The sequence below is a fragment of the Sporolactobacillus shoreicorticis genome (genome assembly GCF_024125445.1).
In the GTDB taxonomy this organism is placed as follows: domain Bacteria; phylum Bacillota; class Bacilli; order Bacillales; family Sporolactobacillaceae; genus Sporolactobacillus; species Sporolactobacillus shoreicorticis.
Genome location: NZ_JAMXWM010000024.1, coordinates 1 through 57671, shown reverse-complemented (window position 1 = coordinate 57671; position 57671 = coordinate 1). Strand labels below are relative to the sequence as shown.

At 43.3% G+C, this 57671-nt stretch carries 49 protein-coding genes, 4 pseudogenes and 1 other annotated feature (1 of these 54 running past the window's edge); of the genes and pseudogenes, 19 read left to right on the top strand and 34 right to left on the bottom strand.

Annotation, left to right across the window (positions count from 1 at the left end):
• The 3 genes in view from NIE88_RS16585 to NIE88_RS16575 are tightly spaced (at most 12 nt apart) and all read left to right on the top strand, a layout consistent with a single transcriptional unit that may run on beyond the window.
• Window positions 1–1147 carry the 3' portion of an ABC transporter ATP-binding protein gene (locus tag NIE88_RS16585; RefSeq protein ID WP_253063827.1) on the top strand. 575 nt of this gene lie to the left of the window's left edge, so only the last 1147 of its 1722 coding nucleotides appear in the window; its start codon lies beyond the left edge, outside the window; it ends in the stop codon at window positions 1145–1147.
• Entirely contained in the window at window positions 1114–1938 is an 825-nt protein-coding gene (locus NIE88_RS16580; protein WP_253063826.1) for an energy-coupling factor transporter transmembrane component T family protein, read from the top strand. Before NIE88_RS16585 ends, NIE88_RS16580 begins: the two co-directional genes overlap by 34 nt.
• Before the next feature lie 12 nt (window positions 1939–1950).
• Window positions 1951–2724 carry a PHP domain-containing protein gene (locus tag NIE88_RS16575; RefSeq protein WP_253063825.1) on the top strand — a complete coding sequence of 258 codons (774 nt, stop codon included), beginning with the start codon at window positions 1951–1953 and terminating at the stop codon, window positions 2722–2724.
• Window positions 2725–4059: 1335 nt separating this feature from the next.
• Here the strand turns inward: NIE88_RS16575 and NIE88_RS16570 are convergent.
• Window positions 4060–4236, bottom strand: coding sequence for a YvrJ family protein (locus NIE88_RS16570; protein ID WP_253063824.1), 177 nt, complete (start codon window positions 4234–4236; stop codon window positions 4060–4062).
• Window positions 4237–4408: 172 nt separating this feature from the next.
• Here NIE88_RS16570 and NIE88_RS16565 point away from each other — a divergent pair, with 172 nt between their 5' ends.
• Both NIE88_RS16565 and NIE88_RS22845 read left to right on the top strand, forming a co-directional pair.
• Window positions 4409–4978: a sigma-70 family RNA polymerase sigma factor gene (locus NIE88_RS16565; protein ID WP_253063823.1), complete on the top strand. Its 570-nt coding sequence runs from the start codon at window positions 4409–4411 to the stop codon at window positions 4976–4978.
• Between the two features lie 267 nt (window positions 4979–5245).
• Window positions 5246–5572, top strand: a pseudogene (locus tag NIE88_RS22845) (transposase).
• Window positions 5573–5637: 65 nt separating this feature from the next.
• Here NIE88_RS22845 and NIE88_RS16560 read toward each other — a convergent pair.
• The 3 genes from NIE88_RS16560 to NIE88_RS16550 all read right to left on the bottom strand — a co-directional run bounded on the left by NIE88_RS16560 (window position 5638) and on the right by NIE88_RS16550 (window position 8146).
• Entirely contained in the window at window positions 5638–5826 is a 189-nt protein-coding gene (locus NIE88_RS16560) for a hypothetical protein (RefSeq protein ID WP_253063822.1), read from the bottom strand.
• An 861-nt stretch (window positions 5827–6687) separates the two neighbouring features.
• Window positions 6688–6933, bottom strand: coding sequence for an FmdB family zinc ribbon protein (locus NIE88_RS16555; protein WP_253063821.1), 246 nt, complete (start codon window positions 6931–6933; stop codon window positions 6688–6690).
• Between the two features lie 382 nt (window positions 6934–7315).
• A complete protein-coding gene (locus tag NIE88_RS16550) occupies window positions 7316–8146 on the bottom strand; it encodes an IS91 family transposase (RefSeq protein WP_253063820.1) in 831 nt (276 codons plus the stop codon).
• Window positions 8147–9580: 1434 nt separating this feature from the next.
• Here NIE88_RS16550 and NIE88_RS16545 point away from each other — a divergent pair.
• A complete protein-coding gene (locus NIE88_RS16545) occupies window positions 9581–10165 on the top strand; it encodes a hypothetical protein (RefSeq protein WP_253063818.1) in 585 nt (194 codons plus the stop codon).
• 305 nt (window positions 10166–10470) lie between these two features.
• Window positions 10471–10956 (top strand): annotated as a pseudogene (gene tnpA, locus NIE88_RS16540) (IS200/IS605 family transposase).
• A 201-nt stretch (window positions 10957–11157) separates the two neighbouring features.
• On the opposite strand, the pseudogene NIE88_RS16535 reads toward tnpA (NIE88_RS16540), so the two are convergent.
• The 12 genes and pseudogenes from NIE88_RS16535 to NIE88_RS16480 all read right to left on the bottom strand — a co-directional run.
• Window positions 11158–11435: pseudogene (locus NIE88_RS16535) on the bottom strand (peptide-methionine (S)-S-oxide reductase); the annotation flags it as partial.
• Between the two features lie 219 nt (window positions 11436–11654).
• Complete coding sequence (locus NIE88_RS16530) at window positions 11655–12041, bottom strand: Fic family protein (RefSeq protein ID WP_253063816.1); 387 nt, start codon at window positions 12039–12041, stop codon at window positions 11655–11657.
• Entirely contained in the window at window positions 11983–12324 is a 342-nt protein-coding gene (locus tag NIE88_RS16525; protein WP_253063814.1) for a Fic family protein, read from the bottom strand. The genes NIE88_RS16530 and NIE88_RS16525 overlap by 59 nt, the downstream gene beginning before the upstream one ends.
• A gap of 312 nt (window positions 12325–12636) precedes the next feature.
• Window positions 12637–13173, bottom strand: a complete 537-nt coding sequence (msrA, locus tag NIE88_RS16520) for a peptide-methionine (S)-S-oxide reductase MsrA (protein ID WP_253063812.1) — start codon at window positions 13171–13173, stop codon at window positions 12637–12639.
• Window positions 13157–14458, bottom strand: coding sequence for a sensor histidine kinase (locus NIE88_RS16515; RefSeq protein WP_253063810.1), 1302 nt, complete (start codon window positions 14456–14458; stop codon window positions 13157–13159). The genes msrA and NIE88_RS16515 overlap by 17 nt, the downstream gene beginning before the upstream one ends.
• Before the next feature lie 7 nt (window positions 14459–14465).
• Window positions 14466–15137, bottom strand: coding sequence for a response regulator transcription factor (locus NIE88_RS16510; protein WP_253063808.1), 672 nt, complete (start codon window positions 15135–15137; stop codon window positions 14466–14468).
• 68 nt (window positions 15138–15205) lie between these two features.
• Window positions 15206–16369, bottom strand: coding sequence for an ABC transporter permease (locus NIE88_RS16505; RefSeq protein ID WP_253063806.1), 1164 nt, complete (start codon window positions 16367–16369; stop codon window positions 15206–15208).
• The gene (locus NIE88_RS16500; RefSeq protein ID WP_290446551.1) at window positions 16369–17055 is read right to left on the bottom strand and encodes an ABC transporter ATP-binding protein; all 687 of its coding nucleotides are present in this window, start codon (window positions 17053–17055) and stop codon (window positions 16369–16371) included. The genes NIE88_RS16505 and NIE88_RS16500 overlap by 1 nt, the downstream gene beginning before the upstream one ends.
• Complete coding sequence (locus tag NIE88_RS16495) at window positions 17052–18083, bottom strand: efflux RND transporter periplasmic adaptor subunit (protein WP_253063804.1); 1032 nt, start codon at window positions 18081–18083, stop codon at window positions 17052–17054. Before NIE88_RS16495 ends, NIE88_RS16500 begins: the two co-directional genes overlap by 4 nt.
• Window positions 18084–18294: 211 nt before the next feature.
• Entirely contained in the window at window positions 18295–19416 is a 1122-nt protein-coding gene (locus NIE88_RS16490; RefSeq protein ID WP_253063802.1) for an AbrB family transcriptional regulator, read from the bottom strand.
• Window positions 19417–19527: 111 nt separating this feature from the next.
• Window positions 19528–21360: a potassium transporter KimA gene (gene kimA, locus NIE88_RS16485; RefSeq protein ID WP_253063800.1), complete on the bottom strand. Its 1833-nt coding sequence runs from the start codon at window positions 21358–21360 to the stop codon at window positions 19528–19530.
• Window positions 21361–21689: 329 nt separating this feature from the next.
• Window positions 21690–22625: a DMT family transporter gene (locus NIE88_RS16480; protein ID WP_309247052.1), complete on the bottom strand. Its 936-nt coding sequence runs from the start codon at window positions 22623–22625 to the stop codon at window positions 21690–21692.
• Window positions 22626–22886: 261 nt separating this feature from the next.
• Here NIE88_RS16480 and NIE88_RS16475 point away from each other — a divergent pair, with 261 nt between their 5' ends.
• The 3 genes from NIE88_RS16475 (at window position 22887) to rpiA (ending at window position 26830) form a co-directional block, all read left to right on the top strand.
• Window positions 22887–25085 (top strand): anthranilate synthase component I, encoded by a 2199-nt coding sequence (locus NIE88_RS16475; RefSeq protein WP_253063798.1) that lies wholly within the window; start codon window positions 22887–22889, stop codon window positions 25083–25085.
• Window positions 25086–25269: 184 nt separating this feature from the next.
• Complete coding sequence (locus tag NIE88_RS16470; RefSeq protein ID WP_253063796.1) at window positions 25270–26016, top strand: glycerophosphodiester phosphodiesterase; 747 nt, start codon at window positions 25270–25272, stop codon at window positions 26014–26016.
• A 142-nt stretch (window positions 26017–26158) separates the two neighbouring features.
• Entirely contained in the window at window positions 26159–26830 is a 672-nt protein-coding gene (gene rpiA, locus NIE88_RS16465; RefSeq protein ID WP_253063842.1) for a ribose-5-phosphate isomerase RpiA, read from the top strand.
• A gap of 94 nt (window positions 26831–26924) precedes the next feature.
• Here rpiA and NIE88_RS16460 read toward each other — a convergent pair whose 3' ends face one another.
• The 3 genes from NIE88_RS16460 to NIE88_RS16450 form a co-directional block, all read right to left on the bottom strand.
• Window positions 26925–27500 (bottom strand): nucleotidyltransferase family protein, encoded by a 576-nt coding sequence (locus NIE88_RS16460; protein WP_253063794.1) that lies wholly within the window; start codon window positions 27498–27500, stop codon window positions 26925–26927.
• 134 nt (window positions 27501–27634) lie between these two features.
• Window positions 27635–28105: a hypothetical protein gene (locus NIE88_RS16455; protein ID WP_253063792.1), complete on the bottom strand. Its 471-nt coding sequence runs from the start codon at window positions 28103–28105 to the stop codon at window positions 27635–27637.
• Complete coding sequence (locus NIE88_RS16450; RefSeq protein WP_253063790.1) at window positions 28095–28313, bottom strand: helix-turn-helix transcriptional regulator; 219 nt, start codon at window positions 28311–28313, stop codon at window positions 28095–28097. Before NIE88_RS16450 ends, NIE88_RS16455 begins: the two co-directional genes overlap by 11 nt.
• Before the next feature lie 221 nt (window positions 28314–28534).
• Here NIE88_RS16450 and NIE88_RS16445 point away from each other — a divergent pair, with 221 nt between their 5' ends.
• A complete protein-coding gene (locus NIE88_RS16445; protein ID WP_253063788.1) occupies window positions 28535–28951 on the top strand; it encodes an Rrf2 family transcriptional regulator in 417 nt (138 codons plus the stop codon).
• Between the two features lie 192 nt (window positions 28952–29143).
• A complete protein-coding gene (locus NIE88_RS16440) occupies window positions 29144–29668 on the top strand; it encodes a YceI family protein (protein WP_253063786.1) in 525 nt (174 codons plus the stop codon).
• A gap of 60 nt (window positions 29669–29728) precedes the next feature.
• Here NIE88_RS16440 and NIE88_RS16435 read toward each other — a convergent pair whose 3' ends face one another.
• Both NIE88_RS16435 and NIE88_RS16430 read right to left on the bottom strand, forming a co-directional pair.
• Window positions 29729–30115 (bottom strand): hypothetical protein, encoded by a 387-nt coding sequence (locus NIE88_RS16435; RefSeq protein WP_253063784.1) that lies wholly within the window; start codon window positions 30113–30115, stop codon window positions 29729–29731.
• A gap of 4 nt (window positions 30116–30119) precedes the next feature.
• Window positions 30120–31340 (bottom strand): multidrug effflux MFS transporter, encoded by a 1221-nt coding sequence (locus NIE88_RS16430; protein ID WP_290446555.1) that lies wholly within the window; start codon window positions 31338–31340, stop codon window positions 30120–30122.
• Window positions 31341–31886: 546 nt separating this feature from the next.
• Between NIE88_RS16430 and tnpA (NIE88_RS16425) the strand changes: the two genes are divergently transcribed.
• Entirely contained in the window at window positions 31887–32318 is a 432-nt protein-coding gene (gene tnpA, locus NIE88_RS16425; RefSeq protein WP_253063780.1) for an IS200/IS605 family transposase, read from the top strand.
• Between the two features lie 227 nt (window positions 32319–32545).
• Here the strand turns inward: tnpA (NIE88_RS16425) and NIE88_RS16420 are convergent, their stop codons facing one another.
• Window positions 32546–33442 (bottom strand): Rgg/GadR/MutR family transcriptional regulator, encoded by an 897-nt coding sequence (locus NIE88_RS16420; RefSeq protein WP_253063779.1) that lies wholly within the window; start codon window positions 33440–33442, stop codon window positions 32546–32548.
• A 269-nt stretch (window positions 33443–33711) separates the two neighbouring features.
• On the opposite strand from NIE88_RS16420, the gene NIE88_RS16415 reads away from it, so the two are divergent.
• The gene (locus tag NIE88_RS16415; RefSeq protein WP_253063778.1) at window positions 33712–35367 is read left to right on the top strand and encodes an ABC transporter ATP-binding protein; all 1656 of its coding nucleotides are present in this window, start codon (window positions 33712–33714) and stop codon (window positions 35365–35367) included.
• 251 nt (window positions 35368–35618) lie between these two features.
• On the opposite strand, the gene NIE88_RS16410 is transcribed toward NIE88_RS16415, so the two are convergent.
• Window positions 35619–37907, bottom strand: a complete 2289-nt coding sequence (locus tag NIE88_RS16410; RefSeq protein ID WP_444965499.1) for a lanthionine synthetase LanC family protein — start codon at window positions 37905–37907, stop codon at window positions 35619–35621.
• A 16-nt stretch (window positions 37908–37923) separates the two neighbouring features.
• Window positions 37924–38271 carry a class III lanthionine synthetase LanKC N-terminal domain-containing protein gene (locus NIE88_RS16405; protein ID WP_253063776.1) on the bottom strand — a complete coding sequence of 116 codons (348 nt, stop codon included), beginning with the start codon at window positions 38269–38271 and terminating at the stop codon, window positions 37924–37926.
• Between the two features lie 622 nt (window positions 38272–38893).
• Here NIE88_RS16405 and NIE88_RS22995 point away from each other — a divergent pair.
• The 4 genes and pseudogenes from NIE88_RS22995 (at window position 38894) to NIE88_RS22840 (ending at window position 42389) form a co-directional block, all read left to right on the top strand.
• Window positions 38894–40123 (top strand): annotated as a pseudogene (locus NIE88_RS22995) (IS110 family RNA-guided transposase).
• A 1508-nt stretch (window positions 40124–41631) separates the two neighbouring features.
• Window positions 41632–41988 (top strand): hypothetical protein, encoded by a 357-nt coding sequence (locus NIE88_RS16385; protein ID WP_253063772.1) that lies wholly within the window; start codon window positions 41632–41634, stop codon window positions 41986–41988.
• A complete protein-coding gene (locus NIE88_RS16380) occupies window positions 41969–42172 on the top strand; it encodes a hypothetical protein (protein ID WP_253063771.1) in 204 nt (67 codons plus the stop codon). Before NIE88_RS16385 ends, NIE88_RS16380 begins: the two co-directional genes overlap by 20 nt.
• Window positions 42096–42389, top strand: a complete 294-nt coding sequence (locus tag NIE88_RS22840; RefSeq protein WP_373689451.1) for a transposase — start codon at window positions 42096–42098, stop codon at window positions 42387–42389. The genes NIE88_RS16380 and NIE88_RS22840 overlap by 77 nt, the downstream gene beginning before the upstream one ends.
• A gap of 499 nt (window positions 42390–42888) precedes the next feature.
• Here the strand turns inward: NIE88_RS22840 and argH are convergent, their stop codons facing one another.
• From argH to argC, 9 genes are read right to left on the bottom strand one after another with little or no spacing between them, the layout of a single operon-like run.
• Window positions 42889–44277, bottom strand: a complete 1389-nt coding sequence (gene argH / locus NIE88_RS16375) for an argininosuccinate lyase (RefSeq protein WP_253063769.1) — start codon at window positions 44275–44277, stop codon at window positions 42889–42891.
• A complete protein-coding gene (locus tag NIE88_RS16370; protein WP_253063767.1) occupies window positions 44234–45481 on the bottom strand; it encodes an argininosuccinate synthase in 1248 nt (415 codons plus the stop codon). Before NIE88_RS16370 ends, argH begins: the two co-directional genes overlap by 44 nt.
• 30 nt (window positions 45482–45511) lie before the next feature.
• Window positions 45512–46480 carry an ornithine carbamoyltransferase gene (gene argF, locus NIE88_RS16365; protein ID WP_373689450.1) on the bottom strand — a complete coding sequence of 323 codons (969 nt, stop codon included), beginning with the start codon at window positions 46478–46480 and terminating at the stop codon, window positions 45512–45514.
• The gene (gene carB, locus NIE88_RS16360; protein WP_253063763.1) at window positions 46477–49713 is read right to left on the bottom strand and encodes a carbamoyl-phosphate synthase (glutamine-hydrolyzing) large subunit; all 3237 of its coding nucleotides are present in this window, start codon (window positions 49711–49713) and stop codon (window positions 46477–46479) included. Before carB ends, argF begins: the two co-directional genes overlap by 4 nt.
• Window positions 49697–50785 (bottom strand): carbamoyl phosphate synthase small subunit, encoded by a 1089-nt coding sequence (locus tag NIE88_RS16355; protein WP_253063840.1) that lies wholly within the window; start codon window positions 50783–50785, stop codon window positions 49697–49699. Before NIE88_RS16355 ends, carB begins: the two co-directional genes overlap by 17 nt.
• A 17-nt stretch (window positions 50786–50802) precedes the next feature.
• Window positions 50803–51999, bottom strand: coding sequence for an aspartate aminotransferase family protein (locus NIE88_RS16350; protein WP_253063761.1), 1197 nt, complete (start codon window positions 51997–51999; stop codon window positions 50803–50805).
• A complete protein-coding gene (argB, locus tag NIE88_RS16345) occupies window positions 51992–52795 on the bottom strand; it encodes an acetylglutamate kinase (RefSeq protein ID WP_253063759.1) in 804 nt (267 codons plus the stop codon). The genes NIE88_RS16350 and argB overlap by 8 nt, the downstream gene beginning before the upstream one ends.
• 28 nt (window positions 52796–52823) lie before the next feature.
• Window positions 52824–54047 carry a bifunctional ornithine acetyltransferase/N-acetylglutamate synthase gene (argJ, locus tag NIE88_RS16340; RefSeq protein ID WP_253063757.1) on the bottom strand — a complete coding sequence of 408 codons (1224 nt, stop codon included), beginning with the start codon at window positions 54045–54047 and terminating at the stop codon, window positions 52824–52826.
• Between the two features lie 13 nt (window positions 54048–54060).
• Window positions 54061–55098, bottom strand: coding sequence for an N-acetyl-gamma-glutamyl-phosphate reductase (argC, locus tag NIE88_RS16335; protein WP_253063755.1), 1038 nt, complete (start codon window positions 55096–55098; stop codon window positions 54061–54063).
• Between the two features lie 137 nt (window positions 55099–55235).
• Window positions 55236–55470: a binding site (T-box leader), on the bottom strand.
• 265 nt (window positions 55471–55735) lie between these two features.
• On the opposite strand from argC, the gene bacA reads away from it, so the two are divergent.
• A complete protein-coding gene (gene bacA, locus NIE88_RS16330; protein ID WP_253063753.1) occupies window positions 55736–56539 on the top strand; it encodes an undecaprenyl-diphosphate phosphatase in 804 nt (267 codons plus the stop codon).
• Between the two features lie 78 nt (window positions 56540–56617).
• On the opposite strand, the gene NIE88_RS16325 is transcribed toward bacA, so the two are convergent.
• On the bottom strand, window positions 56618–57671 hold a 1054-nt coding region (locus NIE88_RS16325), incomplete at its 5' end, for an N-acetylglucosaminidase (protein ID WP_253063752.1).

Genomic DNA, 57671 nt, shown 5'->3' with positions numbered 1-57671 from the left:
CGGAAAAACAATCATTTCGATTGAACATCATACCGAATTTATCGCTGAATACTGCCGCACGGTTCTTCTGCTGAACAAGGGATCTGTCCTTTGGAAACGATCGACGCGTGAAGCGCTGTCTGAAGTCGAGCTATTAACAGAATTGGCTATTTACCCGCCGCAGGCAGCTCAGGCCGCCAGTCGGCTCGGCGCCGATAACGTCCCGATTACCTTAAACGAAGCAATTGCCTTTTTTAAAGAAAAAGTTCCGTGTGGCATGCCCTCTGTTCCAAGGCAGAAACCGGATCGGTCTCAGGAAGAAACGGTCATCCGCTTCGATCAGGTCGGCTTTTCCTATAAATCGATGAACAAGAAACGCGCGCAGGTTTTAAAAAATATCAATCTCTCACTAAATAAAGGCGAGCAGGTCGCGATTGTCGGCAACAACGGCGCGGGCAAGTCGACTCTGCTCCGGTTGATCACCGGCGTAAAAAAACCGGAGAGCGGCAGCATCACTGTCCGTTCACAATCCGTCGCTTCATGCGCGCCTGAGAAAATGGCCGATCACGTCGCTTATATCTATCAGAATCCTGAACAGATGTTTATTGACGATTCCGTAAAAAAAGATGTTGCCTTTTTTCCAAGGGCAAGAAAAATTAAGGGTTATGAAGCGAAAATCGATGAAATTCTGAAGCAGTTTGATCTCGTTGACTTGCAGGACAAAGACAGTCGGCTGATGAGCGGCGGCCAGCAGCGACGCGCATCGCTTGCGATCGGTGCCGCCATGAATCCGTCGGTCATCCTGCTTGACGAACCGACGGCCAGTCTTGATATGGCAACGAGAAAACACCTGACGCAATTTATCTTGAAATTAAAGGAGCAGATCGACCTTGTTATGATCGCCACCCATGACATGCAGCTCGTCAGCGAATGGGCGACGCGCGTCATCGTGCTTCATCACGGACAAATCATTTTTGACGGCAATAAAGAAGAACTCTTTTCAAATCCGGCGCTGATGGATAAAGCGGGACTTGTCCCGCCGCAGATCGTTACACTTAGTCTCGCATTGAATGTCGAGCCGATTGATTATTCGGTTGATTCCTTTATCAATCGATTTAAGGAGGCACGTGGAGAATGGCCGCTGCAAAAAGCTTCGCAGATAAATTAAGCTTTGAACAGATTAAGATCGAGCTGCTCAACACAGCCTATGGCAACGACCGAACGCTGATCGCAAAACTGGACCCGCGCACCTTATTCCTCTGGTACGCCTTTTTCGGAATCGCGCCATGGTTCATTCATAGCAGATTTATATTGGCCGGCATGCTGTTGTTTGTGATTGGAACGACCATTATGACTAAGGTCAGTCGGTTGATTATTTTCATTCTGATCCTCGGATTGCTTGGGGAGAGCGGTTATCTGCTGATCGCGTCGCTTTTTTTCGGGGGAAATCTGGGAATCATTATCCCGCTTCTCGTTTTGACGATGAAATTATCGGTGATTTCGCTCGCCAGCATCACGGCCTTCTGCTCGATGAGCCCTGAGCGATTAGGCGAAGGGCTGCTTCGCATCGGCGTGCCTGGTCAGGTATCGTTCAGCATCTCCTACGGCTATCGCATGCTGCCGACCTTGTTTGAAGAATACAATCACATTTTCATGTCCTACCGCCTGCGTGGGAAAAGCCCCGAAAAACATGGTCTTTTCTACTTTCGAACAGTGATCTATTTTATAAAGCTGGCGGTCAAATCCTTTTACCCGCTCCTGCTCAGCATGGCCAAGCGCGCGCGGACAACCGTTGAAGCACTGGAAACCAAGGGCGGTCAATACGCATTTAGAAATCCGGCAGTGAAGAAGCTGAAGCTGGCGAATCTGAGGATTGGTAAAACTGATTATTTCTTTTTGCTGATTTCTGTTCTGTATTTAATCTCGATTTTTATTTCAAGTCATTATGTTTCATTTTAGGAGGCTGTGCATGTGAATATTGATTTTCATACCCATGTCAAGGTTGCAAAGAAGTCCGATTTTTCCCCGGACTATTTTAAAGAAATGATCCGTGAGGCGAAGCTTGCCGGGCTTGAGGCCATCGCCCTTACCGAGCACTTCAATACATCCAGTCTTGAAACGGTCTACAACTATCTGGATGAAAACTATGATTACATTCACGACTATTACGAGGCAGACGGATTGAAGATTTTCCCGGGGATGGAAGTCGATGTTCGCGAGGTCGGCCATATTCTACTAATCAGCCGCCGCGAAAACCTTCGTTCCATGTTTCAAACGCTGAAGCATCATTTAAGCAAGGACAATTTTCTGCCGTTCAGTGAGCTGATGGATCTAACTGAGCAGTATAACGTGCTGAAAATCGGTGGGCATCCGTTCCGTCCGGCAACCCCTTTGACTCAACACACACCGCAGCAGCTCAAGCGACTCGATGCTCTGGATCTGAACGGCAAGGATCTGTATACGCTGGGCGTCGAAGAGAACCAAAATAAGGTTTATCCGTTCGCGCGCTCGCTTAGCCTGCCGGTAACCGGCGGCAGCGACACGCACCAATTCATGCAGTACGGAACGGTGATCAACACGTTGCGCGATGACTGCGCGACGATTGACCAGCTTAAAGCGGCCGTGGAAAACGGTACATATGCGATCCATATATCCGATGATCTAGCATTGCGCGTCAAATCAGCCACCTTGATTAAGAAACTAGTGAAACGGCTGCTGGAAAAAGAAAAAGCCGTGCAAAATTGACGATTGGTCCAAATTTAATAGACGTAAGATACGTGATCCCATTACACTCTAGGTTCAATTGATGCCCTGGAGTGTTTTTCTGTTTTGTTCATTGACACTTCGGAATAATCCATACAATTAAAGCAACCGTTCGACAGAATTATTCTGTGCTATATAGCATTAAAAACTTGGGGAAATTTTTCTGTTTTAATGAAAATATTCATTTAATTCTATATACTCTTACTAAAGAAGGAGGGCAAGTTTTAATATTAGAAAAGAGGGGGATCGAGCGTGTCTTTAACAAAGAATCTAAAGAGCAACTTATAAAAATCGTGATCAGCAATTTGATTGCTGTGAGTTTTTTTACCAATTTTCACCTTATGTCGCTAAGAATGAGGATTGAGGATTTCATTTCACTATTGGGACACATCGAATAAACAACCCTAAATCAGAACATCAGAAGTATTATACAGCCATTGAAGGCAGCCATCGGAATAGACCGCTCGTGCCAAAAATACGTAATGCTCTGCCAGAAAATAGGCCAGGAGGCAGAACAGTTAGCCACATCGGTTTCTGTGCTGCTCCCCCTTCCCTATCTTGGGAGAGCATCCATTTTCTCTGAGAACCTAGCAACCTGCATTCCCGTGTTTTTATACCATGGTCATGATAATCCTTGATTTTAAGGGATTTTTCGACTAAGAGTAGCTTGTATAATTATACCAATAAGGAAACGACATTAAGCTAAAAATCCTTTACTGGCGCTGTTTTTGGGAAACCATGGTATAATTTTTCGGGAATCTAGGTAGCAAGGGTAAAGTCTTGATGCTGAATTTTTTCTCTTCTTGATTTGCTTTTCTTGACAGTCCCAGAGGTAATCCCATTAGATGTATAATGGTTGCTTTGCAGAATTGACATTTTTTCGTATCACATAGATCTTATTAGTTGATACGCGAACCGGATAACGGCCACAGTTTTAACGATAAGTTGCCAGTTTCTAAACCACAAACTGACTTTCATTGTAGTTTCCCTAACTCAGTTTACTTAGCCAAATATAGTCACCCTATTACGGACAAGTTAGCTGAGGCTAAACGTAGAAGTGTACAGATCTGTCTATTCCTATCTATGGCAACCCTATCCTTCATTTTTTCACTTAAGTGTCCCAAAGAGGCAGCCTACAAGTTTCGATTTGAAATAATTTCATGTCCACTAAAATAATATACGATAATTTTTGAAAACTAAGGGATTAGTATATTAAAAAAACACGAAAAATATAAACCTTTTCGTGTTTGAAACATTTTTCTTCTTGAATTATTACTAAAGTAATCATAAAACGCGCAAATATCAGTCAATTTCATTCTAATTTTTCTCAACCTTATTATTACTCGTATCTATAGTGGTTTTCAATTGCAAAATTGAATCTGATAATAGATCAAGCTTTTTTTCAAATCTCAGTAAAAGGTAACTCGTTATGACTATAGGAAATCCTATATTCCCTAATACATTTACCCATACTGGAAGATCTTTGAAATCCATAATATCTCCTCCTCTTTAATATTAAGAGAAATATTTTCGTAATTATTAAACCACCAACAAAATTCAGTTTTATTGAAAGTACATGTTTATAAAAGAATATTGCAATAAATTTCTATAGGAAACGTTTAATTTTACCCTCCAAATATTTCTTTATCTTATTGGAGGTGTCTATATGTACAAACCTATTAATAAGAAGAAATGTTTGGATGAATTTATTAATTCGCATAAAAATTTTTTAAATCAGCCTATCGTAAAATCATTCTTAAACAAGCGTGAGAATTATTACTTATTTGAACAAGCAATATGTTATCCTTCCTATGAGTTTCAAAGCAGAGTAGACGCAGAGTTTAAGAAACACTATCGTCATTACCAGTTAATTTCATACTTCTCTAACCTAATATATTATAATTCGATTAACTTTGATAAAAATATCAGGAAACGCCGTGAGAGAGAGCGGTTAACAATAGATAACAACCAAATTGATTATTTAAACCAGAAACACATTCAATTTGATTTGCTATACCAACAATCTAGCTCTCTTGAAGACCACATTGAAACCCCAAAACTATACTCTGCTATTAAACAACTGACAGACCGACAACGTAAAATATTAGAGCTAATTTATGTACATGATTATAAAATATCCTATATAGCTCAACTACAAGGTTCAAGTCAACAAAATATTTCTCAACAGCATAAAAAAGCTTTAGAAAAATTAAAGGCTTTATTGGGAGGGGAATAATTATTAATAACATTGAAGATGAATTTAACTATTACATAAAAATATTAAATCCCAAGATTAAAAAAATGCTTTTAAAAACAAATCCAAATTTTCGTGATGATTTGGAACAAGAAATCAGGATTAAAATATATGACTGTTTTTGCAAAAATAATTTTTTACCGCCTATAGGTTTTTGGGAGCTTTTAAATAAAATTGACGAAGAATAAGAAAACTCATATTTTTACCCCAATACAGTGAACAGAAGTAGGGCTTGTTAAACATACAAAAATGTTGATACAGCAGGATTTATACACCGTTTTGGCGGACACGCTCTATCGAAATCGAGCGAATTTAAATTACTGCAACCTCCATCATATCCGGATAAGCGGGCCCAGACTGGGTCGTAAACCGAAGGATGAACACAGTCAAAACAGAACGGCAAAATGATCGTCAGGACTTTAAGGGGCGCATCCCCATCGAGGAAAATTCGGAGAGAGCAAACACCGCTATGGTCTGGATCGGATTTGTACGCTGTTGCGTGAATCCAGTGAAACAGTGATCGCACTCAAATTTCTGGTCATGAACTTAGAGAGATGCTTTAGGCTTCTCTTCTGAAATAAATATTACATGAGTAGACCCAGGCCTCCCTTAAGTCTCTCTCAGAACCGTACGTGAAATTCTCAGCTCATACGGCTCCCATTATTCATTGCCGGTAGTATTCCATATCTCCAATGGGCAAACAATTTACGGTCTCGTTGCGCCACTGTGCTCAACCAGTATTCTGCTTTTCTTCGGTGTTTTCGTTTCTTGTACTTCCGACGAACCCACTTAATCAAGCAACCATTGATATAGCGCAGGACATGATACATTTCTGATTTGTAGAAATAACCATAATAGTTAATCTACGCTTGGATTTTCTTATTGAACATGTTGGTAAGATTCTGTAATGATTTATCTACCTTGAACTGTAATCGCCAACTTCTTACCTCTTTTCTTATTGCTCTCTTCGCCTTGTCGGCGATAGCTGTAAGAAATTTGTGAAGAATTTTCCATATTTGTTTTTTGAGTACCTGGGTTGAAACGTATAGCCAAGAAAATCGAATGAGATATTTGGATAATTTTCTCGTCTATTTTCGTCTTTTCAATAAACAACTTTTGTCTTTTCCAAGTTCAGCTCTAGCCCAAATAATTGAAATATTTTGACAGTAAACAGGTTTCCTCTGAACTCATCTTAGGTTAACAGCTATCCCTAGTTTTGATGGAATCTCTAAGCTTTCGACATTTTCGTAAGTAGTTCACCTATTCGGTCAACTCCTTAACACGCACCTGACAATTCTTGCTTGCCTTTTCCTTAACGCTCAATACCATAGTTTTTGACTATAGCACTTTAAGTTTAAGGTGGTTTTAAATCTCCTACTGCAAGATGATTTCGACTGGCCCACCGTCATACAGCATAGTTGCTTTGAGTAGTCTGTGGCAGTATTGGACTTCACCTTGTTAGGCAAGCTTATCCGTCTCCATTCAGCCTTTGTATCCAGTTTCTGTTCGTCACCTCAGGAGTTTGCCTCCAGATTCCTTCAGATTCCGCCTCACAGCGGACACCCTTGCCTTTGGCTAACAGTTCCTACTGCCAAGTCTGTAGCGGACTTTCACCGCCAAGTTGTCACCAATGCCGGGCGCACCGAACAAAATCGCTAACGCGATCTCATCACGCTCCAGGTAAAGCTAAATTACCTGGAGTTTTTTCTCGCTTGTTTCATTGTGCCTCCACAGAATGGGCACTCGATTTCAACTTCTTCGCCTTTTTTTAGGTCATAACCAAATTCTTCGACGACAAAGTCAGGTACTTCATCTTCTTTCCCACAGTCTAAGCACTCAAAGGCAACGACCGGCATTTCTTCATTAAGACCTAATGGGTCTTCTTCTAACCAGTCCAAATCTAAGTCCTGATTAGCCTGCTTTTTCTTTTCGCTCATTTTCTTTCCTCCATCTCTGAATCCATGGCACATCTTCCAAGTAGTGATATAAATAACCGTAATCGGCATGCCAGATTTCTGTCAGCTCCATGTCTCGCCCACAACAAGGACAAAGGTATGGATCGTGTCCAAAAGTCTCCATCATGCGTTCCCGGTAGGTTTTTCTTTTCTTCTTTTTCTCTCTAGAATAAATAAAAGCTGTTTCGTTCTCACAAATGAGTAAAGGCTTAACACCTGATTTGCTTTTCGATAAGCTCTTCTACTGTATAACCCATAGCGTCCAACTATCCGAAAATGTTTCGGAGAAATGTGCTGGAGCAGGTTAAATAAGAATCGATAAACGGACCAGATCACATCTTTACGTGCTCCTATTTGATGATCCTCATACCAAATGAACCTTTTCGCCATCGTACGATTCAATGCGATACTCCGCAATGGCCGGTCGCGCTAAATATCGGCCAATATATTTCGCAGCTCCTTTGACATCCTTCATTTTCCGTTCAGCGTTGACATAGAATCCTTTGGGATACCATTGGTATAAATCATTAACCAACGCTGCGACCTTTTCATGTCCTGGAAACCATTCTCTAGTGGCATCCAAACGTAACTTCTGCCAGAATTTTCTCAGAAAGTCGTATGAGATATAATCACTTGATCGCCACTCATGACGGTTGTCCAGAGCACCTTCAGTCACCAGCGTATGGATATGAGGATTGAATTTCAGATCTCTTTCAGAGGTATGAATGACCGTAATGATCCCCACCTGTAACTGCCTTTTCTTACTTTTTTGATGATAATAAAATTTAAAGACTTCGGCGACTTTCTGACTTAACTCATTAAGTTTCCGTCGGTCATTATAGAACACTTGCCTCAATTCTTTTGGAACAGTGAACACCATATGGCGATGAGGTACATTAAAGATCATTTCCTGCTGCTTATCCGCCCAATCGTCTGTATACTTCTTTCCGCATTTATGACAAAAACGGCTTTTACAGGTAAAGCCGATGAAGACAGGAGCAGGATTTTCTTCACAGCCTAAGCATTCATATTTAGCAAAGCCTAAATCACGTGTCCCGCATTTGATTGTTTTCTGAACTGTTTCTTTGATATCTTCCCGATAAGATTCAGGAAACAGATCTGAATGAAATTTCCAGAACCCATCGAAATGGTCTTTTAGAATCCGTTTGATGATCCCGCTGCTTCGTTTCACCATGTCCACTTCTCCCAAGAGTTCTACAATATAGTTTAACGGAGAGTTATCCACAAGTCGATATTTTATAGTTTCCTAAACAACAAAAAAACGGCTCATAAATTCGCATAGGAATTTGAGCCGTCTTTAAAACTATTCATGCTTATCAAATGTCATGGGATAGCTAACACTACAATTAAGTGTTTTTCTCCATCAAACTTAAAACACATACGGTTTCAGAGTTGAGGCAGACGTGTAATGAATGTTGCTTTCATGTGTTTTGTAATATGAATAACCGTTTGCGGCTGCTACAAGTTTTAGATCGTCTGTGTAATGAAAAATGGGGAGGTCAAAGTGAGGGGCCCCCTGAGAAACAAATTTCGCACCGCAATCACATTTGTAAAAATTAGCGAACCCATATTTTCCCCTGATGTCTTTCCCCTTTTCGTTTACTACATCAATTTGTAGTTCTGAATGCATCCGATGATACGTTCCATGAATAGGACATACAGCTGTTGGCATTTAAAACACTCCTCTTTAAATATTTTGCTTACAATAGTTAAAGAGGAGTTCGGTCTTTAATAAACAATCTTTGCAGAAATTTATTTTGAGGTAAAGAGTTTGAGGTAAAGAGAATTAAAGGATAATAAGAGACATATAATAAATGAACTGCAAAAACTTTACATGTGGAGCTGATCATGATAATGTATTACTATTGTTAGTTTTCGACTACGGTACTTTGATACCTATACCTCAAATTGAGTTATCTCGCTCACCAAAATATTACACCTTATCTTCGTTCTTTCTTAGCAACGAAGATGGTCATGATATGAATAGTCGTGGTGCTATCCAATATTTTTGTTTTGGTGTGTTTAGAATAAATTCAAGCCTCTAAAGCAACAATATGAGATTCCATTTGAAGTTATGAGCGCTCGATGATGTAATAAATTTAGATCAAATCCTCAATTATTAAAAACGCTCTAAACCCCTTAAAGAAGAAAGGATGATGGATATTATTTTATTTATTACAACAGATAAAAACTGCCTTAAACTTGCGGTACTATGTCAAACCCCAAAAACTGATTTTCAATTTCTGTAGTAAATTCTGAACCATTTCCTAGAAAGGGCTCTGAAAAACTTGTACAATACCTTTTTCGCTGATATGCACCTTCATCGTCTGAATATGACCATGCAGATCAACAGAGTCTTTCCACACACTTGCTCGTCTGACATTAGGAGGAATGACAACCTATCTAACCGACACAGTTAGGACTTAGCTTAAAAACACAGATTTTAATATCAAATCCACATTTAACCTAACAAAATAGATCAATTTGATGATATATCCTTTCAATTAGAATCAGTATAATTTGGATACCTTTAGATATCTAAAGCCCTAATTTTTTAGCATTCTACGTTTCTTGAACTTAAATATATATAATACGAGGAGGACTAACCATGAAGACCCCTTTTCTAAAAATTATTATCCTATTATCAGTGTTTTCTTTAATGATGGGTTGTTCAAATGAGAACGACAGTCCCTCTTCAAATAACAAAAAAACAACCTCAGCTCTAAGTCAAGATAGTAGTAAAAGTTCAGATATTAAAAGAAGCCAACAAACAATCCGAACTGTTCTCACATATATATTCACTGGACCAGATAATGAACAAAAGAAATTATATAAAAAACAAATGACTAACGATCCGCAAGCGTTGTATCCCTATCTAGAAGAAAAATATAAATCACTTCTTGAAAAACAATACCTACAAGAATTTTTAAAGAATAATCAAGGAACCACATGGTTACAAACTGCATATAGATCAGGTTATCAACTAGAACCAGTAACTAAAATAAAAATAAAAAAATCTAAGACCAATACCAATGCTTATACCTTTGAGTTTGATGTAGCATATAGTAAAAATGATAAAACAAATACATCTACTGTCTACGGTAATCTTGCTACGGCAGAAGATGGAAAGATTGTCTCAATAAATGTAATAGATGATGGTGGATTAGTTAAAAAAATGACTCTCTCAAAATAATTTGTGAAGACTAGTGTTAAATCTAGCGACAAAAAAAAGAAGTACAATCATTAATAAATTGCAGAACACGATTCTACTGTCAGTATCAGTTGCCGCCCTTTAAGATACCGTCATTGTCCCGTTTACTCTTTTCATGATTGTGCACCAAATGGTGCACAATCATGTTTATTTTAGTGTTTTGAAAACCCTAGGCTATGCCTAGGGTTCCGGAAAGCTTCAAGCGATGTATCAAAAAAAGCCTCACTTCGTGTTAAGATAAAATTTGGTTCGCCAACCAAATTTATCAGCCAAAGGGAGACTTTTTTATGCCATTTGATATTAATAGTTTAGCACATACAAAATGGAATTGTAAGTATCACATCGTTTTTGCACCAAAGTATCGAAGACAAATCATCTACGGAAAGCTAAAACAAGATATAGGCATGATTTTATGACAGTTAAGTGAACGAAAAGGTGTAGAAATTATCGAAGCCCAAGCCTGTAAAGATCACAATCATATGATGGTCAGTATACCGCCTAAGTTGCGCGTTGCATCTTTTATCGGTTACCTCAAAGGAAAGAGCAGTTTAATGATCTTTGATCGACATGCGAACTTAAAATATCGCTATGGGAATCGAAAATTTTGGTGCAGAGGATATTATGTAGACACAGTAGGAAGAAATAAGAAAGTGATTGCCGAATACATTCGTAATCAGATCCAAGAGGATGTAGTCGCAGAGCAACTAAGCATGTTTGAACACATTGATCCGTTTACCGGAGAAGAGGTCAAACGCTCAAAAAAGAAAAAATAGAAGTCCCCCTTTAGGGGAGCCGGGGAAGTAGTGCGGTTGGCGAACGCCTCGGTGCCCTTTTAAGGGCTGGCCAGTAATAAAGGCTTTCAGCCGCAGAGCAAACCACCCGTTCACACGGGTGGTTTTGATTCATTGGCTCTGGTTTTCGCCAATATACGCTTCTCTACCCCTATCAATTGTCGAATTGGTTATGCCCAATTGGAAAAACGGCGCGGCGGGCAGAATTCGCGTCACAATTGGTTTGGTAAAGCGCCCGCTCACAGCTAAGTTCACTTTGGACTACTTCGCCGCCCTCTTTTGCGCTTCAGTATGGTAGACAATCGCCGTCCGGTAATTGTCGCCGCGGTCAAAACACCGTCATCGGTCGGATCAACCTGAGTCCAGTACAATTCGAGAAGCTTTTCGTACGGAAACAGTTCAAGGTTGGAGAAAATCTGAATAGCCTCCGTGGGTCCGAATGCATCCGGTGATAAGTCCATGAATGGGGGCGTACAACTCTTGGCATTTAAAACACCTTTAATTATTTTGTTTACAAATAACGTTCATTCTTTAAACCAAAACGGCTCTCCAAAGTCGGACAATAGAATCCAACTTCTAGAGTTTTTGCAATTAAACTAAGTGTTACATTTATCGAAAAGTTATTCTTATTCTTCTTATTCCTCTTCGTGATCGTCAAATAAAGAGATTTGTGACTCCTGCTAATTTTGAAAACGTCGAATGCGGTCTAACTCCACCTGCGATTCTTGTTGAATAAATTGACTCAATCCTAGGCCATCTTCCTTAGCCAAATATGAGATGTACAAAGTACGTTTATAACTGCTGGTCACGACCGGAGGTAAGTCATGTTGCATAAGTGAATAGTTGATTAATAAACGGCCGGTGCGTCCATTACCATCTGAAAAGGGATGAATGCGTTCAAAGGTAATATGAGATTCATTAACAGCAAGATAGCAAGCCTCATCCGTTTGGGCACTGGATAAACGATAATTCAGATTATCCACCCACTGCTGGATAAGAAATGGCGTCTCAGCTGCACTGACTGTATGGAATTCTGCGCCAAGGATGACATTGTCCAAGAGGATCATGCTGCAAGCGATCCGTTAAGGCTGCGTGAATCGCTTTAACAATACCAACCGTTAAAGTGTGGTTTTCATTCAACTCGCTTAATACATAGTGAAACGCTTGTTCATGATTTTTTACTTCATAAATTTCTCGCAAGTTTATTTTATGCGTTGTAGGCGGAAGTGCATCCTGAAGAATAATTGATACGGTTTCTGCAAGAGGCAAAGTAGTGCCCTCAATAGCGGTCGAATGGTGAGCCAAACGCACCAGTACGTCTTTTAAATAATCATCAGGCATTTTTTTCAACTTTGTCCACTCCGTTCATTCTTATTTTCCACATATGCAATCCATTGAGGTAATGCTGCTACATAAACAAAAAGTTGCTGTTCGTGTGGCGTGAGCATGGGCTTACCTGTCTGCAAACCTGACGAACCGCTATCATCAGTGAGACGGCTGGCATGAACGTCTTGCCCAGGTTGGCACCCTAATCCACCTTTCATTACTCTACTCTAGATTTTTAAAAAAACTGACTGGAAAGCCCCCAAATATATGATCAGCAAGTCTTAAATAAAGGTAATGGATTACTTTTTGTGGTTTTCGCAACGAAATGAGCCGCCTTTATCGCTCAATACGCCAAGTTTCCTTAATGAACGCGTCACGTCCGGATTCCTCGCGTTCTGCTTTGTAGCGGTCGGGATGCTTTTTATAAAATTTCTGATGTTCTTCTTCAGCCGGATAAAAGGGTGCGACGGGCAGAATCCGCGTCACAATTGGTTTGATAAAGCGTCCGCTCGCGGCTAAGTCCGCCTTAGATTGCTCCGCCGCCTTCTTTTGTGCTTCATTGTGGTAGAAAATCGCCGTCCGGTAATTGTCGCCGCGGTCAAAGAACTGCCCGCCGTCATCGGTCGGATCGACCTGAGTCCAGTACAATTCGAGAAGCTTTTCGTATGGAAACAATTCAGGGTTGAAGAGAATCTGAATAGCCTCCATATGGCCGGTCGTTCCGGTTTTCACCTGCTCATAGGTCGGGTTTTCAACCGTCCCGCCTGTGTAGCCGGAAACGACTTTTTCAATGCCCGGCAACGTGTCGAAAGGCTTCACCATGCACCAGAAACATCCTCCGGCGAAGGTCGCCGTCTCAAGATTTACTGTCATCTTCTTTTTCTCCCTCTTGCAGCTCCGATTCGTTCTTCAGCAATGGAAGCCGCACGCTGAATGTTGTTCCTTTGCCAAGTTCGCTTTCCACATCAATTTTCCCGCGATGTTTCGCCACGATCCATTCGGCAATTGATAAACCGAGTCCGGTTCCTTTCTGACCGGTACGCGCACTGTCAACCTGATAGAAACGGTCGAAAATATGTTTGACATCCTGTTCCGATATGCCGCATCCACTGTCGAATACAGACAGCCGAGCAAATTTGTTTTCCCGCGTGCAGACAACGGTGATCGCTCCACCCTTTGGGGTAAATTTCATCGCGTTATCCAAAAGGATGACAACCAGCTGATGCACACGTTGTTCATCACCATTAATGTAAATGGGATCGTCTGCTCCGTCAAGTATGAAGGATTTTTTTTCGACCTCTGCCATTTCCGAGAACGGCTCGGTTACCTTTCTCAGCACCGCGCCCAAATCAAGCGGAGCCAGACTCACTTCGAGCCTGTTCGCGTCCGAGCGTGCCAGAGTCAATAGATTACCGACAAGCTTGGACAGCCTGCGCGTCTCGTCAAGCATGACCGCAATATCCTCGCCGACCTCCTGAACCTTTTGCCGCGGCCGCCTGAGCAGACCTTCAATCTTCAATTGAATGATGGACAGCGGCGTCCGCAACTCATGTGATGCATCGGCGACAAAACGATTTTGCCGGTCCCACGCCTTTTCAACCGGACGAAGTGCACGTCGGGCAAGGAAAAAGCCGACAATAACAGAGACAAGTGCACCGCTGACAAGGCCGTAAATGATGATGGTAAACAAGCGATGCAAAATCATTTGTTCTCTGTCTACAGTTCGAATGAAATAAATATTTTTCGTTCCGGATCTTTCCATCAATACATTGTATGTTTCACCATAAATCATTTTTAATTGAGCCGTTTTTTCCTGCATACCCATTAAGTTTTTGATCTTGGAAGTATTATTAACTTGTACATTGCTTCCTACCAATTCAGGATAATCGACCACAAACTTTTGTGCTTTTGTGTCTGCAACAATAATATAAGATTGCGGTGGTCCCAACATTGGATTTGGTCGCTCCATTGTAATGATGCCAGAATCAATTCGTCGAAGTGCACGCTTAGCATCACTCTGCAAAAGATGGGTACTGTCGCTATACGTTACTTTTTGTACATAGTAATACACAGAACCACACATTGACGCAAGAAGCAAGATCAGCAAGATTGAATTCAAAATCGTTAATTTAATAAGTGTCTTTCGAAAAAGTGTCATAGGCCAATCACTGATCCGTCAGCATATAGCCGATACCGCGGACGGTTTGGATATCGGCGTCATAAGTGTATTTTTTCAATTTTTTTCGCAGCTGATGGATATAGACCTCGACGATGCCGACCGTCGTATCTGAATCAAAGCCCCAGATCCGGTCGAAAATCTGTTCCCGAGTAAGAATTTGATCTTCATTCTGCACTAAATATTCAAGTAAATCATATTGTTTTGTCGTGAACGAAATCATTTCTCCATCGACTTTAATTTGTTTGCGTTTGTTGTCGATCTCAATGCCTTTATAGCGAAGGATATGGTCAAGTGCCATCGGCGAACTGCGCCGCAAGACTGCGGCCACTCGCGCCTTCAATTCCTGATTCTGAAACGGCTTGACCATATAATCATCGCCGCCAAGGTTCAGCCCCTTCACGCGGTCATCGACGGCATCACGCGCCGTGAGAAAAATAATCGGCGTTGCCACCCCTTTTTTCCGAATCCGCTCCGTGACTTCAAAGCCGTCCATACCGGGAAGCATCACATCAAGCACAATCGCGTCATAGATATTTTGCTCCGCCAGATACAGCGCCTCGTCGCCGTCCTCCGTCGAGTCGACCGTATATTCATCTGAAAGCAGACGGACAATTTCTTGCAGCAGATAGTGATTGTCCTCAACGACAAGCAGTCGCATGGCTGGCACCCCCAATTTTTCATTCCTTCACTCATTGTACAACATGACAAACTTTTTTAAAAAACTGCTCACTCCATGCGAAGGGCCTCGATTGGATTCAGCTTCGATGCTTTATAGGCAGGAAATACGCCAAACACAATGCCGACGACCGCCGAGAACAGGAACGCGGCTGCCATAATCGGCAGTGAATAGACAATGGTTCCACCAACAGCCAGTGCATATATCTTCGCCGCCAAAATGCCAATGCCGACGCCGCAAAGTCCGCCGAGCATACTGAGGACGGCCGCTTCAATCAGGAACTGAAGCATAATATCTTTTCTTTTCGCTCCGATCGCTTTGCGTATACCGATCTCTCGGGTTCGTTCCGTAACCGATACGAGCATAATATTCATGATACCGATGCCCCCGACAAGCAGTGAAATACCTGCGATTCCGGCGAGCAGCATCGTCATCGTGCTTGTGACCGAGCTCATCGCCTCCATAACATCCTGCTGATTGACAACACTGTAATCATCTGAATCGCTGTAGGTTTGGCTCAACACTCGCGAAATACCCGCCATTGCCCAATTTACAGAATCCTGGCTCTCAGCCTGAGCATAGAACTGCGTAATATAAGTCGTACCGATCAGCCGCTGCGCGGTTGAAAATGGGAGAAAGGCCGCGTCGTCACTGCTTGAACCCATTGATCCGCCCTTGCTGTTCAAGACACCGACAACCAGATAGCTTTCGCCGTCAATCAAGACTTTTTTATCGATCGGCGACTCATTTTCAAAAAGGGTCGTTGCCAGATCGCTGCCCAGAACGACGATCTTTTGACGGAATTTTTCATCCAGTGAGGAAACAAATCTCCCCTGTTTGACGGTAAGCTGTCGGATCGATAAATAACTGGAGGTTGTCCCGGTCACGCTGACCTGGGAGTTTGTGCTGCCATTGCGCAGCGTGCTTCTCCCGCTCAGTACCGGCGCCACCGATTTCACGCCGGTGGCCTGCTTGACCTCTTTTAGATTATCCATTGTAAAATGAGTATCCGTATTCGTAATGTTCACCGTAATAAGATTGGTTCCTAGACTGTTGACACTGTCGGTAACCGACTTACTGGAGCCTTGTCCTATGGCCAAGAGTGCGATAACCGAGGATACGCCGATAATAATACCGAGCATGGTCAGAAACGAGCGCATTTTATTTCCACGGATATTGCGCGCAGCCATTTTTATCGAAGTAAAAAGATTCATCAGATATGTTCACCTTCCTGAAGTCTGCCGTCGCGAATGCTGACTGTTCGTTTTGCCTTTCTTGCCACATTCAAATCGTGGGTGATCAGCACAATCGTGCGTCCGCTATTATTCAGAGTGGTTAACAGCTTCATAATGTCTTCACTGGTCTTGCTGTCCAGAGCACCCGTCGGTTCGTCGGCAAGTAAAATTTGCGGTTCGCCGGCGAGTGCGCGGGCAATCGCCACACGCTGCTGCTGTCCGCCTGAAAGCTGGTTAGGAAGATGGGTTGCCCGTTCTTCAAGTCCGACCAGCTTCAGACATTCCAAGGCACGAGCTCGTCTGATTTTTGCCTTAACGCCGCGATAGAGCAGCGGCATTTCCACATTTTCAACAGCAGTCAATTTCCCAAGCAGATTGAAATTCTGAAAAATAAAGCCGATCTTTCGATTTCGGATTTCTGCTAAATCGCGATCCTTGAGGCGATCAATGTGACTGCCCCCCAGAGTATATTCGCCTCCATCTGGTTTATCGAGACAGCCCATCATATTCATGAGTGTGGATTTACCCGATCCGGAAGGTCCGACAATGGAAACAAAGGCACCTTCTTCAATAGTAAGATCGATATGATCCAGAGCATGAACGATATTGTCGCCTAATTTATAGGTCTTCTCAATCTTGCTCATCGAGATCATGACTTCACTCATGGCCGGTTTCCACCACCGTTTCCACCGCGAGTCCCACCGGTACCGCCTCCGAAGCTGCCTTGTCCGCCTCCGAAGCCTCCACCATTCATGGAAGGCATCATTTGAGTTCGACTGCTTGATGATGAAGAGGAGGTACCGGTTGATCTGGTGATCGCATTGAGTTGAACTGTTTGTCCTTCCTGGAGTCCCGATTTAACTTCAATATATTGGTCATTATGAATACCGACCGTCACCGTTTGCTGCTTGCCTCTTGTTGTTTCCACATTTCTGAAGCGTCCTGACTCTTGCCCGCTGCTGTTTGAATTTGAGGATGAGGAAGACAGATAGACATAATAACCGTCACCGCTTTGATGCACAGCACCCGATGGCAAATACAGAGTATTTGTTTTCTTTTCAAGGACGATATTCGCCGTCGTTGTCATGCCTGGTTTAAGTCCGGTTGATTTGGATAGATGTACCGTTACATCAAAAGAAGAGGTTCCGTTTGTATCAGTGCCTTCTTTAGCAATTGACGTGACTTTTCCGCTGAACGTTTTTGTCGGATAAGAGGCCACGACAACGGAGACGGTTTGTCCGATTTTAATTTTTGGAATATCCAGTTCGTCAATAGAAAGCACTGTGTTCAGATTATCATAGCTCTTTAGATGAGCGACTGTCTGTCCGGCATTGACGCGCCCGCCTGCATAGACCGTAAAGCTTGTTACAGTGCCTGATTTAGGGGCTACAAGCGTTGTGCCATCTGTAAAGGTAAGCAGTTTATCACCTTTTTCCACTTTGTCGTTTTTCGCAACGGAAACGCTGTAGATCGTTTTCGAGGCATCATCCGCGTCAATCGTCACATCCTGATCAACAGTCGGTTCCAACGATCCGGATCCGCTGACATCAGTGGAGATCGTGCCTTTCTGAACCGTGGTTGTCGGAATCATGGTTTGATTAGCCGAAGACTTGTCCCGCGCGAAATACCAGAATGCTCCTCCCCCTCCAATAGCAAGTACTACAACAAGAATCAAAATCCAGATCTTCTTCATTATCCAAACCCCTTCGCTACTTCAGATGTTTTGTTATGGACTTCAGTTTAAAGGGGGATTCTTAAAAATTGCTTAAGGAAGGAAAGATACCAACGGTCACTATCAAAAATTCAGGCGGACATTCTTCATTCAAACATCTTGAAATGGGAACCTGCATGTGACGCAAACCGACCTGCTCAAAAAGGTCGTGTTCTAAAAAGAGCAGACGGATTCACTTTGACGCCGGATCGGTTTGCGCGCGGTGCCGGTTCAGCAAAGCGAAAAACGGGGGAAGGAGTGTACAGATCGCAAGCACTCTCAGTACCTGAACGGCAACGACAAAAGTTGAATTAGCATGGAGCGCTTCCGATGTCACGGCCATTACATCAATACCTCCCGGCGCAAATGCCAAAATGGAAGTAACCTGATCGATACCGGTCAGATCCGACACAAGCAGGGCGCAGAGAAACATGGCCGCTGTCAGTCCGATTGAACCCATCAGTCCCACAAATGCGATCCGCGCAATGTCCACGAACATCTTTCGATTCAACCGTGAACCGACACAGGTACCGATTGTCACTTGAGCCGCGATCACAAGAACATGCGGCTGCCAAACGGGCAAAGCGCTCGCTGTGATCACTCCGAACACGATCCGCGCCGCCGCGGCGCCAAGCATGGTTCCAAGCAGCCAAGGCGCCGGTACTTTTATTTTTTCTCCGAGAAGGGCGCTCATGACGGCGATGATGATAAGAAGCAGCAGACCGGCGGCGGATGCGGGCGTCAATTTATCCGCAACTCCAGCAGTCGCCGCTCGTTCTTGAACGGGTCCGTTCCAAATGGATACAATGAACGGCACCGTGCTTTCAACAAGGATGACCCTCATCGTCTGTATGATGCTGACAACCGCCATGTTCGCGCCGGCGTCCGCCGCTATACCAATCATCGAAGACAATCCGCCGGGAGTTGTGCCATAGAGACTTGTGATGAGGTCTGTTTTACTGAAATGAAACAGAGCCATCCCGCTCACAAGGGATAAAACAATCGATGCTAAGATCATGATTAGAACCGGCAGCCAGCCACGATTCAGCGCTGTCAGAATCGACCCGTTGACCTGCATTCCGATCTGCACACCGAGCATGAGCTGTCCTGCCTTGAGCCAATAACTTTGCAGCCCTTTTTCAACGTGAAGCCGGCTGACCCACTTCGGATTCAGCATGGAAAGCACGCCTGCCATGACCAGAGTGCCAATCATCCATCCTATGGAAAGTCCTGCCAGCGTCAGCGCAAGTCCACCGCTGCTGCAAATCAGGATAAAAGTCAGGTTTCTGCCACTGATTGCCAAGCTTGACTTCATCGGCTTCCCCTCCTCGTAAAAGTTTCTTATCGCAGTATTGATTGACACACAGTTGCACTTTCAATCAAACGAATTGGCGCGGCCGACCGCCGCGCCAAGGAAATCAATGATTTACTTTTTAAAATGATACGGTACGGTCGCAATAACAACATCTTTGTGACGGATCAGACTCGCCTTGATCAGGACACCGGATTGGTTGTGCAGCAAGCTTTGCCACCATTTCTTTGTGTAGAACTGCGGAAATACAACAGTTACCGTCGCGCCTCGTTTATCCGCTTTGTATTTAACCGTCGAGATAAATTTATCCAGCGGGCTGACAATGCTTCGATAAAGCGAATGAAGCGCAATTAGACGAACACCCGGATTCCATTCATTCCATTCCTTATTCATCTTGTCGATCGCTTCCGGACTGTCACCGACGAAGACCGCAATCACATTGCCGGACAGCGACTTAGCATACGTCAATGACTGTTCGACGACTTTTGTAATCCCGGCGACCGGTACCACAATAATATTGTCCGACGCATGAACGGTTGGTACCGGTTCGGAAAAATCAACCCGCAGCTGCTGGGCAACGAGCATATAATGCTCATGAATTTTATGAAAGATAGTAACCACAATCGGTACAAAAATAAGTACCGGCCAGATTTGCGGAAATTTCGTCAAAAAGAAAATAACGAGAATCAGATAACAGATGAGTGCTCCGAGCAAGTTGATCATCAGTTTGCCCTGCCAGCCCTTCGGCCGCTTCTTGATCCAGTGAATGATCATACCTGTTTGCGACAGCGAGAATGGAATGAAAACGCCGACCGCGTATAGGGGAATCAGATTTTCCGTTCTTCCTTTGAAAAGGATAATGAGCACAATGGAAAGCGCGCCCAGAGTTAAAATACCATTGGAAAATCCCAATCGGTCACCCTTGACCTTAAACGGCCTCGGCATATATTTATCCTTCGCTAAATTAAATGCCAGCAGCGGAAATGCCGAGTACCCGGTATTCGCCGCAAGAATCAAAATTAATGCGGTAGACACTTGAATAATGTAATAAAAAAGATTGCGTCCGAACAAGTTGCCTGCCAGCTGAGAAAGTACGGTCTGATCACTTTCCGGATGAACGCCGTACCAATAAGAAAGATAAACAATTCCTGCTAAAAGAATCGCCAGCAGGCCGCCCATCATAAGCAGCGTCCGCGCGGCGTTTTTAGGTGCGGGGTCTTTAAAACTCGGAATGGCGTTGGAAATTGCTTCAACACCGGTCAACGCAGAGCATCCCGATGCGAAGGCACGCAGCAATAGAAACAGACCGACCCCCATCACCGGTGTGCCCACGGCCGCGTGCTGATGAATTGGCGCGGCATGTCCTGTCAACGCGGCAAAAAGACCGCCGCCAATAACAAGCAGCATCATGAGGACAAAGAAATAGACCGGATAAGACAGCAGCGTTGCCGAATCCGTCAATCCGCGCAAGTTCAAAATCGTGATCAAAACAACGATGATGACCGCAACTAAAACGGCATGCTCATGAAGTGACGGAAAGGCCGAGGTAATGGCATCGGTTCCGGCCGAAACACTGACGGCTACCGTCAAGATGTAATCAACAAGCAGTGCCCCTCCCGCAGTAAGGCCAAAATTGATACCGAGATTTTCTTTTGCGACCATATAAGCCCCGCCGCCCTGCGGATAGGCAAAGATGATTTGTCGATACGACAAAACGAGCGCAATTAAAAGAATGAGAACGCCAAGAGAAATAGGCAGAGAATACCAGAGCGCACCGCTGCCGACCGCCATTAAAACAATCAGTATCTGCTCAGGTCCGTATGCGACCGATGACAAAGCATCGGAAGACAGCACGGCCAAGGCTTTAAATTTATTCAGTTTTTGACTATGTGATTCATTTGTTTTTAAAGGTTTGCCGATTAGCAAGCGTTTTAATTTCGTTAACATACATGTACCCCTCTTTATACCGTATCGCACCGCAAATTAAAAAGAAAGAACATAGAACATGATGAAACTGCCGCCATTAAATTCGTCTAGTTCTCTCTTTCAGTGCAGATCGATTGTATCTCTCATTTTCTAAAGAAGCAATGCAGACAAACTCGGTGAAATCATGTCTTAAAATCCGGACAAGCCACCACAGGACGCATCGATTTCCGCCTCACTTTTTCTAAACAGGCGCGATTGATCTCTTTTTACACAAATCAACAGCTTAGTCATAAAAACGCGTCATTCGTCATCATTTCCCAGGCAATAATCAGCAAGCGACATTATTTATCTTAATTTCCGTTTTTTCGTGTCACTGTCAGCATGACAACGGTACCGATAATACATGCCGCTCCCAACCAATCAAACAACGTGAATGGCACATGCATCCAAACGACACTGACAAGCGCTGCAGACAGTGGTTCGGCACAGCCGAGCAGACTGGTTTCAATCGGCTTTAAATAGTTCAAGCTGGCCAAGTATAAATAAAAGGCGAGCAACGTTCCAAAAAGGATAACAAAAACGATTCCCACTGTTGATTGAACGGAGACCGTTCCATGAAAACTCAATGGCGGATAGAAAATACTCATTGCAGTTCCGCCAATGACCATGCCCCAACCGACAACGACTCCGGCGCCGAATTGTTTTAACAGTTTGCCCGGCTGCGTCGCATAAATGGCGCCGCCGAGCGCCGCCAGCAATCCCCAAAAAACAGCAAGCGGAGCGATCGACAGATGATCCGGATGCCCCTTCGTCGCAATCAGGAAAACGCCCAGCAATGCTGTAAAAATTGCGGCTATTTCTGTTGTGGATGGTTTTTTGCACCGGCAGATGATCAAATAGAGCATAATGAGTACGGGACTAAGATACTGCAGCAACGTTGCCGTAGCCGCGTTGCCCGCGGCAACCGCTTCAAAGTACGTATATTGAGCGCCGATCATCCCGATTAATCCGAAAATAAGTATCCCTGATGCCGATCGGCCGCTCTTCCAAATCGACCAGGTCATGCGCCGCTCTTTTCCAAACTGCGTCAGGACGAGCAGCAGCACACCTGCCGTCAGCATGCGCACAGAAGTCAGCCATCCGGCATTGATGTGCTGCGTTTCAAATAAATATTGGGCAACGTTCCCGGATACTCCCCATAACGTCGCACCGCCGAGCACCAGCATCATGCCGATCGGCCGCCGCAGTGATTGCGCCGTCAACTGGCGCCGCACAAGTTCTGCCACATTTTTTCTTCCTTTCTCTGTTCTTCGTCACGTTTGATGTTAATCGGACCGTCCATCATGGTTCCGGTTGAATTAAAATGCGATTCTATGTATGATATAAGAAGTCTAGTTTAGCACAGTTAAGCAGAGTAAAGAAGAGCAGAGCCTGAGAACAGAATCGTACATTTACAGTGACGTGTGGTTAGCCGCTTTTATTCGGCGTCTTTTTCTGATTCAGAGTCGCTCTTCTGTATAAATTGATTTATACAGGAGGTTAATAGAATGAGTATCTTATCCCAAATTGACAAATCGCAACCATCCTCTCGTTACTCCACTGAAACGGGTTTGACGATTACGCGAACCCGTAAGCCGATCGCCGGTGAGCCCGCCATTTTAAAGCTGGCGGCTCATCTTGACGAATACAAAGGCGCGCTGTTCTCCAGTACTTACCGTTTTCCCGGCCGCTATTCGCGCTGGGATATCGGCTTTATCAATCCGCCGCTTGAACTCACAGCAAAGGATCGTACCTTTCAAATCAAGTCACTCAATGAACGCGGAAAAGTGCTGATCGCTTTTCTGGCCGATCACTTAACACATCCCGATTTAGAAATAACAGCCAATCATTCTTCCGAACTGAGCGGAAAAGTCCGTTTGACCGATGAAGCATTCATTCAGGAAGAAAATCGAACCAAGCGTTCCTCGCTGTTCACATTGCTGCGAAAAATGGAAACACTTTTTCACGTTAATGATGATTTTCTCGGCCTTTATGGCGCTTTCGGTTTCGATCTTGTTCTCCAGTTTGAGCGCTATGCGCTGAGTAAGGATCGGAATCCCAAACAAAATGATCTACAGCTCTATCTTCCTGATCAGCTGATTGTTGTTGATCGTGAGAAAAATAATGCCTATCAGTTAACCTATGAATTCGCTTACGGCGATCTGTCCACCGAAAATAAACCACATACCGGTGCAAGAACCCGGTTCGACCAAGACTCAAGTTCATGCGGCGTCGCCGACCAAAGCGGAGATTATGCCGCCCTTGTCCGCAAAGCAAAAACCGCATTTAAACAAGGCGATCTGTTTGAAGTCGTGCCGAGCCGTGTCCTGACTCAGCGCTGTTCAAGCCGGCCCTCACATGTCTTTGAAAGATTGCAGCGGATTAATCCCAGCCCCTATGGGTTTCTCATTCATTTAAATGATGAAGAATTTCTGATCGGCTGTTCCCCGGAAATGTTCGTGCGTGTCGACGGCGCGACAGTGGAGACATGCCCGATTTCAGGAACGATTCGCAGAAAAGGCTCGGTGATCGAAGACGCCGAGCAGATCAAGACCTTGCTCGGTTCTAAAAAAGAAGAAGCGGAGCTCACAATGTGTACCGATGTCGACCGCAATGATAAATCGAGAATTTGCGTCCCCGGTTCTGTGGAAGTGATCGGCAGACGCCAGATCGAGGCATACTCCCATCTTTTTCACACGGTGGATCATATAAAAGGACAGTTGAAAGAGGAATGCGACGCCATCGATGCCTTCATCAGCCACATGTGGGCGGTCACCATCACCGGCGCTCCGAAGCTTGAGGCGATGCGCTGGATTGAGCAGCATGAAAAAACGCCGCGCGGCTGGTATGGCGGCGCAGTCGGCTGGATCGGCTTCAACGGCAATATGAACACGGGACTCACACTTCGGTGTCTTCGTCTGCAGCATGGAGAAGCGCAAATTCGCGTTGGCGCCACCCTTCTTAACGATTCCGATCCGGAAAGCGAAGAACGGGAGACCCTGACTAAAGCCGGCGCGTTGATCGAAGCGCTTCGCGCGTCTTCGCCCAAGAAACAGCCCACCGCTGCCCGCGACATGGAAAAGCCGGACACGCAAGCTCTTCATGTTCTCTTTGTCGATCATGAAGATTCCTTCGTTCATACCCTTTCCGGCTATTTTCAATCGCTCGGCGCAAAGGTAACTGTTCGCCGAAGCCCCGCGGCAAGGAAAATGATTCAATCGGGTTCGGAGCCCATTGATCTTGTCGTCCTTTCCCCCGGACCGGGCCGTCCGGAGCGGTTCCATATGCGGGAGACGATTGATCTTTGTTTGCAGCGCCGGATCGCGATTTTCGGCATCTGCCTCGGACTTCAAGGGATTGTCCGCTACTTTGGCGGATCACTTGGCATCCTGTCAATACCGGCGCATGGCAAATCATCATTGATTCACCATAAAGGCAGCGCTTTATTCCATAATGTTTCCCAAGACTTTAAAGCCGGACGCTATCATTCGCTCTATGCCGACCGACTGCCGCAGGAACTCAAGGTTACGGCAGAATCCGACGATCACATCATTATGGCTGTGGAGCATCGAAGCCTTCCGATCGCCGCCGTCCAGTTTCATCCTGAATCGATTATGAGTCTCGGAGAAAATGCGGGTATGAAAATTTTGCAGAATGTGCTTCAAAACGTTGCCACCCTCAGAACAACAGCAGAGAAGGCTCATTGATTCTCGGACATCTCATCATCACTTTGGCCGGCAAATCATAGAGTAACAAATGAATGGAACCTTACTGTATGATAAACTTTAGGTAAAGACTGATCAATCGACAGTCAGGTTTGTTCGCGTGGCTTCGATGATTAGATGTGCGGAACGAATCCGTTTTTCTTTTTATGGATGAGGGAGGATACCTATGAAAACAGCAGTATATGCCCATCGCGGCAGCAAATGCAATTGTCCTGAAAATACGCTTGATGCGTTTGCAGAAGCGATGCGTGTCGGGAGCGATGGCATTGAGCTTGATGTTCACCTGACAAAGGATCAGCAAATTGTGGTGATGCACGATGAAAAAATTGATCGAACGACTAATGGCAAAGGCCAGATCAAGTCATACACTCTGGAGGAATTAAAACAGTTTGACGCGGGTTCCTGGTTTTCAGCGAAATTCAAAGGAACACGCGTACCGACGCTTAGTCAAGTACTCGAACTTCTTGCCGACTTTCGCGGCGTTCTGAATATAGAGTTTAAAACCGATCGCAACGTATACCCCGGTATCGAAATACGGGTCGCGCAGCTCGTCGGGCACTATCGGCCTCATCTTCCTGTTGTCTACTCGTCCTTCAATCATGAATCCTTGATTCGGTTGAAGAAAATCAATCCAGAAGCGGATATCGCTCTCCTTTTATGGGAACGTCTTGCTGAACCATGGCGCTATACGCAGCAGATCGGTGCGACTGCTCAGCATCTCTGGCAGCCGACCGCTTTCTCTGAAACTGCGGAACAGCTTCAGAAACACGGAATCAAGGTACGCGCATGGACCGTCAATCAGCCGAAAAATATGCAGCTTGCTTTTGAGATGGGCATTGATGCGATTATTACCGATCATCCAGAGGCCGCTCTTGACTTGCGCAATAGCTTTCAAAAGGTTACAAAACAATAGTGAAACGAAGCGCCGGGGGAAATGGCAAATAGTCACAGAACCATTGGAACTACCCGGCACTTACGTTATAATGAAATGAGAGCGTTCCCATCCAATGAATGATGATTCAGAGACACAACAGAATAGAAAACGAGGGATGAATATGGACGGAAAGCAGGCGGCAGGCAGAAGAGCCGCTGACGAAATTAAAGATGGAATGACGATCGGCCTTGGTACTGGATCGACCGTTTATTATTTTCTTGAAGCTTTGGCTAAAAAAGTAGCAAACGGATTTAAGATGACCGGGGTCGCGACCTCACAAAAAACCATTGACCTTGCAAACGAATGGAAGATTCCGATGCATGCGTTGAATGACGTTGCAAAAATCGATGTAACAGTCGACGGGGCCGATGAAGTCGATTCAAAATTAAACGGGATCAAAGGCGGCGGCGGCGCTCTGCTCTACGAAAAGCTGGTTGCCAAAGCATCTGCGCGACGAATATGGATTGTCGACGCTTCGAAAAAAGTCGAACAACTTGGCGCCTTTCCTCTGCCGGTCGAAGTTGTCCCGTTCGGATGGAAGCATGTGCATGCCTATTTATCCGAAAAAGGGTATCGTCCCGAGCTCCGATACGCCGCGGATGGACAACCTTATGTGACCGATGCGCATCATTACATCCTTGATCTTCACTTACAGTCAATTGCCAATGCGGAATCGTTGGCCAACGAACTGGATCACCTCACCGGAGTCGTCGAACACGGACTTTTTCTCGGCATGACCGAAAAAGTCATCATCGGCTATCCTGACGGACATACCGAGACGCTTGAGAAATAAATTCATTCTGAGTTCCCCTATCTGCAGTTCAGGTAGGGGATTTATTTTGATAATGCGCAGTAAAGATGGACTGTGTAACACAGCATTAACTAAATTACCACGGGATTACCGTTAGTTTATCCCACTTACTTTGCCATTTTTCTGCCTTTTTCTCATATATTTCTTTTGTAATCATTTTTTTGTTCGGTCTAATGACCATAGAAAATAAGTCATCCAGCTGATAAGGTGCATAGATTACGAAGGAGTCTTTATTCTCCCTCCTTATGCCAAGAGAGGTTGCAGTCGTTGGCCAGCTATCAATTGCGTCCTCTAAAGAAGTATATGGCTCAATTTGAAAACCAAATTTTTGTTTATACCAAAGATGGACACGTGCCTCATTTTTAACATCCAGTTTGAATGGAAATTCCTCTAGTCTTTCAAGAAGCAGTCTTTTATAGATTACCTCGTTCTCGATTTCTGTATTTTTATCATCAAAATAGACAACATCAATATCTGAAATTCCATAGGCAAATGGATTTCCTGATAGATAATTCCAAACTGTATTAGCAATACAGCCGGCCCCAATATAATAGTCTTGCGGCAAGGCTGACTGTTGACAGACTTTTAGTAATCTTACAAGGGGTTCACTTTTATTAATGATTTCAACTAATCGTTTCTCTTTCTTTTTCAAATGTTACCCTCCATTGATTGATACTGCGTACTATCCGTCTACTGTGCAGCAGTTCATCTGTTCTCATATCAAACGTTACATTCTGTTGCCTACCCACGTGTTGTCCATTCGTACTATAAAGTTAACCTCCCATTTTATTCTTTAGAATACTTATTCCAGTCCATCACAAACTTTACATTCAAAAAAGTCATTTCAAAGAACAGAAATAAGAAAATTGAGTTGAGCATGACGATCTTGTTCACATCAAAGATAATGAGAATGTACAATAAAAGAAACAGTGAGAACATGAAACATGTATAATACATATACCCGCTAGCATACGTTTTCAAAGCCATCATGAGTTCTCTCTCATCTTTTATCCAAAATAAGATCGAGTTTTTCATAGTGTCCGTACTTTTTCTTTTAAATGGATTAATCTCTTTCTTTTTAGGAATGCAGTAACTCACAGCAACGACAAGAATAATCAAGGCGAGCAACACTAATTCTACTAACCATACCATCTTCATGTTTTCAAAGTTTAATCTGACCGTGCACCATAAACAAGCGAGCCCAAAAAGAATTATATTCATGATTGCCAAAAATTTGAGGTACTTTTCAGAAGTCACTTAGATCTCCTCCATTCTCTTCAAATTCAAATAATTCATCGACTGTCGTATTCAATTTCCTTGCAAGAATAAAAGCCAGTGTTAAAGATGGATCATATTTATTGTTTTCTATAGCAAGAATTGTTTGTCTCGTAACATTTGAAAGACTGGCAAGTTCTTCCTGAGACAGCTTTAATTTTTTTCGTCTTATCTTTATTGAATTTTTCATTTATAACGCCTCTTTGTAAAACATGTTTTACAATATAAGTTAAACATGTTTTACATTTTTAGTCAAGTTATTTAGGGAACCATCCGCAATTTTTTGGAGTTGATTATTGCCGGTTTCCGTCAACTGGATCATAAATCACAAACATAGGTTCTTTTTTATTTATAAAAAATGATTGACAGATGATATAGATGTAATTACAATAGTTACAAGAGGTGAGGAAAATGATTAATACTCGAGTCGCAGTTGCTGTTCATATTCTAGCCTTAATCGCTTCCAAGCCTCATGACGATTTACCGTCGGACTACATCGCTGCAAGCGTAAATACCAATCCGGTCGTCATTCGAAGGCTGCTCGGTATGCTGAAAAAGGCCGGACTGATTCAGACAACTGCCGGCAAAGCCGGTGCTTCACTGACACGTGATCCTGCCGATATTTCGCTGCTGGATGTGTTTCATGCGGTTGAGCCCAAAGAAAGTCTCTTCGCAATTCATGACAATCCAAATCCTCACTGTCCAGTTGGCAAAGGTATTCAACGCGCATTGGACGAAGCCTTTGGCGTTGCTCAGGATGCGTTAGCGTGCAAACTTTCCAGTGAGAGTATTGAAGACATTCTTCATCAGCTTTTTGATAAAGCATAATTTTTTGTTTTAGATGTAACTATAAATGTTACATCTATGATGTCTTAGATCAATCTGTGTCAGTCGCCACGGTTCGAGCAGCCGTTTACGTTCGGTTCGGAAAAGGAATAAAAAAAGAATGGCAATAAATCAGCATGGCTTTGCCAAGCTGATTTCAGAAATGCACCAAAAATTTAATGGGAGTGGATACAAATGGCAAAGTGGACAATTGATTCAGCGCACACAGAAACAGGTTTTTCTGTAAAACACATGGGACTTTCTAATGTGAAGGGAAATTTCAAAACAACTTCAGGTACTGTCACAACCGATGAAAGCGGAAAAATCACTAAAATCGAGGTCGCTATCGAGGTCGCAAGCATCGAGACCCGAATTAAAGATCGCGACAATCACTTAAAAAGTGCGGACTTTTTCGACGCAGAAAAATATCCTGAGATTAAATTTGAATCGACTAAAATAACGTCAGAAGATGGCGAGGACTACACCATTGAAGGCAATCTGACCATTAAAGAAACAACGAAGTCAATTCGTTTTGAGGCAGAGGTCGGATTGCCGATTGACGATCCGTACGGTCTGAAACGTAATGCCGCCAGCCTTAACTTCGCTATTGACCGCCGTGACTACGGACTGATCTGGAGCCAGTCTCTTGCCAATGGTAATTTGGTTGTCGGAAATAAAATTAAGATTAGTGCTGAAGCTGAATTCACTCTAGATGCTTAATTGTTCTCCAAAATAAGACCGAATGGCGTAAACAGCTGTCCGGTCTTATTTTGTATGCATTCATTTTTCACTTTGTATCGCTTCTTCGCAACGTTTGGTCCACTTTTTCTCAAATTGATCGTGCGGAAGTATTCGTTCTTTCAGATCATCAATGAACATAATACGTTCCTGTCGGCACCAGTTCAGGCACGTCTGATAGAGATCCATATCCAAGTCATCTGTGTCCCAATAGACAGGGATCACCGATATTCTCGCCTCATTATAGAGAAAAGCACGCGTATGGCCATCGGTCAGAAATGCTTCTCCGCCATTTTTCTTAATCGGCAGCGGTGCGTTATACCGCACATTAAGCGGATCAAACGCTCCTCCTAGGCGATCAATTTTATCCTGATCTAAATAGAGCTGGCTCGGACGAATTTGATTTAAATCCATTAAAAATGATTTCATCAGATCATTCTTTTTTCATTTTCACGATTTTCAGCGCTTTCTTCCTGATAAAAAGAACGTAGATGACAAGTGCACCAACGTCACAGAAGAGAATCATTAACGCCATTGGAAAATACGTGTGGCTCCCGCCTAATCCGACAAGCGGCGATAGGAGCGCACCAACTGTATTCATGCCGAGCCCCAGAATCGCCGAGGCACTCCCGGCCACCTTCGCCTGGCTTTGCATCGCCAGTGAGAAGGCCGTTGAATTAACGAGACCAACCATTGAAACGACAAGAAAAAGTGGAATCATAACTGCTGCCAAATGCGGTGGTTCGAGCAGCAAGCTCGCAAAGAGCGCGATACTCCCAATCGCTGCAATAACGATTCCGGTGCGCATGATTTTCCGTGCATCGACACGTCCGGCAAGAAGTCCGGCAAGCTGCGACATCAGCACAATCCCCAAACCATTCATAGCAAAAAATAGACTGAATCCTTGCGGTGATACGGAAAACATGTCCTGCAGCACAAAAGAGGACGCCGAAATGTAACAGAACATAGCGCCCATCACGAGACCAAGCACAAGCGCGTAACCGACAAATCGGCTGTCACGGAAAATATGTCCCATTGCCGACACGGTCGTCCCAAGTCCGCCCGAAATACGTTTTTCAGCAGGCAGTGTTTCGGGAATATAGAATAATGCACTTAAAAACAGCAAAAGACCAATCACGCACAAGACAATGAAAACACCGTGCCATGATGTAAACCGAAGCACAAACCCACCCAAGATCGGTGCCAGAATAGGGAAAATACCGTTGACTGCCATCAGCATCGAGAAAAATTTTGTCAGCCTCGATCCGGAATACAAATCACGGGCAATCGCTCGTGAAATCACCATACCCGCTGCTCCGGCTATGCCCTGGATCAACCGCAGGATGACAAGCCAGCCGATTGATGTTGTAATTGCGCAAAGAAAGGAAGTCAATGTAAATAGAATTAATCCGGAAAGCAAAGGAATTTTTCGTCCGAACTTATCACTGAGCGGGCCAAGAATAAGCTGTCCCACCGCAAGTCCGATCAAACATGTCGTAATGCTCAGTTGTGCCAGCGATGTTGTCGTCTGCAAGTCCTGAGTCAGAGACGGCAATGATGGAAGATACATATCCATTGAAAGCGGGCCAAATGCACCAAGTGCTCCCAGCACGAGCACGAAACGGACATAGCCGCCTTTGCTTTGACGCGTCATTAAATCTGTTTGTGCAACTTTCACCTAAATCAGCCTTTCCATTTTCAATCGTTCTCATTTTTATGTATCTGAGGTTATCATAGCAGAAAAAAGATCCTTTTACCTGAAGTCGGTCTTGAAAAGGTGACCATTAAATTAAAGACGACTTATTAGACAATGTTAAACAAGACTCGCCTTTTCGTGGAATACCCAGCGTGATATTCATGTATTGTATCGCCGCGCCGGACGCTCCTTTGCACAAATTATCTAGTCGGATCATCAGTACGATCCTTTCTTCATTTTCTAAAACGAATAGCTCTGCTCTGTTTTCCACCTTTCGAATCCTCCAGACAAATCATGTTGAAAAACTATCATAACTTATCTGGATTACTATTTGGTGAAAAGTGTTCATTTCTATTTAGCAAAATCTGTTGATTTTAGTTTAGCAGTTACAAAACCCCAATACCTTTTTTAGTTTCCAAAAGCGGGGCTAAACCCATCTCTTTAGACGGTATCCGCTTTTAGCCTTATGTTTTCGTGTCAATATTTTTGACAGAGGTGAAAAGTATGGATAGCTATCAGGAAAGCGGTCATGCAGTCTACGCTATCAAGTATCATGTGATCTGGGTGACCAAATATCGAGATCAGGTGCTACAAGGTTCGATCGCCATTCGATTGCGAGAGTTAATTCGACAGGGATGTGAAGCTCGAGGAGTCACTATTCTGCAAAGGAGTGTAGGCAAAGAGTTTATCCATTTGCTGATCTCCAGTCCACCGAGCCTTGTCCCAAGTAAAATCATGCAGTATCTAAAAGGATGCTTATCCAGACTGCTGCAGGATGAGTTTTCTGAGTTAAAGAAACGATATTGGGATCAACATTTATGGTCCAGAGGATACTTTTGTGCGACCATCGGCAATGTCACGGAAGAAATCATTCGAAATTATATTGCGAACCAGTCTAATAAGATCAAGGACGACAAGTTCAAGATTGATGATTGAGCTCAGTCAGAATTTAGTGTGCTATGAGCATAAGGGCTTTCAGAAGACTTCAGTCTTGAGTGGCGACTTTAAGTCGCAGACATTTATGTCTGAACGAGGGCGTCTCAAAAGTCAATTTTTTGACTATGAGACACCTCTTTGACTATACAAAGCCTTGATTCATTACCTTTTTCAAATCATGGGACTGTTTACGAATACCTTTTTGGAACAGCCTCTCATTTAGTTTTTTACATAAAGAAATCCCGGAAATCGGGGTTTTGACCGTTTTCCAACCAATTCTGAAGTCGTATTTTAAGCAGTTCTTCCAATTTTTTCTGACGTAAAGATGCGCAAATTGAAATCGCTTGTTGGCTTTGTCTCATACCGTTCTCAATATCTCCTTTCTTAATTTTATAAATACCTTTATTGAACAAAAAATAAATATGTGGAAATATTTCTATGGTATCATCTAAGATAGACTCGCTTACTTTAAGAGTGTCGCTCGCAAAATCTAGTCTCCCCTTAGAAATGAAAGTTGAAAAATTAGCATTTAAGATCATATTCATCAAATATTGATCTCTGGACAATCCTCGATATTGTCGGCTCCGTTTAATCGCAGTATGCATGAGCCGATAAGTTGTATCAACTTGAAAAGCAAATCCAAACATATCATAAAGTAATAATTCAAATTCTCCCCAATCATTCACCATAAATAGATATTCTAGAACCGGCTGAGCAATCACCTCCATAGAGGCCTCATCCGTTCCATCAGACCAAAGAACGAGAATCAATTTACAGAATTGCGCTAAGAAAAAAGACAAAGAATAGTCATTCTGCCTATTTTTTTCTAGCTCATTGAATAAATACGTTAATCCCTTAGCATCATGTTTAGCTATCAATAATCTTATTTGTTCAAGTGTATTTTCTTCTTCCGTACTCTCGCCTTCACGCTGGAGATAAAAAAATTCATCAATTGAGGTATTCATATTCTTTAAAAGTGCAAGAAAATGATGAGTTAAAATATCATTTTGACCGTTTTCAAAACGTGATACTTGTGAAATAGACATGACGCCAGAAGCAACTTTTTCAATAGTTAAGCTCTTCGATTTTCTAATAAATTTAAATGCCTCTCTTAATGATTTCATTAACAAATTCACCTCATGAATTCCAATATATGGGACTAGGACAATTTCAGAAATGTTCTTCCCGAATGAACCACATTCAATTCTTTATCAACAGCAATAAAATTATGAAAAAAAAATCTCAAAAGTGGCTTTAAACGTGAAATCTTGCGTGTTTTTGATGAAATCAAACAGTCTAACTGATATTTTGCATCTATACAAATGTTTATTATTCTTAACCAAGATACCCCTATAATTATAACCAAGAAAATATATGGGAGAGAAGAAGGCTAATGGTTATTTATTTACAAAAATTTTGGAGACAAAATTCATTGCTGATAATAGTGTTAATTATACGCCAATTGGTACAAGTTTTTATTGCTTTAATGACCGCTCAAATGTTAAATAACCTGATTCAGTTTGATCTTGATGCATTTACCATAACTATTGGATATATCATGTGTTTATGGATAATCATTATTGCGTTGATGTATTTGACTATAGTATATAAGGCTAAAGTTGAGCAAAAAATGAGCACTGCTATTCGTATGGATATTGTTAAACAATTAGAATGTACTAGCTATAGCGAGTTCCACGTTAACAAAACAGGCGTTTATTCTTCGTGGCTGAATAATGACATCTCATTGATTGAAACTCAAGGATTTGAAAATTTCTATTCATTAGTATCTGGTATTTCAGGAATAATATTTTCTGTAATAGCATTATTCTCTTATCATTGGTCACTTGTCATTTTGACCTTTTTTCTCTCTTTCTTAATGCTTCTTATTCCAAAGATATTTAGAAGGTCAATGGATAAGGCAAGTTTAAAACTAACAAGAGAAAATGAGAATTTTTTAAGTAAAGTAACGGATGTACTTGAAGGTTTTGATACACTGTTGGCCATGAATCTCGAGAGAAAAATGACTAATGAAATCGAACAAGTCGCACAAAAACTAGCTAGCCGAAAAATCACACAAGCAAAAATCACAGCTCGTGTGGCTTGCGTTGGTGGTCTTGGTAATATTATGAGCCAGCTACTAACCGTAAGTCTTACTGGTTTTTTAGCCGTACAAAAAGTTATTTCAATTGGAGCAATAAATGCAACGAGTAACTTAGCATCAACGGTCTATAACACTTTAGGTGAATTGAGTAGTAGCATTGCAGCGATACATGCAACAAAACCGATCTTTAATAAATTTAATGAAATAAAAGTTACGCGAAAAACGTCAGGACGAACCATTGACCAGTTGGAGCAGGGATATATTATTCGACAGCTTTCATACAATTATAATCAACAGCCTATTTTGTATAACATTAATATGAGTTTTGAATTGGGAAAAAAGTATGCAATAATAGGCGCAAGTGGTAGCGGAAAATCAACACTATTAAATATTTTAGCTGGAAAATTAAAAAATTATTATGGGTCAATTAAATTAAATGGAGTGGATTTGAATCATTTAACAGATTCAACGATTCGTGATTATGTGTTATATATTGATCAACTCCCCTATATTTTTGACGGAACAATTTATGACAATATTACATTGGGTGAATCTTTTTCAGATGAACAATTGGAACATGCGCTTAAAATGAGTGGGCTGTGGGAATCAATACAATCCCTACCAATGAAAGTTGACACTCCTGTGGGAGAAAGTGGACGTCTATTTTCCGGAGGACAGAGACAAAGAATAGCGCTAGCTCGTGGATTTATCCGTAATAAACATATCGTTCTACTAGACGAAGGAACAGCAAGCCTTGACAAAAAAAGTGCTATTTCAATTGAAGAAAATCTAGTTAACAATCCAAACATTACAGTAATTATGGTTTCACACAATCTTCATGATCGAATAGCAAGTAAATTGAATCAAATTTATCAAATGAATCCGGAAGATATCAAGAATAACTCTATGCACAGTGAAAAAAAAGATAATGCAACACAAAGTGAATAAATTCAATAATGTTTCCAATAGTTTTTCAATGGACATGATCCTATTTTATCACTACGTGTGGCAGATAATTTTCTGATAAGCCAATAGTTCACTATTCAAGTTCTACAAGTTCCTAAACAAATAGAAAGTCCTGAAAGGAGCCTAGATACTCCTTTGAGGATCTTTTACTTTTTTAATGTGCATTTAATTTTATTTAGAGAAATAGATTTCGTTTCAAAACAAACAAAAATATTTTGTCAATACAAGCTAAGTTATCTATTTCTACAACTATTTAATTCTTGCTTAGTTAAATAAAAGATACGCTCTAAATTAAAATGCACTCTACTTAAACTATACAATGTTCCAACTGATCCAACACCATAGTCGAAATGGGTAGTTATCTGTGTTTGATCAAGAAACCTATAAATATTATTATTATCTAGATATCCTTTATTGTATACACATTTTGCTATATTTATCGCTTGGGTCTTAAATATTTCCTGACCCGTTAATTGATATGCATCCATTAAAAACTCAATACTACTTCCATTCCCATGACAAATATTTGTTGATCCTTTAAGCATATTTTTTTCCAAAGTCGTAGCAATTTGTAGGAGAAGAGCATTAACAACCTTATTTTTTTCAAAATAGTTAATTCTAAGAAGACTCGTTCCAATACCAGCAATTCCTTCACACCAAGATAAATTCATATTATTAAAGCTGTCTTCATTTAAATAATGTTTTGTTTTAGTTATTATTTTTTTAATAACACTTCTGCACCAAGAAATATAGTCTTTATCGTTTTCAATAACTCCCACTAGATAAATAAAGTAAGCTACTCCTGATAATCCGTGAGCAAAACCAAACTTTGTTAATGATTGGGGGTTGTCAATGTTATCAAAAAGAAAATTACGATTTTTATATATGTTTTTAGCCATTTTGCGAACATAATCTAAATAAAGATTATTTTTACTGATTAGCCAAAGATGAATAAATGTGTATCCAATCCCAGTCTTCCCTAGAGCAAAATCAAGACGAGTGTTACTAAGAAGTTTAATTTTATTGATAATTTCATTCATCATTTTTTTAACTTTTTTACTTGGATATTTTTTATATAAATCAGAAAGAAACCATAAATATCCCGAAAGACCAAACAAGTAACCATTTGCACTTTCTCTATCTATAACTTCCTCAGAGCGAAAAACAACATTATTTAAAAAACCTAAAGATTTATCTGCATTTAGTATACTTACGTTTGAAAGTGCTAAAACAGCTCTAGCTACTCCTGCAAAACCGTGCTGAATACCAAGAGGACTCACAAATTCACCAAAACTATTACTTCTCCAGATTCTTGTACGCTTACTTATCTTCGCAAGAGTAAATATATCATTGAAATTATCTCTTATTATAAGTTTTAGATCAATTTGTGGATATATATTAACATCTTCTTCTAATTTAAAGTTTATATTTTTCTCTTCATAATAATTATTTCTAATTCCCAACAAATTACTAACGCGATAATTAGTATCAATAGACAATTCTAATAAACTTTTTACAAGAAATGCTTCAGAAACACTAAACACACCTTTATTAACTGCCATTCTGGTTTGATTTAATAACTTCTCAATTAACGTTTGTCTATTAAGCACATTGGCATCCTTTTTGTAAATAGGTATTCCTCTGAAGAATAGAGTCATAAAAATTATTGCCATTGCGAAAACATCATCAGTTTCAGTTATGGTAAGATCTGTTTTCTCATTATTATAAAAAAGAGGTGTTGACACAGTTCTTTTTTCTTTATTAGCAATTCTCACCATATTTTCTAAATCAACTAATTTCACTTTATCATTCTTAATTAAGAGATTATTAGTTGAAAAATCAGTAATAGCATAACCTTCAGAATGAAAATAAATCACCATATCTATAATTTCAATTATTAGCGATTTTTTTAATGTAAATGCCTTATCATTTACAAGACTTGTCAAATTCCTACCAGAAAAAAATTTTTCAACAAGAAAAAAGTTTTGGTTACACTCAAAGAAATCTATTGGTTTTGGTGTGTACCCACTCTTTGAGAAGTAGACTAAATTTTTATACTCTTTTTTTAAAATACTAATTGCATTATTACTCTTCTCTTGACCAATAACAACAAATGGACGAGCTTCTTTGATGATGACATTAATTCCGTCCTTTTTTGAAATAGCTAAGTAAACGTTTCCTTTATTACCGCGCTCAATAATTTTTTTAAAAATATATTTATTAATTGGATTGCGTTCTGGAATCAATGGTATTGTCGCATTCATTTTCTCAATTTCATTTTTAGAAAAAGGGAATGTTTCCCATTTGGGAGTTTTATAAACCGGTCCCCGAATATCTTCCACTAAATTCCCATTATTATCCTTTATATAAAATTTCATTTTTGTATCTGTTTCATCCCATTTGATTATTGATTTAAATGCTCCATATCGAAAATGAACTGGTGAATTATTTCCACATTGAAAATCTGTAAATATTTTCGGCCCATATAACTCTTGAAATTTTTTGTGTAGTATAATTATTATTTCCTTGAAAATAGCTTTATTTAGGATAAAATGTAATGAATTTATTTGCAGTTTGAATTGGAGCGTGTATATTATTTAGTATTTTTAAAATTCCTTCATTTCGTGAAACTTTATACACACATCCAAATTGTTTAAAAACAGATACTGCAGTCTCTAATGTTATTTTTGAATTTTCCAAAACAGTTGATAGATGCCCCTTCCATCCCTGCGTTGGTAAAATACCAGAATCATTGTTAAAAAACAACCAAGGACCGCTTTCAAACATCTGATAATCATGTGGTTTTAGGTAAACACTTAGCTCAGTTAAATCATCTTTGACATCAAAATATTGTTCACACAGGATATCTAAGGGTATAGAATTCATATGACTTACCTCCTCGTATATTAGTAGTAAGAGCTCTTCCAGAGAGAATTTCCAGTTAGATCCGGACTGACTGGAATGCCCCTCTGGTTCCTATAGGAATCAATCAAAGTCCTTTGGTTTCCCTGTCTGTTTAATGATTTTGTTTTACCCTTGTTTTTCCCGTGATGGGGAAGCCAAAGGTAAGCAATTCTTTCACCAAGTGAATGAAATAAGAAAAGTAGAAGCAACTTTTGATCACAGAAGAGGAAGCTCTCCTGTTTCTTTAAGATGCCAAAATAAAACTGAATAGATTTCTGGCGGAGAGTGGAGGAGGCTCCACTGAATCCTCCGTCATTTTTCATAGCGTTTCAGACCGGTTCATGGGACAATGGAACCGACAAAATCGTTTCAGGTGGTAGCTTATCCTCCTTGCGGGCCTTCTCGGGCACTGCTGAATTAGCTTGCTACCCATGGTTCATTGTCAAAGGGCTAACCACTAGTTGCGCCGCCGGAAAGAAGAGGAAGTAGCGTCCATGATGGTCTTCTTTCCGATGAGTGCTGATGACGAGGAAGCCATCGATGATTCCCATGGGCACCCAGGTCTGAAACGCTTTTGATTTTCATAAGACTGGAGGTGATCGGTATGGGTGTAGACGTTCGTTTGAAAACCCATCATGTCCATTTCATGAATGGGGACGGCCAATCTCTGGACGACTCCTCCGTACCCAACAACCGCGAAGGGGCCGACACCCTCATCCAACGGTTGCTTCAGCGGGCAAAGAAAACCCATGTGGCGGATCTGCGGATCGGCATGGAAGCCACTGATCAGTACAGCTGGCACATTGCTCATTATTTGCAGGCACAGTTCAAAGGCTATGAGCCGGATGATCAAACGAGCGTTTATGTCTTGAATGCGAGAAAAGTGGCTCGTTTTAAAAAAGGCTATGACACACTGCCTAAGAACGACCAATAGACGCCTGGGTCATCGCTGACCACTTGAGATTTGACCGACTACCCAGAGCGATGCAAGAAGCGGTACACTATGAAGCCCTGCAACGCCTGGCTCGAACCCGATTCCATTTCATGAAGGATCTCGCCCGGCATAAGACCTTTTTCCTGAATCAGCTGTTTCTGAAATTCAGTGGATTGCGTCAGGACAACCCGTTCTCCAACACATTCGGTGCAGCCAGTCTGGCCGTGATCGAAGAATTAGAGCCGAAAGAGATTGCGACATGAGCATCGAATCACTCGTCGCCTTTCTTCAGGAGAAAGGCAACCATCATTTCAGCGAGCCGGAGGAAATCGCCAACTATTTGAAAAAGCTGGCCCGATCGAGTTATCAGTTAAGCAAATCCATGAAAGATCCAGTGAATCTGTCCATGAGTGTAACTCTAAGCCTGATCCGGCACATTGAGAGTCAGCTCAAGCGCCTAGACAAAGAAATCAGTCGCCTAATGCAGGGCAATCCGCAAAGACTTGTGCTCACATCTGTTAAAGGAATTGGCGATGTGTTCACTGCCGATCTACTCGCTGAAATTGGCGATATTAAGCGGTTTAACAGCCATCATGCCTTGGTTAAGTATGCCAGCCTCGTTTGGAGTCAGTATCAATCCGGAGAATATGAGTCGGAAGATACGAAGCGTATGAGAACCGGAAACAAGTATCTCAGGTATTATTTGATTCAAGCAGCAGACTCGATTCGCAAGCACGACGCGGACTACCAGGCCTTTTATCAGAAAAAGTACAACGAAGTGACTCGGCATCAACTCAACACAAACGCGCGCTCGTCTTAACCGCAAGAAAATTGGTACGGTTGGTGTATTCGCTACTCAGCACCAACCACTTGTACACACCACCTGAAAGGAGGTCGTGAATCACTCGTTTTACCACACCCTTTCAAGATCATTCCCACGTTCAAATAAATGGTAATTTTTGTTATTTGAAGTGGATCCTGTTTTGTATACGCCTTTTTAAGTGCTTTGAGATAAAGTCCATAAAAAATTTCCAATTTCTCGTTTTTAGGGGCTTGACATATTACCACTAGGCTTATGTATAGATCGTTATATATTCTGAAACTAGTCAATGGCTTGTATTTATTAAAGATATTTCTGATTTCAAAAATTTAAATACTAAATTGATATTTTGTAACACAGAAACAAAATACATAACATTTGTCAGCCAACTTTAAATAAGCACTATAAATTTTCATAATGATTATGGTTTTTTTGCATAAAATATATTATTTTTGAAAAAAAAATAATAAGATGGATAAATTGAATTTACTTCAGTTCAATTTGTCCATCCTTTAATAAATAGATTAAATTCAAATGTTATCCAGTTACACTGCAAGAGACACCACAGGTAAATGTACATGAATCTGGACCTATTTCAAAAACATGTTCATCAACAGCCAATTCTTGAAGATCATTTAGTGTTTTTAGCATTAAATTCAACCTCCTTGTATATTTTAAATCAATTAGACAAATCTAATTGATTTAGAAATAGTATAATCACATTTTTTTGCAAAGTCTGTCGAAACATAGTATGTTTAAAAAAAACTTTATTTATTTATCTCTCACCTCTCAAAATTAGAACTTGGTATAATTATGATCCCTATCTATCGCTGAACTAAAAAGCTTAAAATATCAAAAACTGACTTCAGATATTTCGGTTTTAATACTGATTACCACATTGACCCGGAAAGAGATTTGTATATTCTCGATACTAGGGTTAACAATAATTATAGTCTCTTTTCTCTCTTACCTTGCATGACTAGCTACCTCGGTACCCTTTATCGAAATAGGCAGGAAGTAGGCGCGGTGAATCCCATCAGTTTCTGCGCTGCCCCCTCCTCCCCATCCTGGAGAGAGTATCCACTTTCTCTGAGAGCTGCCAAGGGTAAAGGCTTTGCCCTCCCTACGGTCGCCCTTGTCAGAACCTCAAAGAAAATGGTCGTAGTAGTTAGATAGGGAAGAGGCAGAGCTGGTCAATCTATTGATGAATCTCAGTCGGATTTTTCTCTGCTTTTTTCACCATCAATAATCAAGATCGACATCTTCGAAATAGTGACATTTTCACTGGCCACGGACAGGAGGTATTATTCACGTCTATGGATCAAATTATAGCATAAGGTGGACTATTTTTAGGCAAAAGGTTGCCGCTGACATGGCTACTGTCACTTTTAAGGGCTGGGCTGGACAGTAAAAAGGTTTTCAGCCGCAGAGCAAGGAAGCTCAGTGCACGCATGTCACCATAGAAAGCACAGGTGTCTATTGGAACCCCATCGTTTGTAATATTTTGAATATTTATTTACCTAATCCTCGCTAACGCGAACCGGATTAAGAATCTTCCGAGGAGGAAGACGGATATGAATGATACCAAATGGATCGCCAACTCTTGCGCAATGGATTGATTGAATCCAGCTTTGTTCCCCCCGGAACACTCCGTAATTTGCGTGATCTGACTCGGTATCGGAGAAAGCTGCTGCAGATGTCAACGGAACAGAAGAGTCGTATTCATAACGTCTTACAGGACGCCAATATTAAGTTGACGAGTTATATGAGCGATGTCTTCGGTGTTTCCGGGTGCATTCTGCTTGAGGCGATCATGAACGGGAAATCACTCACAGGTTCATTCTCGTGTAAAAACAAAGCTAAGAATGAAAGTTCCTCAGCTTTTGGATGCCCTGAACGAGAAAATCCGGCGACATTATTGACAAATGATTCGTCGGCAATATGAGCTGCTTCTTGATTTAGAAAAACATAGTGAGGAACTGGAACAGGAAATCGATCCAGGATTACTAGGAGGAAGTGAGTCTACTCAAAACGATCCGGAGATTAATCAGGATGCGGCAGTCATCCTGGCGGAAATCGGAATCGGCCCATTTATCCTCCTGGGGTGGACTGAGTCCGGGAAACAATGAGAGTGCCGGAAAGAAACGATCATCCAAAACAACGAAAGGAAATAAAGGATTAAAGTCCATGCTTTGTCAGGTTGCCTGGGGGGCTGTCCAGAATAAAAAAACGCGCTTGTCGACGTACTATCATCGACTCGGCAAACGATGCGAACCAAAAAAAGCAATCATGACCTTAGCGCATCTCATTCTAAAGATTATCTATCATGTTTTAAAAGAGAAATAGCCCTATAAAGAGCTCGGTCCGGATTACCTGCCAAAGAAAAAACAAAGCGCCAAGTACTACCATCGACAGTTGGAAAAACTGTTCGGTTACGAAATAGAAATTCGCGAAAAAACAGCATGAACTGAAAAAATCTCAGTTCATAAAGACGCGGGAATGCAGGTTTTAGGGTCATGGTTTCGCCTCTTTTCTTTATTTAATTACAGCACATATTTTCACTATTTAACAATTATGAAATATACCCAACGAGAACGAAGACCATTGGCTTTGATTCATTTTGGTACTGAATTACTGGAATTTCTCGGGCTGATCTCCTTTATAAATACAATACATAGGAATCAGCACCTCTTGTAATCTTACGCTCTAAAAAAATACGGATACGCATGACACGTATCCGGTGCTTTAAGTTAAGATAACAAGCTAATTTAGGGGGTACTAACCTTGCAGGTGAGAATATCTTACGGATACCCTCACTGAAAAAATACATATATGAAACAGCTGATCAGAATGATTCACTCTGATGCAGGCTTGTTTCTGCGAGTTTCAACTGCTTCTCAATCTGGTGCGGCGCGGTGCCGCCCTCACTTTCACGGGCGCGCATCACGTTTTCAGGAAGCAATGCTTCAAAAATATCCTTTTCAAAAAGAGGACTGAATTGCTTATATTCCTCCAGATCAAGTTCAAGCAAATACTTTTTATTTTCAATGGCATAAAGGACCATTTTGCCGGTGACCGCATGTGCCTCTCGGAACGGCATGCCCTTTTTCGCCAGATAATCCGCAATATCGGTGGCATTTGAGTAGTCCTTTTCGACCGCATAACGCATTCGATCTTTTTTGACCGTCATCGTTTCAAGGATTGGGGCAAGTAAATTCAGCGCCCCTTCCAATGTTTTAACGGTGTCGAAAATGCCTTCTTTATCCTCCTGCATGTCTTTGTTGTAGGCAAGCGGAAGACCCTTGAGTACGGTCAGCAGGCCAACCAGATGTCCGAACACGCGACCGGTCTTGCCGCGCAGCAATTCGGATACATCCGGATTTTTCTTCTGCGGCATGATGCTGGAGCCAGTACAGAACGCATCATCCAATTCAATAAACTGGAACTCCTGACTGCTCCAAAGCACCATCTCTTCAGACAGACGCGACAGGTGAACCATGATCAGCGAGCAATCCGCAAGCGCCTCGACGACAAAGTCACGGTCACTGACCGCGTCCATGCTGTTTGGATAGACATCATCGAAATCGAGCAGTTCGGCCACGCGGCGGCGATTGATCGGGAAGGTTGTTCCCGCTAACGCGCCGGCGCCAAGCGGCAGTATGTTGATCCGTTTGACGCTGTCACGCAAACGCCCTTTATCCCGCTCGAACATCCAAAAATAAGCGAGCAAGTGGTGAGCAAAAGAAATCGGTTGTGCGCGCTGAAGATGTGTGTACCCAGGAAGAATTGTGTCCACATTGGCCTTCGCCTGCTCAAGCAGGGCATATTGCACGTCTTCCAGCAAATCGATCAGGACCTGCGTTTTCTTTCGCATGTACAAGTGCATGTCCGTTGCGACCTGATCGTTACGGCTGCGCCCGGTATGCAGTTTGCCGCCAACCGCTCCGATTTCATCAATCAGCATCTTCTCAATGTTCATGTGAATGTCTTCCATATCCGTTGAGAAATGTGCGTCACCGCTCTCCACCTTTTTCAAAATGGCATGGAGTCCCTGTTGAATCGTCTTCGCTTCTTCTTCTGTGACGACACCACATTCGCCGAGCATTTGAACATGTGCCAGACTGCCCTCGATGTCTTCTTTTGCCAGTTCCTGATCGTATGAAATTGACGCGGTGTAGTCATCAACCAGCTTATTGGTTGACTTCGTAAACCGGCCGCCCCACAGCTTCGCCATGATCTGCCTCCTTATGCACTTCCGCATTCACCTTGGTTGGGAGCCCCCACAGCTTGATGAAGCCTACGGCCGCGTTGTGATCAAAAGCGTCGCCCGTAGTATAGGTTGCCAATTTTTCATTGTACAGACTGTTTTCCGATGCGCGTCCGACGACAACATGGTTTCCTTTGAACAGCTTCACGCGAACTTTCCCGGAAACGACTTCCTGCGTCTGCTTCACAAAGGCCATCAGCGCTTCACGGATCGGCGAGTACCAGAGACCGTCATAAATCACTTGAGAAATTTCCTTGTCGATCAGCGGTTTGAATTTAGAAACCTCTTTCGTCAGCGTGATGGTTTCCAGTCCCTGATGGGCATTGATTAGGATCAGTCCTGCCGGGCTTTCATATACTTCGCGCGACTTGATGCCGACGAGACGGTTTTCGATATGATCAATCCGTCCAACTCCATGAAGACCTCCAAGTGCATTCAATTCTTTAATGATTTCGATAAATGGTTTTTTCACGCCGTTTAAAGCAAACGGAAGGCCCTTTTCAAATTCAATTTCAACATACTCCGGTACGTCCGGTGTTTTTTCAATCGGATTCGTCCAAGCAAACGCTTCTTCAGGGGCTTCGTTCCATGGATTTTCCAGAACACCGGCTTCGCACGCGCGTCCCCAAATATTTGCGTCAATTGAGAACGGATTGTCTAGATCGACCGGGATCGGAATCCCGTTCTTTTCCGCATATTTGATTTCTTCATCACGGGTCATACCCCATTCGCGAACCGGAGCAACAACTTTAAGTGACGGATCGAGTGCCTGAATGGCTACTTCAAAACGAACTTGATCGTTCCCTTTTCCCGTGCAGCCATGAGCAACAGCCGTCGCGCCTTCTTTATGCGCGACATCAACGAGCAATTTGCCGATCAGCGGACGTGAAAGTCCAGAAGAAAGCGGGTAGACGCCTTCGTACAATGCGTTCGCTTGAAGCGCCGGGGCAAGGTAGTTTTCGGCAAGTAATTCTTTCGCATCCACGACATAGGATTTGATCGCGCCGACATCAAGTGCCTTTTGCTTTACTTTATCAAGGTCCTTGCCTTCTTCGCCAACATCAATGCTGAGCGCGATAACATCATAATTGTACTTGTCTTGAAGATATTTAATGCAGACCGAGGTATCAAGGCCGCCGGAATACGCCAACACGATTTTTTCTTTTGCCATGAGTGAAACCCTCCTAAGAGAAATAGTTTTTTAATCGTTCTTTTCCAACAAACATTTCAGAATTGCTTTGTGTGCGTGCAGACGGTTTTCCGCTTCATCAAATACAACGGAATGAGCGCCGTCAATCACGCTTGCGGCCACTTCTTCGCCGCGATGCGCGGGCAGGCAATGCATGAAGATGTGATCCGGTTTTGCTAAAGCGATAAGTGCGTCATTCACTTGAAAGCCCTGAAAATCATGAAGACGCCGGTCCTTTTCATCCTCATCACCCATGCTCAGCCATGTATCGGTGATCACGACGTCGCAGCCCTCTGCCGCTTCCTGAGGCGAGTTGGTGAATGCGATGCTGCACCCATTTTTCACGCCTCTCGCTTTCGTCGCTTCAAGAATCGCCGCACTCGGTTCGTAACCTTTGGGACTGGCAACCGTCATGTCCATGCCGACGGCCGCAGCGCCTTCCATCAGTGAATGTGCCATATTATTGTAACCGTCACCGATGAAGCATGCCTTCAGTCCTTCGAGCTTTCCTTTGTGCTCGAAAATCGTCAACAGATCGGCGATAACCTGTGTCGGATGATGCGTGTCTGTAAGCCCGTTAATGACCGGAACATCGGCGTTTGCCGCCAGTTCTTCGACTATTTCATGACCAAATGTCCGAATCATGATGCCGTCGACAAATCGTGAGAGCACTTTTGCCGTATCGGCAATGGTCTCACCGCGGCCGATCTGGATGTCCTTGCTGCTCAAGTATAACGCGGAACCGCCCAAGTGGTACATGCCTACCTCGAATGCGACGCGCGTCCGAGTTGACGCTTTTTCGAAGATCATCGCGAGTGTCTGTCCTTCTAAAAAATGGTGCGGAACGCCTTGTTTTTGCATCGCCTTCAATGCAACGGCTGTGTTTAAAAAAGTCTTCAATTCGTCTTCTGTAAATTCGGCAATCGTTAGAAAGTCTCTGCCTTGCAGTGTTGAAGCTGTCTCGCTTGTCAAATCAATCACTTCCCTTTATTTGTCATATAGCTTAAATCGCGATATTCATCCAACGTGTGCACTTCCGATGAAGGGCTGCCTTTAGCCGCGGAAAGCGTCGTTTCTAGCGTGTCGGCGCATGTATACACAGGCACTTGATAGCGCAGCGCGAGTTCTCTGATCTTAAAACCAAAGGACTTCCGGTTGCGCCCCGCCGTCGGAATGTTGAACACGGCGGCGATTCTCCCGCTTGTAAATTGCTCGATTACAGCGGATTCATCATCATTTACCTTTTCTGTCAGGATACCCGCTTTCGCGTATTCATCCGCCGTTCCGGGTGTAGCCAGGATAACGAATCCTATTTGTTCCAGCTGCTTAATGAGTTCCAGACTCTCACTTCTCTGGTTCGCCGTGACGGAACAAAGCAGCGCTTTTTTCATCGATTTGCCCGCAAACGGATTCGGCCTGTTCAGGTAAACCCCTTTCATAAAGGCTTCCTCTACCGTTTCTCCCATACCGAGCTGCTCGCCTGTCGATTTCATTTCCGGTCCGAGCACGGGATCGACGCCCTTCAGCTTCGTGAAGGAAAATACAGGCGCCTTTACTGCATAAAAACCGGGACGTGGGCAGTAGCCATCGGGCAGATTTTGCTTTGCCAAGCTTTTGCCGAGCTGAACACTGACCGCCTTTTCAACCATTGGAATTCCCGTTACCTTGCTGATGATCGGAACCGTTCGCGAAGCACGTGGATTCACTTCGAGAACAAACACCTTGCCTGAGGCGATCACAAATTGAATATTAATTAAGCCAGTCACATTCAAGGCGCGGCAAATCTTGCGCGTATCCTCTTCAATTTCATCCTTCGCTTCTTGATCGAGACTGAACGATGGGAAGACAGCGATGCTGTCGCCCGAGTGAACACCTGCACGTTCAACATGCTGAAAGATGCCCGGAATCACCGTCACCTCTCCATCACTGATCGCGTCGACCTCGCATTCAATACCGGGCATGTAGCGATCAACGAGCAGAGGGAAGGATTGTTCATTCAGATTTCGTTCACTGTTTATATAAGCAGTCAGTTCTTCGGGATGATGGAATAGGAACATCGATTGACCGCCGATCACGTAAGACGGGCGAACAAGAATCGGATAACCGAGTTTCTCACCGGCAACCGGCAAATCCTCAAGACAATGAACCGTTCGGCCTTGAATATGGGGAATGTCCAGCGATTGCAGCAATTCATAAAATTGTTCCCGGTCCTCGACCCGATCAATACTTTCGATGGATGTGCCGAGCACTCTGATACCGGCCTCTTCCAAAGCCTTTGCCACATTGACTGCCGTCTGTCCGCCGAATTGAACGAGCGCTCCTTGGACCTTTTCCTTTTGCGCGACATGCAGGATATCTTCAATCGCGAGCGGTTCGAAGTAAAGGCGATCAGCGATTGAATAATCGGTGCTGACGGTTTCGGGATTGTTGTTAATTACAATTGCCTCATAGCCGTTCTTCTTCACGGCCATTGTCGCCTGCACAGAGCAGTAATCGAATTCAATCCCCTGCCCGATCCGAATCGGACCCGATCCGATAATCAGAATTTTTGGCTTGTCACTGACAGGCGCCTCATCGGCGCCAAACCAAGTCAAGTAATAATAAGGCGTCTGCGCTTCGAATTCACCGGCGCATGTATCTACCAAGTGATATGAAGGTGCAAGTCCGGCAGCGCGAACACGCGCGTCAATCGATTTCACCGAAACACCGAGCAGCTGTGCCAGACGCTGATTTCCGATATTCATCCATTTGGCGTGCTCGACTTGTGCGTCAGACAGTTCATTCAAACTTTTTCCCTTAAGCGTTTTCTCAAAAGAGACAACGCCGTAAATAGCGTTGAGAAACCACAAATCTATCTCGGTCGCTCGATGAATAGCCGCGACTGTGCATCCTCTTCGGAACAGCTCACTTATTGCGAAAAGCCGCAAATCTGTCGTGTTTTTCAAATGAGCTTTCAAGACATCGTCCGTTTGAGCAGCGAGTATTTTGCTCTCAAGACCGTTGAAGCCCATTTCCATGGAACGAACACCTTTATTCAATGCGCCTTCAAAGGTACGGTCAATGGCCATAACCTCTCCGGTCGCTTTCATCTGTGTTCCAAGGCTCCGATCAGCCTCAGTAAATTTATCGAATGGAAAACGCGGAATCTTGACCACAATATAATCAATCGCCGGTTCAAAGGACGCATAAGTCGTCCCTGTAATCGGATTTAAGATTTCGTCGAGATAAAAGCCGATTGCACATTTGGCAGCGACGCGGGCGATCGGATAACCGGTCGCTTTTGACGCGAGCGCGGATGAACGACTGACACGCGGATTGACTTCAATAATCGCATATTCATCTGACGCCGGATTGAGGGCGAACTGAATGTTGCACCCACCGACAATTTTCAGCGCGCGAATGATTTTCAATGACGCATTGCGGAGCATTTGGTACTGCACATCAGACAGGGTCTGCGAAGGCGCCACCACGATACTGTCCCCGGTGTGTACGCCCACGGGATCCATGTTTTCCATATTGCACACGATGATGCATGTGTCGTTTGCGTCGCGCATGACTTCGTATTCAATTTCTTTCCAGCCCTTAATGCTTTTCTCAATCAGAACTTCATGAATCGGACTGAGATTCAGCCCGCGATGAAGAACCAAATCCAATTCCTGTTCGTTATAGGCAAATCCCCCTCCGGACCCGCCGAGGGTATACGCCGGACGAATAATGACCGGATAGCCGATTTTTTTGACAAACGCCAGACCGTTTTCATAAGAACGAATAATCTTGGAATCGGGAATCGGTTCCTTGATTTCAAGCATCAGTTCCTTGAACAGCTCCCGATCCTCTCCATGCTGAATCGAATCAACGGAGGTACCAAGCAGCTCAACACCATATTTTTCCAAAATTTCTTGTTCATAAAGAGCAACGGCAAGATTTAACCCCGTTTGTCCGCCTAACGTACCAATGAGTCCGTCGGGATGTTCTTTTATGATGACCTTTTCTATTGTTTCAATGGTTAAAGGCTCAATATAGGTTCGGTCCGCAATCTGGTCGTCGGTCATGATCGTCGCCGGATTATTGTTAATGAGGATAACCTCAATTCCCTCTTCTTTGAGGGCGAGACAGGCCTGCGTACCGGCATAATCGAATTCCGCCGCCTGACCGATTACGATCGGTCCGGAACCTATGACAAGCACTTTTTTAATGTCAGTACGTAACGGCATGAGTCACTTCACCTTTGTTCTGTTTAATCATAGTCAAAAAGTTCAAGAAAATCGAATGGGTGTCATCCGGACCCGGATGGGCTTCCGGATGAAATTGAACCGTTTCAATGGGAAGATTATTATGGCTCAAACCCTCTACTGAATGATCGTTTACATTAAGATAACTGATCGAAAATTGCTCCGCATCGACACTGTCCCCCTCGACTACGTAACTATGATTTTGCGAGGTCATCCACACTTTTCCGCTAGCTAATTCCTTAACGGGATGATTGGCACCGCGATGACCGAAAAGCAATTTACCGGTTTTCGCTCCATAAGCGAGTGCAATCAGCTGATGGCCGAGGCAGATGCCTAAAGTGGGATAGGCTGATGTGATCTTCTTGATTTCGCCGAACAACGGCTGCAGACAGATCGGATCTCCGGGACCGTTGCTCAGCATGACGCCATCAGGGTGCAGCGCAGCAACCGTGTTTGAATCCGTATTATAAGGAACCACCGTCACCTTGCAGCCTTCATCAAGCAGCGCCTTCAGCATCGATTTCTTATACCCGTAATCAAAAAGAACAACATGCGATCCTTTCCCCTCATAGGTGGTCATCGTCTTGGCAGAAACCTTGGCAACCATATTCTGAGGCAGCGGCCGGTTCCAATCGATCAGTGAAAAATCAGGAGAGTCACTGATGACGGCCTTCATTGTACCGCTCCGGCGGACTGCCTTGACAACTGCGCGCGTATCAATGTTAACGAGACCGGGAACATCCGATTGCTTCAACCATTGATCGACCGTTTTAATCGATTGATAATGACTGGGCAGCTCGCACAGATTGCTGAACAGTGCGCCCTGCATTTGAATCTTGGCATTTTCATTGTCTTTCGCGTTGACTCCGTAATTTCCGATCAGAGGATAGCAAAACGTCATAATTTGACCTGCATAGGATGGATCAGTCATGATTTCCTGATATCCGGTCATGCTGGTGTTGAAGACAAGTTCGCCCATTACTGAGGAAGGAGCGCCAACGCGCATGCCTGAGAATATTTGGCCCGACTCCAGAAGCAAGTATCCTTTTTTCATCATCAGCAGCCTCCTAATTATTGTTCTTTCAATACATCCTCAAACGCAGCAATAAATTGATCAATTTCCGCTTCATTCGTGACGAGCGGAGGCAGAATGCGCAGAACATGTTTGCCTGCTGTCAATATAAGCACTTGGTGCTTTTCTCTCAATTCGTTGACAATATTAATAGCGGGAGCAGCAGTCTCAACACCGATTAACAAGCCCAGGCCGCGAACCTCGGTTAATTGATTCGGATAATTTTCTTTAAGAATGTTCAATTTTTGGTTTAAATAAGCTGCATTCTTCACACATTGGGCAACCACATTCTGTTTCTCAAAAGCTTCAATGGTTGCCACTCCCGCCGCCGTTGAAAACGGATTGCCTCCGAATGTCGATCCGTGAGTTCCCGGTGTGAGCAGCTGAGAAATATGCTTTTTCGCCAGGAAAGCGCCAATTGGAATCCCCGAACCAAGTGCTTTAGCTACCGTTAGAATGTCCGGTTCAATATCATAGTGTTCGTAAGCAAAAAGCCTGCCGGTTCTGCCCATGCCTGTCTGCACCTCATCGACAATCATCGGAATGCCTTTTTCCTTGCACACAGATGCAAGCTTCTGAACCCAAGCTTTATCGGCAGGAATGACTCCGCCTTCACCTTGGACCATTTCCAACATGACGGCAATACATACTTCGTCAGCTGCAATGGCCTCGATATCTGCTTCATCATTATAAGGAAGGTATTTAAATCCGGGAACGAGCGTGCCAAATCCACTGTGTATTTTTTCCTGAGCAGTTGCTGCCATTGTTGCAAGCGTCCGGCCGTGGAAGGAATGATCAAAGGTAACAATATGTCCTTCCGGTTTATGCAATACTAGATTTGCGTACCGGCGTGCCAGTTTAATTGCCCCTTCATTTGCTTCCGCCCCGCTATTACCAAAGAATACTTGGTCACAGCAAGTGAGATCGGTCAGCATTTTCGCCAGTTTCTCCTGCGGTCCAATATGATACAGATTGGAACAGTGCCATAGTGTATCAAGCTGCTGCTTCAGAGCCGCTTCCACCGAATCCGGTACATGACCCAGTGCCAGTACGGCAATACCCGCTGTAAAGTCCAGATATTTCGTTCCTTCACTGTCCCAAACATAGCTGCCCTTACCCTTCTCAAGGGTTATTGGAAAACGTCCGTATGCAGCCATCACAGGCGCGATTGTTTCTTCTGATTTTATGTTAAGCATGGAGTGCTTCCTCCTCTAGAAAAATTTTTGTTCCGACTTCAACGCCCTTAGTATAATCAACCAGACATTCCGGCATCATACCGTTCACAATGACAACTTCCTGAACATTCTGCTTTAAACTGTCAACCGCTGCTTTCGCTTTCGGAATCATACCGCCGCTGATTTTCTTCCGTTCAATCAACCGTTCAATTTCAAGATCGGAGACTTGCTTCAGCTGCGTGAGTTCCCCATTCTTTTCAACAAGAATTCCAGGAACATCGCTGATGAAACACAATTTTCCGTTGAGTGCCGAAGCAATGGCGGCAGCCGCTTGATCAGCGTTTATATTGTAATGCTGCCCTTTATCGTCCATGGAAATTGGTGAGATGACAGGAATGAGCCCTTGATTGCACAATCCGGCGATAATAGCCGGATTAACAGCTGTAATTTCACCGACATAGCCGAGTGTGGAAAATGCAATCGGTTTTGCTTGAAACAAGCCGCCGTCAACGCCGCTCAAGCCGAATGCCCTGCCGCCTGCTGTGCTGATCTTGGAGACAATTTGTTTATTCATCGTCCCGCTGAGCACCATCTCCGCGACATCGAGTACTTCCTGAGTCGTCACGCGAAGCCCCTGATGAAAAACTGTCGGAATCGCCAGTTTTTTCAGCATCTGCGAAATCGCCGGACCGCCGCCGTGTACAATAACCGGCTGCCATTGGCCTTCCGCTTGGATCGCCTGTATGCTGTTAAAAAAGGCCGGAGTCAGTTTGTCAAAAACACTTCCTCCACATTTAATCACCAGATAACGGTTCATTGTTGTCCTCCTGACATCATCTTTTTTCTCACGAACGATATGACGCATTTATCTTCACATAGTCATAAGTCAAATCACAGCCCCAGGCAACGGCTTGACCGTCACCCTCGCCTAGCCTCGTTTTAATCACGACACTGCTTCCGTCCAGATAGTCCTTTGCCTTTTCTTCGTCAAAGTCAACCGGAATACCGTCCTCGAAAAGAACAAGATCACCCATCGCCATCGACACTTTATTCGGATCGAAACGTTCGCCGCTGTAGCCCATAGCGCAAACGACTCGGCCCCAATTAGCGTCGCTTCCGAACACCGCCGTCTTTACAAGACTCGAACCGACAATCGATTTGCTGATGATTTCAGCAGAATGATCATCTTTGGCTCCGGTCACCTGCACCTCGATCAGCTTCGTCGCTCCTTCACCATCACTGGCAATGAACTTGGCAAGACCTTGGCAGACATGCTCAAGTCCCTTCATAAAGGCCGGCCATTCCGGGTGCTGCTCACTCAGCTGCTGATTTTCAGCTTGCCCATTCGCCAGAAGCAGCACCATGTCGTTTGTACTTGTATCACCGTCGACGGTAATGCGATTGAAGGTTTTATTGATCACTGATTTCAGTGCGAAACTGAGTGCATCCGGATCGACAGCGGCATCAGTTGTCACAAATCCAAGCATTGTCGCCATATTCGGATGAATCATGCCCGATCCTTTACACGCCCCTCCGATCGTTACTTTCCTGCCGTCAATTTCAAGCTGAACGGCCAAATGTTTCGGTTTTGTATCCGTTGTAAGAATCGCTGCTTCAAACGGGGCATTCGCCCCTTCAAGATCAATAGCAACGATGCCTTTTTTCATCTTATCCATGGGAAGCTGCATGCCGATAACACCGGTTGAAGCAACCCCCACGAGATGATCCGCAACGCCAAAATGCTCTGCCATCCACTTTCTTGTCGTGTAAGCATTGTCGATACCTTTCTGACCGGTACACGAATTCGCGCTCACCGTATTTACGAGAATTGCCTGAAGCTTCTTTTCTTCAGCGATACTTTCCTGTGTCACCTGTAACGGTGCCGCTTGAAACACATTTGTCGTATAGACTCCTGCCGCAACAGCCGGAGTCTCTGAATATATCCAGCCCATATCCGGTCTTCCGGTTCGGAGTCCAATATTCTGCCCTCCCGTATGGAAGCCCTTTGGTGACCCAACACTGCCATTTTCTATAGGAATAAATGCGGTTTGTTTATATGTTTTTTCCACTAATATCGCCCTCTCACGGATAAATCGGAGTGAATCCAAGTCCTGTCTGTTCATCCCAGCCCTTGATAATATTCAAATTCTGAACCGCCTGACCGGCTGCGCCTTTAACGATGTTGTCGATAACTGAGACAATGGTGAGACGCCTCGTCCTGCCATCCACATTCAACCCGATGTCGCAATAATTTGAACCGATTACTTCTTTTGTTGCCGGCCAGGAACCAAGAGGCCTGATCCGAACAAAAGGCGATTTCTCATAAAAAGTTTCATAGCGTTCCAAAAGCTCGCGAGTTGAGAACCCTTGTTTTAAATTCGCATACGTGGTGCACATCAGCCCGCGTGTCATCGGAATCAGATGAGTGGTAAAGGTTATTGCGGTTTGTTCTCCGCTCATCTGCGCGATCATCTGCTCAATTTCCGGAGTATGCTGGTGCCGACCCAGTTTATAAGCCTTTACGTTCTCATTAACTTCGCAGAATAAGTTGCTCAGCACTTCTTTTTTTCCCGACCCGGAAACTCCCGACTTTCCGTCAATAATAATGGACGTCATATCAATTACATCATTTTTCAGTACCGGTGCAAGGCCAAGCAATGCTGCTGTCGGATAGCATCCGGGATTCGAGATGAATGTTGCGCCTTCAATCCGCCTACGATTAACTTCTGCCAAGCCGTACACAGCGTCACCAAAAAGCGCTTCGTCGGCGGGTTCTTTCTGATACCAGTCCGCGTAATCCTGTGGATTTTTCAAGCGAAAATCACCGGAAAGATCAATACAGATCAGGCCATGGTTCAAACAATCAGGAAGCAGGTGTTTGCTGACGCCTGCAGGCGTTGCGAAAAAAACAACATCAACTCTTTTTGCCAGCTCATCCGCATCAAAATCCTCCAGCGTCCTTTCAACAATACCGTCAAAATGAGGATAAATGCTCTGGATATCCGTGCCTGCATTTGTATGGGCAATCAGCATCTCCAATTTAATTTGCGGATGGTTCAAAAGCAAACGGATCAATTCTGCTCCGCTGTATCCGTTGGCTCCAACAATGCCTGCCTTCACTTGAAAGCCTCCAATAGCTGTTCATATTTTCATTCGGTGTCTCGTTAACGCTTCAGATAAATAAATCAGAAGAGTAAGACTTCCCCGTCAAAGGGACCTCTGCGGAAAAATTAAAAACGCCCGCCTCTTTTCCGTTGAAAAGAGACGAGCGTTGATCACTATGCCCGCGGTACCACTCTGATTATTCCCAGATTAAGGAGTTCAAAAAGGGAATCTGCTTGAGACTCTGTAACGGGAGTTCCCGGACGGCCCTACCTGTGATTCAGGCCGTCATCTCCAAAGTGCGGTTCGCAATGTTCCCTGCACCGGCTCTCACCAATCCGGCTCGCTTAAGCAGTATCCCACTGTTACTCTCTTCTTCACTGATTTTCAAATAACTTTTTGTTATTTCTAACTTGTGTGATATTCATTATACATTGATCAGAAAATAAATCAACCCTTATTTAAAATTTAATTGAATGAAAATGCAACTGATTTCTCAAACAATATATTCAGAATCATTTATTTATAGAAGCAAATTTTTTTGTTTCTTCTTCTGCCCCCAACGATGAATCTAGGGTGGCGAAATGTGAATATGTTATAATGAAAAAGCTTGTTCGAAAACGAAAATACTCCTTATTTAAGGTTGGTGAACGTCTTGATTCATTTATTGGTTGCAGTGATCCTTGGTGCAGTGGAAGGATTAACAGAATTCGCCCCGGTTTCATCGACAGGACATTTGATCCTTGTCGCTGACTTGCTTCATTTTAAAGGCGACACTGCAAAAACGTTTGAAGTCATTATTCAATTAGGATCCATTATGGCTGTCGTTGTGCTCTACTGGAAACGTTTATGGAGTCTCTTCGGATTTTATCGAAACGAACCGAAGAATGGCCCTGAACATCTGAATCTTCTACACATCATTGTCGCGGGCATTCCAGCGATCATTCTCGGCGTGCTTCTGCGCGACTTTATCAAAAATGTTCTTTTTTCGCCGCAAAGTGTATTAATTGCACTTGTTGTCGGAGGCATCCTGATGATTGTCGCCGAACGAATCACCGCAAACCGCGGAGGAGCAGGTACAAAGGAATTATCCTATGGACAAGCTTTCATCATCGGCTTATTCCAATGCCTGTCCCTCTGGTCCGGTTTCTCTCGTTCCGGATCAACCATTGCCGGAGGTCTTATTGCCGGCGTTGAACGAAAAACCGCTGCTGAGTTCTCATTTATCCTTGCAGTACCGATGATGATCGGCGCAAGCGGTTACGACTTTTACAAAAGTCTTGATTTCTTGCATGCCAGCGACATCCCGCTCTTCGCGGTTGGTTTTATTACAGCATTTATTGTAGCTATGCTCGCCATTGTCTTCTTTCTTAAATTATTGCGCCGCTTTACACTTGTACCGTTTGCCGTTTATCGCTTTATTCTCGCAGCGGTTTTTGCGCTTTATCTGATTTTCTAGAAACCAATCTATTCTTTTTAAATGAAAAAAGAACCGGAGAGAATTCGCCCTCTCCGGCCCTTTTTTTATTTCTATAAATTAGTTCGCATATTCCGGAACATCAAAAATCAAATTATATTTGGAAATCAGACTGTACATCGCGTCGACCATTGGTGTCTGCTTTACCGCCCACGCAACATCGGTTGCGTATTGATGAGCGGCATTGCCCATAACAAGCGCCTCAGGATTCCAACGCATTTTGTACAATGTATCCTGACGATAAGCGGCATTGTAGATGTAATATTTTGCAATCCAGGCAGCCCCGCCTTTAATCGCCTTCTCCGGAGTTGTCCAGCCTTGTTCGTAGGCATACTTTGCTCCACTGTTTACCGCACTTCCATCGTATGCGCCGATGCCGAACATATTATAGACTGTTTTTCCGTTATAATTGACACCATTAGCAAGTGTGGAGTTGCCGTTGCCTGTCTCAAGCAGCGCATGGGAAACAAGATATACTTCATTTACCTTGCTTTCATTAGCCGCACTTATAAAAGCCGCACCTTGCCCGGCCAAAATCCCCTTGCCCTTCAGCATTATGTTCATATCGCCAAGCGAAACATTGGCAAGAGAGGAAAGCTGCAGAAATTGGTAATATTCCACACTACCCTTTGTAAAATTCTTTGGATTGAGGTACTGAGCCAAAGAGGGACTGCTGTTTACACTCTGTTCTTTTGCCAATGCCTGACCGAATGAAATTGAATAGTTCGTTGTAATATATGCTGCATTGCCTTCTTGAATGGTTGTTGTTGTTTCCTTTTTTACATAGTCTCCGTAAACATAACCGTCTTGACCGTTATAACTTACCTTAATCCATCCGTCCGGAGCATCGGCCAGTATCTCAACAAGTGTCCCTGCTTTTAACACGCCATAACTTTTGTATGTAGTTCCCGCTCCTTGGCGAAAATTTACTCCGGTGGTGATTAAACCCGTTGTTTGTGTATCTGAAGAATTCGAGTTGTCGGAACTATCCGATGTACTTTCAGATTTCTGCACATAATCACCGGACACATACGCCGTTCCTCCGTTATACTTAATCTTCAGCCAGTCTCCGCTTGCACCTACCACTTCTACACCGCTCCCTTTCTTCAGCGTT

Excerpts from the sequence above, each read along its gene's own strand:
- NIE88_RS16580 (WP_253063826.1), top strand. The coding sequence starts at position 1,114 with ATGGCCGCTGCAAAAAGCTTCGCAGATAAATTAAGCTTTGAACAGATT.
- NIE88_RS16570 (WP_253063824.1), bottom strand. The coding sequence starts at position 4,236 with ATGGATTTCAAAGATCTTCCAGTATGGGTAAATGTATTAGGGAATATA.
- NIE88_RS16565 (WP_253063823.1), top strand. The coding sequence starts at position 4,409 with ATGTACAAACCTATTAATAAGAAGAAATGTTTGGATGAATTTATTAAT.
- NIE88_RS16560 (WP_253063822.1), bottom strand. The coding sequence starts at position 5,826 with ATGTATCATGTCCTGCGCTATATCAATGGTTGCTTGATTAAGTGGGTT.
- NIE88_RS16555 (WP_253063821.1), bottom strand. The coding sequence starts at position 6,933 with ATGAGCGAAAAGAAAAAGCAGGCTAATCAGGACTTAGATTTGGACTGG.
- NIE88_RS16550 (WP_253063820.1), bottom strand. The coding sequence starts at position 8,146 with ATGGTGAAACGAAGCAGCGGGATCATCAAACGGATTCTAAAAGACCAT.
- NIE88_RS16545 (WP_253063818.1), top strand. The coding sequence starts at position 9,581 with ATGAAGACCCCTTTTCTAAAAATTATTATCCTATTATCAGTGTTTTCT.
- NIE88_RS16530 (WP_253063816.1), bottom strand. The coding sequence starts at position 12,041 with ATGATCCTCTTGGACAATGTCATCCTTGGCGCAGAATTCCATACAGTC.
- msrA (WP_253063812.1), bottom strand. The coding sequence starts at position 13,173 with ATGACAGTAAATCTTGAGACGGCGACCTTCGCCGGAGGATGTTTCTGG.
- NIE88_RS16515 (WP_253063810.1), bottom strand. The coding sequence starts at position 14,458 with ATGACACTTTTTCGAAAGACACTTATTAAATTAACGATTTTGAATTCA.
- NIE88_RS16510 (WP_253063808.1), bottom strand. The coding sequence starts at position 15,137 with ATGCGACTGCTTGTCGTTGAGGACAATCACTATCTGCTGCAAGAAATT.
- NIE88_RS16505 (WP_253063806.1), bottom strand. The coding sequence starts at position 16,369 with ATGAATCTTTTTACTTCGATAAAAATGGCTGCGCGCAATATCCGTGGA.
- NIE88_RS16500 (WP_290446551.1), bottom strand. The coding sequence starts at position 17,055 with ATGAGTGAAGTCATGATCTCGATGAGCAAGATTGAGAAGACCTATAAA.
- NIE88_RS16495 (WP_253063804.1), bottom strand. The coding sequence starts at position 18,083 with ATGAAGAAGATCTGGATTTTGATTCTTGTTGTAGTACTTGCTATTGGA.
- NIE88_RS16490 (WP_253063802.1), bottom strand. The coding sequence starts at position 19,416 with ATGAAGTCAAGCTTGGCAATCAGTGGCAGAAACCTGACTTTTATCCTG.
- kimA (WP_253063800.1), bottom strand. The coding sequence starts at position 21,360 with ATGTTAACGAAATTAAAACGCTTGCTAATCGGCAAACCTTTAAAAACA.
- NIE88_RS16475 (WP_253063798.1), top strand. The coding sequence starts at position 22,887 with ATGAGTATCTTATCCCAAATTGACAAATCGCAACCATCCTCTCGTTAC.
- NIE88_RS16470 (WP_253063796.1), top strand. The coding sequence starts at position 25,270 with ATGAAAACAGCAGTATATGCCCATCGCGGCAGCAAATGCAATTGTCCT.
- rpiA (WP_253063842.1), top strand. The coding sequence starts at position 26,159 with ATGGACGGAAAGCAGGCGGCAGGCAGAAGAGCCGCTGACGAAATTAAA.
- NIE88_RS16450 (WP_253063790.1), bottom strand. The coding sequence starts at position 28,313 with ATGAAAAATTCAATAAAGATAAGACGAAAAAAATTAAAGCTGTCTCAG.
- NIE88_RS16445 (WP_253063788.1), top strand. The coding sequence starts at position 28,535 with ATGATTAATACTCGAGTCGCAGTTGCTGTTCATATTCTAGCCTTAATC.
- NIE88_RS16440 (WP_253063786.1), top strand. The coding sequence starts at position 29,144 with ATGGCAAAGTGGACAATTGATTCAGCGCACACAGAAACAGGTTTTTCT.
- NIE88_RS16435 (WP_253063784.1), bottom strand. The coding sequence starts at position 30,115 with ATGAAATCATTTTTAATGGATTTAAATCAAATTCGTCCGAGCCAGCTC.
- NIE88_RS16430 (WP_290446555.1), bottom strand. The coding sequence starts at position 31,340 with ATGACGCGTCAAAGCAAAGGCGGCTATGTCCGTTTCGTGCTCGTGCTG.
- tnpA (WP_253063780.1), top strand. The coding sequence starts at position 31,887 with ATGGATAGCTATCAGGAAAGCGGTCATGCAGTCTACGCTATCAAGTAT.
- NIE88_RS16420 (WP_253063779.1), bottom strand. The coding sequence starts at position 33,442 with ATGAAATCATTAAGAGAGGCATTTAAATTTATTAGAAAATCGAAGAGC.
- NIE88_RS16415 (WP_253063778.1), top strand. The coding sequence starts at position 33,712 with ATGGTTATTTATTTACAAAAATTTTGGAGACAAAATTCATTGCTGATA.
- NIE88_RS16405 (WP_253063776.1), bottom strand. The coding sequence starts at position 38,271 with ATGAATTCTATACCCTTAGATATCCTGTGTGAACAATATTTTGATGTC.
- NIE88_RS16385 (WP_253063772.1), top strand. The coding sequence starts at position 41,632 with ATGGATCGCCAACTCTTGCGCAATGGATTGATTGAATCCAGCTTTGTT.
- NIE88_RS16380 (WP_253063771.1), top strand. The coding sequence starts at position 41,969 with ATGATTCGTCGGCAATATGAGCTGCTTCTTGATTTAGAAAAACATAGT.
- NIE88_RS22840 (WP_373689451.1), top strand. The coding sequence starts at position 42,096 with ATGCGGCAGTCATCCTGGCGGAAATCGGAATCGGCCCATTTATCCTCC.
- argH (WP_253063769.1), bottom strand. The coding sequence starts at position 44,277 with ATGGCGAAGCTGTGGGGCGGCCGGTTTACGAAGTCAACCAATAAGCTG.
- NIE88_RS16370 (WP_253063767.1), bottom strand. The coding sequence starts at position 45,481 with ATGGCAAAAGAAAAAATCGTGTTGGCGTATTCCGGCGGCCTTGATACC.
- carB (WP_253063763.1), bottom strand. The coding sequence starts at position 49,713 with ATGCCGTTACGTACTGACATTAAAAAAGTGCTTGTCATAGGTTCCGGA.
- NIE88_RS16355 (WP_253063840.1), bottom strand. The coding sequence starts at position 50,785 with ATGAAAAAAGGATACTTGCTTCTGGAGTCGGGCCAAATATTCTCAGGC.
- NIE88_RS16350 (WP_253063761.1), bottom strand. The coding sequence starts at position 51,999 with ATGCTTAACATAAAATCAGAAGAAACAATCGCGCCTGTGATGGCTGCA.
- argB (WP_253063759.1), bottom strand. The coding sequence starts at position 52,795 with ATGAACCGTTATCTGGTGATTAAATGTGGAGGAAGTGTTTTTGACAAA.